This window comes from Planococcus halocryophilus, assembly GCF_022489025.1.
Classification (GTDB): Bacteria; Bacillota; Bacilli; order Bacillales_A; family Planococcaceae; genus Planococcus; species Planococcus halocryophilus_A.
In genome coordinates this window covers 57,672-115,342 of sequence record NZ_JAKVTG010000001.1, presented here as the reverse complement: position 1 = coordinate 115,342, position 57,671 = coordinate 57,672, and the positions used below count along the sequence as shown (strand labels likewise).

General features: G+C 38.5%; 56 protein-coding genes (2 of these 56 cut by a window edge). 14 read left to right on the top strand and 42 right to left on the bottom strand.

The annotated features are described in order from the left end of the window. The 3 genes from addA to MLE13_RS00535 all read right to left on the bottom strand — a co-directional run. Positions 1-2,703, bottom strand: the 5' portion of a protein-coding gene (gene addA / locus MLE13_RS00545) for a helicase-exonuclease AddAB subunit AddA (protein ID WP_240747531.1). The gene continues 906 nt to the left of window position 1, outside the view; the window shows 2,703 of its 3,609 coding nt (coding positions 1-2,703); its start codon is at positions 2,701-2,703; its stop codon lies beyond the left edge, outside the window. After that, positions 2,681-6,157 (bottom strand): helicase-exonuclease AddAB subunit AddB, encoded by a 3,477-nt coding sequence (addB, locus tag MLE13_RS00540; RefSeq protein WP_240747530.1) that lies wholly within the window; start codon positions 6,155-6,157, stop codon positions 2,681-2,683. Before addB ends, addA begins: the two co-directional genes overlap by 23 nt. A 71-nt stretch (positions 6,158-6,228) precedes the next feature. Then, entirely contained in the window at positions 6,229-6,861 is a 633-nt protein-coding gene (locus MLE13_RS00535; RefSeq protein ID WP_240747529.1) for a TVP38/TMEM64 family protein, read from the bottom strand. Between the two features lie 139 nt (positions 6,862-7,000). Between MLE13_RS00535 and MLE13_RS00530 the strand changes: the two genes are divergently transcribed. Beyond that, complete coding sequence (locus MLE13_RS00530) at positions 7,001-7,696, top strand: AzlC family ABC transporter permease (protein ID WP_240747528.1); 696 nt, start codon at positions 7,001-7,003, stop codon at positions 7,694-7,696. Further along, positions 7,693-7,998 carry an AzlD domain-containing protein gene (locus MLE13_RS00525; RefSeq protein WP_240747527.1) on the top strand — a complete coding sequence of 102 codons (306 nt, stop codon included), beginning with the start codon at positions 7,693-7,695 and terminating at the stop codon, positions 7,996-7,998. Before MLE13_RS00530 ends, MLE13_RS00525 begins: the two co-directional genes overlap by 4 nt. Before the next feature lie 21 nt (positions 7,999-8,019). Here the strand turns inward: MLE13_RS00525 and MLE13_RS00520 are convergent, their stop codons facing one another. The 11 genes from MLE13_RS00520 to hpf all read right to left on the bottom strand — a co-directional run bounded on the left by MLE13_RS00520 (position 8,020) and on the right by hpf (position 19,175). Further along, positions 8,020-8,277, bottom strand: coding sequence for a CsbA family protein (locus MLE13_RS00520; RefSeq protein WP_008498157.1), 258 nt, complete (start codon positions 8,275-8,277; stop codon positions 8,020-8,022). A gap of 12 nt (positions 8,278-8,289) precedes the next feature. Continuing rightward, on the bottom strand, positions 8,290-9,441 hold the full coding sequence (locus MLE13_RS00515; RefSeq protein ID WP_240747940.1) for a PDZ domain-containing protein: 1,152 nt from the start codon (positions 9,439-9,441) through the stop codon (positions 8,290-8,292). Positions 9,442-9,531: 90 nt separating this feature from the next. Further along, entirely contained in the window at positions 9,532-10,638 is a 1,107-nt protein-coding gene (locus MLE13_RS00510; protein WP_240747526.1) for a trans-sulfuration enzyme family protein, read from the bottom strand. Between the two features lie 11 nt (positions 10,639-10,649). Next, positions 10,650-11,228 (bottom strand): TlpA family protein disulfide reductase, encoded by a 579-nt coding sequence (locus MLE13_RS00505; protein WP_240747525.1) that lies wholly within the window; start codon positions 11,226-11,228, stop codon positions 10,650-10,652. A gap of 143 nt (positions 11,229-11,371) precedes the next feature. Next, a complete protein-coding gene (gene ftsX, locus MLE13_RS00500; protein WP_240747524.1) occupies positions 11,372-12,256 on the bottom strand; it encodes a permease-like cell division protein FtsX in 885 nt (294 codons plus the stop codon). Then, positions 12,246-12,932: a cell division ATP-binding protein FtsE gene (gene ftsE / locus MLE13_RS00495; protein ID WP_240747523.1), complete on the bottom strand. Its 687-nt coding sequence runs from the start codon at positions 12,930-12,932 to the stop codon at positions 12,246-12,248. Before ftsE ends, ftsX begins: the two co-directional genes overlap by 11 nt. A 266-nt stretch (positions 12,933-13,198) precedes the next feature. After that, positions 13,199-13,537: a cytochrome c551 gene (cccB, locus tag MLE13_RS00490; RefSeq protein ID WP_240747522.1), complete on the bottom strand. Its 339-nt coding sequence runs from the start codon at positions 13,535-13,537 to the stop codon at positions 13,199-13,201. 51 nt (positions 13,538-13,588) lie between these two features. Then, positions 13,589-14,419, bottom strand: coding sequence for a YitT family protein (locus MLE13_RS00485; RefSeq protein WP_430905196.1), 831 nt, complete (start codon positions 14,417-14,419; stop codon positions 13,589-13,591). A gap of 215 nt (positions 14,420-14,634) precedes the next feature. After that, a protein-coding gene (prfB, locus tag MLE13_RS00480) for a peptide chain release factor 2 (RefSeq protein ID WP_155800295.1) occupies positions 14,635-15,736 on the bottom strand; the annotation gives its coding sequence in 2 pieces (ribosomal slippage) (positions 14,635-15,663 and positions 15,665-15,736; 1,101 coding nt in all). Between the two features lie 61 nt (positions 15,737-15,797). Then, entirely contained in the window at positions 15,798-18,314 is a 2,517-nt protein-coding gene (gene secA / locus MLE13_RS00475; protein WP_240747520.1) for a preprotein translocase subunit SecA, read from the bottom strand. A gap of 297 nt (positions 18,315-18,611) precedes the next feature. Continuing rightward, complete coding sequence (hpf, locus tag MLE13_RS00470) at positions 18,612-19,175, bottom strand: ribosome hibernation-promoting factor, HPF/YfiA family (RefSeq protein ID WP_276323758.1); 564 nt, start codon at positions 19,173-19,175, stop codon at positions 18,612-18,614. A gap of 126 nt (positions 19,176-19,301) precedes the next feature. Here hpf and MLE13_RS00465 point away from each other — a divergent pair, with 126 nt between their 5' ends. After that, positions 19,302-20,009: an SDR family NAD(P)-dependent oxidoreductase gene (locus tag MLE13_RS00465; protein WP_240747519.1), complete on the top strand. Its 708-nt coding sequence runs from the start codon at positions 19,302-19,304 to the stop codon at positions 20,007-20,009. 87 nt (positions 20,010-20,096) lie between these two features. On the opposite strand, the gene MLE13_RS00460 is transcribed toward MLE13_RS00465, so the two are convergent. The 5 genes from MLE13_RS00460 to MLE13_RS00440 form a co-directional block, all read right to left on the bottom strand. Beyond that, positions 20,097-20,444 (bottom strand): PilZ domain-containing protein, encoded by a 348-nt coding sequence (locus MLE13_RS00460; protein ID WP_240747518.1) that lies wholly within the window; start codon positions 20,442-20,444, stop codon positions 20,097-20,099. A gap of 26 nt (positions 20,445-20,470) precedes the next feature. Further along, entirely contained in the window at positions 20,471-21,127 is a 657-nt protein-coding gene (locus tag MLE13_RS00455) for a ComF family protein (protein WP_240747517.1), read from the bottom strand. A 1-nt stretch (position 21,128) separates the two neighbouring features. Then, a complete protein-coding gene (locus MLE13_RS00450) occupies positions 21,129-22,451 on the bottom strand; it encodes a DEAD/DEAH box helicase (RefSeq protein WP_240747516.1) in 1,323 nt (440 codons plus the stop codon). Positions 22,452-22,491: 40 nt separating this feature from the next. Beyond that, positions 22,492-23,325, bottom strand: coding sequence for a DegV family protein (locus tag MLE13_RS00445; protein WP_240747515.1), 834 nt, complete (start codon positions 23,323-23,325; stop codon positions 22,492-22,494). Between the two features lie 101 nt (positions 23,326-23,426). Then, positions 23,427-24,011, bottom strand: coding sequence for a DUF4440 domain-containing protein (locus MLE13_RS00440; protein ID WP_240747514.1), 585 nt, complete (start codon positions 24,009-24,011; stop codon positions 23,427-23,429). Between the two features lie 133 nt (positions 24,012-24,144). Here MLE13_RS00440 and MLE13_RS00435 point away from each other — a divergent pair, with 133 nt between their 5' ends. Then, a complete protein-coding gene (locus tag MLE13_RS00435; RefSeq protein ID WP_240747513.1) occupies positions 24,145-24,753 on the top strand; it encodes a 3'-5' exonuclease in 609 nt (202 codons plus the stop codon). A gap of 201 nt (positions 24,754-24,954) precedes the next feature. Here the strand turns inward: MLE13_RS00435 and MLE13_RS00430 are convergent, their stop codons facing one another. Continuing rightward, entirely contained in the window at positions 24,955-25,629 is a 675-nt protein-coding gene (locus MLE13_RS00430; protein WP_008431348.1) for a response regulator transcription factor, read from the bottom strand. A gap of 27 nt (positions 25,630-25,656) precedes the next feature. Further along, positions 25,657-26,802 (bottom strand): sensor histidine kinase, encoded by a 1,146-nt coding sequence (locus MLE13_RS00425; protein ID WP_240747512.1) that lies wholly within the window; start codon positions 26,800-26,802, stop codon positions 25,657-25,659. Between the two features lie 156 nt (positions 26,803-26,958). On the opposite strand from MLE13_RS00425, the gene MLE13_RS00420 reads away from it, so the two are divergent. Then, the gene (locus tag MLE13_RS00420) at positions 26,959-27,594 is read left to right on the top strand and encodes a YigZ family protein (RefSeq protein WP_240747511.1); all 636 of its coding nucleotides are present in this window, start codon (positions 26,959-26,961) and stop codon (positions 27,592-27,594) included. 172 nt (positions 27,595-27,766) lie between these two features. Next, complete coding sequence (locus tag MLE13_RS00415) at positions 27,767-28,804, top strand: LCP family protein (protein WP_240747510.1); 1,038 nt, start codon at positions 27,767-27,769, stop codon at positions 28,802-28,804. Between the two features lie 106 nt (positions 28,805-28,910). Here the strand turns inward: MLE13_RS00415 and MLE13_RS00410 are convergent, their stop codons facing one another. Continuing rightward, complete coding sequence (locus MLE13_RS00410; protein WP_240747509.1) at positions 28,911-29,987, bottom strand: glycosyltransferase family 4 protein; 1,077 nt, start codon at positions 29,985-29,987, stop codon at positions 28,911-28,913. 358 nt (positions 29,988-30,345) lie between these two features. Here MLE13_RS00410 and MLE13_RS00405 point away from each other — a divergent pair, with 358 nt between their 5' ends. The 3 genes from MLE13_RS00405 to brnQ all read left to right on the top strand — a co-directional run bounded on the left by MLE13_RS00405 (position 30,346) and on the right by brnQ (position 32,346). Beyond that, complete coding sequence (locus MLE13_RS00405) at positions 30,346-30,639, top strand: hypothetical protein (protein WP_240747508.1); 294 nt, start codon at positions 30,346-30,348, stop codon at positions 30,637-30,639. Between the two features lie 77 nt (positions 30,640-30,716). After that, positions 30,717-30,902 (top strand): CsbD family protein, encoded by a 186-nt coding sequence (locus MLE13_RS00400; protein ID WP_240747507.1) that lies wholly within the window; start codon positions 30,717-30,719, stop codon positions 30,900-30,902. Between the two features lie 118 nt (positions 30,903-31,020). Then, the gene (brnQ, locus tag MLE13_RS00395; RefSeq protein ID WP_240747506.1) at positions 31,021-32,346 is read left to right on the top strand and encodes a branched-chain amino acid transport system II carrier protein; all 1,326 of its coding nucleotides are present in this window, start codon (positions 31,021-31,023) and stop codon (positions 32,344-32,346) included. Between the two features lie 40 nt (positions 32,347-32,386). On the opposite strand, the gene MLE13_RS00390 is transcribed toward brnQ, so the two are convergent. Together MLE13_RS00390 and MLE13_RS00385 are read right to left on the bottom strand one after the other, a co-directional pair. Then, positions 32,387-33,232: a general stress protein gene (locus MLE13_RS00390; RefSeq protein ID WP_240747505.1), complete on the bottom strand. Its 846-nt coding sequence runs from the start codon at positions 33,230-33,232 to the stop codon at positions 32,387-32,389. Positions 33,233-33,339: 107 nt separating this feature from the next. Beyond that, positions 33,340-33,933: a general stress protein gene (locus MLE13_RS00385; RefSeq protein ID WP_240747504.1), complete on the bottom strand. Its 594-nt coding sequence runs from the start codon at positions 33,931-33,933 to the stop codon at positions 33,340-33,342. Positions 33,934-34,405: 472 nt separating this feature from the next. On the opposite strand from MLE13_RS00385, the gene MLE13_RS00380 reads away from it, so the two are divergent. Continuing rightward, positions 34,406-35,701: a helix-turn-helix domain-containing protein gene (locus MLE13_RS00380; RefSeq protein ID WP_276323756.1), complete on the top strand. Its 1,296-nt coding sequence runs from the start codon at positions 34,406-34,408 to the stop codon at positions 35,699-35,701. Between the two features lie 5 nt (positions 35,702-35,706). Then, the gene (locus tag MLE13_RS00375) at positions 35,707-36,234 is read left to right on the top strand and encodes a hypothetical protein (RefSeq protein ID WP_240747502.1); all 528 of its coding nucleotides are present in this window, start codon (positions 35,707-35,709) and stop codon (positions 36,232-36,234) included. A gap of 51 nt (positions 36,235-36,285) precedes the next feature. Here the strand turns inward: MLE13_RS00375 and MLE13_RS00370 are convergent, their stop codons facing one another. The 9 genes from MLE13_RS00370 to MLE13_RS00330 all read right to left on the bottom strand — a co-directional run bounded on the left by MLE13_RS00370 (position 36,286) and on the right by MLE13_RS00330 (position 44,467). Next, a complete protein-coding gene (locus tag MLE13_RS00370) occupies positions 36,286-37,020 on the bottom strand; it encodes a gamma-glutamyl-gamma-aminobutyrate hydrolase family protein (protein WP_240747501.1) in 735 nt (244 codons plus the stop codon). 287 nt (positions 37,021-37,307) lie between these two features. Next, positions 37,308-37,649 (bottom strand): MGMT family protein, encoded by a 342-nt coding sequence (locus MLE13_RS00365; RefSeq protein ID WP_276323782.1) that lies wholly within the window; start codon positions 37,647-37,649, stop codon positions 37,308-37,310. 13 nt (positions 37,650-37,662) lie between these two features. Continuing rightward, on the bottom strand, positions 37,663-38,142 hold the full coding sequence (locus tag MLE13_RS00360) for a hypothetical protein (protein WP_240747499.1): 480 nt from the start codon (positions 38,140-38,142) through the stop codon (positions 37,663-37,665). Positions 38,143-38,163: 21 nt separating this feature from the next. Beyond that, positions 38,164-39,177: a GNAT family N-acetyltransferase gene (locus MLE13_RS00355; RefSeq protein ID WP_240747938.1), complete on the bottom strand. Its 1,014-nt coding sequence runs from the start codon at positions 39,175-39,177 to the stop codon at positions 38,164-38,166. A 28-nt stretch (positions 39,178-39,205) separates the two neighbouring features. Then, positions 39,206-39,868 carry a YveK family protein gene (locus MLE13_RS00350; RefSeq protein ID WP_240747498.1) on the bottom strand — a complete coding sequence of 221 codons (663 nt, stop codon included), beginning with the start codon at positions 39,866-39,868 and terminating at the stop codon, positions 39,206-39,208. Between the two features lie 292 nt (positions 39,869-40,160). Beyond that, positions 40,161-40,451: a replication/maintenance protein RepL gene (locus tag MLE13_RS00345; protein ID WP_240747937.1), complete on the bottom strand. Its 291-nt coding sequence runs from the start codon at positions 40,449-40,451 to the stop codon at positions 40,161-40,163. A 257-nt stretch (positions 40,452-40,708) separates the two neighbouring features. Then, a complete protein-coding gene (locus tag MLE13_RS00340; protein WP_240747496.1) occupies positions 40,709-42,010 on the bottom strand; it encodes a Zn-dependent hydrolase in 1,302 nt (433 codons plus the stop codon). Positions 42,011-42,030: 20 nt separating this feature from the next. Beyond that, positions 42,031-43,206, bottom strand: a complete 1,176-nt coding sequence (locus tag MLE13_RS00335; RefSeq protein ID WP_240747936.1) for an amidohydrolase — start codon at positions 43,204-43,206, stop codon at positions 42,031-42,033. A 64-nt stretch (positions 43,207-43,270) separates the two neighbouring features. Then, on the bottom strand, positions 43,271-44,467 hold the full coding sequence (locus MLE13_RS00330) for a hypothetical protein (RefSeq protein ID WP_240747495.1): 1,197 nt from the start codon (positions 44,465-44,467) through the stop codon (positions 43,271-43,273). Between the two features lie 329 nt (positions 44,468-44,796). Between MLE13_RS00330 and MLE13_RS00325 the strand changes: the two genes are divergently transcribed. Continuing rightward, positions 44,797-46,221, top strand: a complete 1,425-nt coding sequence (locus tag MLE13_RS00325; RefSeq protein WP_240747494.1) for an NAD-dependent succinate-semialdehyde dehydrogenase — start codon at positions 44,797-44,799, stop codon at positions 46,219-46,221. Between the two features lie 45 nt (positions 46,222-46,266). Here MLE13_RS00325 and thrB read toward each other — a convergent pair whose 3' ends face one another. Genes thrB through MLE13_RS00310 form a run of 3 tightly spaced genes read right to left on the bottom strand, consistent with a single transcriptional unit; the run spans position 46,267 to position 49,519 of the window. Then, a complete protein-coding gene (gene thrB, locus MLE13_RS00320; RefSeq protein ID WP_240747493.1) occupies positions 46,267-47,172 on the bottom strand; it encodes a homoserine kinase in 906 nt (301 codons plus the stop codon). Continuing rightward, on the bottom strand, positions 47,169-48,230 hold the full coding sequence (thrC, locus tag MLE13_RS00315) for a threonine synthase (protein ID WP_240747492.1): 1,062 nt from the start codon (positions 48,228-48,230) through the stop codon (positions 47,169-47,171). The genes thrB and thrC overlap by 4 nt, the downstream gene beginning before the upstream one ends. After that, positions 48,227-49,519, bottom strand: a complete 1,293-nt coding sequence (locus tag MLE13_RS00310) for a homoserine dehydrogenase (protein ID WP_240747491.1) — start codon at positions 49,517-49,519, stop codon at positions 48,227-48,229. The genes thrC and MLE13_RS00310 overlap by 4 nt, the downstream gene beginning before the upstream one ends. A 127-nt stretch (positions 49,520-49,646) precedes the next feature. Between MLE13_RS00310 and MLE13_RS00305 the strand changes: the two genes are divergently transcribed. Next, positions 49,647-51,011: an aspartate kinase gene (locus MLE13_RS00305; protein WP_240747490.1), complete on the top strand. Its 1,365-nt coding sequence runs from the start codon at positions 49,647-49,649 to the stop codon at positions 51,009-51,011. 63 nt (positions 51,012-51,074) lie between these two features. Here the strand turns inward: MLE13_RS00305 and MLE13_RS00300 are convergent, their stop codons facing one another. The 6 genes from MLE13_RS00300 to MLE13_RS00275 all read right to left on the bottom strand — a co-directional run bounded on the left by MLE13_RS00300 (position 51,075) and on the right by MLE13_RS00275 (position 56,382). Beyond that, positions 51,075-51,512, bottom strand: a complete 438-nt coding sequence (locus MLE13_RS00300) for a cupin domain-containing protein (protein WP_240747489.1) — start codon at positions 51,510-51,512, stop codon at positions 51,075-51,077. Positions 51,513-51,605: 93 nt separating this feature from the next. Then, positions 51,606-52,772 (bottom strand): aminotransferase class I/II-fold pyridoxal phosphate-dependent enzyme, encoded by a 1,167-nt coding sequence (locus MLE13_RS00295; protein ID WP_240747488.1) that lies wholly within the window; start codon positions 52,770-52,772, stop codon positions 51,606-51,608. A gap of 81 nt (positions 52,773-52,853) precedes the next feature. Continuing rightward, positions 52,854-54,143, bottom strand: a complete 1,290-nt coding sequence (locus tag MLE13_RS00290) for a TRAP transporter large permease (protein WP_240747487.1) — start codon at positions 54,141-54,143, stop codon at positions 52,854-52,856. Then, positions 54,140-54,634: a TRAP transporter small permease gene (locus MLE13_RS00285; RefSeq protein ID WP_240747486.1), complete on the bottom strand. Its 495-nt coding sequence runs from the start codon at positions 54,632-54,634 to the stop codon at positions 54,140-54,142. Before MLE13_RS00285 ends, MLE13_RS00290 begins: the two co-directional genes overlap by 4 nt. Before the next feature lie 60 nt (positions 54,635-54,694). Then, complete coding sequence (locus MLE13_RS00280; RefSeq protein WP_240747485.1) at positions 54,695-55,720, bottom strand: DctP family TRAP transporter solute-binding subunit; 1,026 nt, start codon at positions 55,718-55,720, stop codon at positions 54,695-54,697. Next, entirely contained in the window at positions 55,717-56,382 is a 666-nt protein-coding gene (locus MLE13_RS00275) for a GntR family transcriptional regulator (RefSeq protein ID WP_240747484.1), read from the bottom strand. The genes MLE13_RS00280 and MLE13_RS00275 overlap by 4 nt, the downstream gene beginning before the upstream one ends. Positions 56,383-56,560: 178 nt before the next feature. Between MLE13_RS00275 and MLE13_RS00270 the strand changes: the two genes are divergently transcribed. Continuing rightward, a protein-coding gene (locus MLE13_RS00270; protein ID WP_240747483.1) for an FAD-binding oxidoreductase crosses the window boundary here: on the top strand, positions 56,561-57,671 show its 5' portion. 254 nt of this gene lie beyond the right edge of the window; only the first 1,111 of its 1,365 coding nucleotides appear in the window; it begins with the start codon at positions 56,561-56,563; the stop codon falls past the right edge of the window.

Sequence of the window (57,671 nt, the reverse complement as noted above, 5' to 3'; positions counted from 1 at the left end):
GTCTGGCAGACGTACATCATTTGTTGATACTTTCCATTTTTCAAAGAGCTTATCGATGTTCTTAACGGAAGCTGTCATGTATAGTCTTTCTTTTGCTCGAGTCATTGCAACATATAAAACACGCATTTCTTCTGCTTTCATTTGCAATTGTTTCATTTCCCTAACCGCTAGAAACGGCAGTGATGTGTACTCGATTCGTGTATCAGGATTTACTGCTTTGACAGCCAACCCATAATCTTGGTCAAACAAATAAGATTTTTTAAAATCCATTTCATTAAAAGCTCGACCTGTACCCGCAAAAAAGACTACTGGAAACTCGAGTCCCTTTGACTTATGTACGGTCATTAGCCGAACAACGTTTTCTTTTTCGCTAAGTGATTTAGCTGTTCCTAAGTCATCTCCTCGTTCTCTCATCCGGTCGATAAAACGAAGAAATCGGAACAACCCCCGGAAAGATGTTTTTTCATATTCAAGTGCACGGTCGTGCAGCGCACGCAAATTAGCTTTCCGTTGTTTGCCATTTGTCATGGCGCCAACCATCTCATAATAATTGGTATCCAAATAAACTTGCCAAATCAGTTCCGCTAGCGAACCTCGACGTGCCAGATTTCGCCAACCTTCTAATTGAAGGATAAAACGGCGCAATTTTTCAGCCGCAGCTGGGTCGATTCCTTTACCTGCACGCATAAAGGTTTTTACCGCTTCGTAAAAGGAAGCTTGAGGTGCTGCTAAACGAATTTCAGCCAATTCATTTTCTTTCAAGCCAATAAATGGCGCACGTAAAACAGAGGCGAGTGGAATGTCTTGGTAAGGGTTATCAATAACACGTAACGTATTTAGCATGATCATTACTTCCAGCGCTTCAAAATAGCCGCCTGTCAATTCCGCGTACAATGGAATTCCGGCCATTTTGAATTCATCCACAAAATCACCTGACCATGTCATTGAGCGCATTAAGACAACGATATCTCGGTATTCTAGCGGTCGTTGTTGCTGTGTCCAAGGGTCATTGACCATTGTTTGATCGCTCATCAACTCGTTGATTTTTTTGGCGATAAACCGCGCTTCCCATTGAGACTTTGCCAAGTCCTCGTCTTCTGATTCTTCCTCAGTTTCCGGTTCATGTATTAAAGTCAATTCAATCGGAGTTGCTTGTTCAGGATAAGGCGCTTTTGCTTTTAATGCAGCCGCTTCATCGTAATCGATTTCTCCGACTCGCTCCCCCATTATTTGAGAGAAAATGTAGTTGGTGCCATCTAAAATTTCCTTACGGCTTCTGAAATTTGCATTTAAATCAATTCGTAATCCTGTGTTTTCAGCATTATGACGAAAACGAGAGTATTTCCCCAAAAATAACATAGGTTCTGCTAAACGGAAACGGTAAATCGATTGCTTAACATCTCCAACCATGAACAGGTTGCCATTTTTTTCGTTGCCTGATTTCACTAAGTTTAATATCGTCTCTTGCAAAAGGTTTGTATCTTGGTATTCATCAACTAACACTTCTTTAAAGCGATCTTGATATTCTTTTGCGATAGCTGAAGGCTTGCCTTCCTCCATTAAAAGCTCTAATGCATAATGCTCTAAGTCGGAGAAATCGACCAATGCTCGATCAATCTTCAACGCTTTGTATTGATTAGCGAAAAGCTGTGTTAACTCGACTAAAGTTTTCATCAATGGAGCCATCTCTCGCATTTCTTCTAATAAGCGCTTTGGAGAGCGAGTAAAATAAGCATCAAACAAGCCACTCACAATTTTCTTCACATCATTACGTCGCGCTTTCGCTTCTTCAGCTAAGGCTGGATCACAAGAATCTTTACGAATACTCGCTGCTTTTTCCCATTTAAACGATTTAGAAAAAGAATATAAGCTCTCCCATGAGTTTTCCATTGCTGCAATTGCTGTTTGGATGACTTCAATATCTGTTCTAAACGTGCTTTCTAGTACGGCAGGTCCATCTGGCTCATGCGTTATTTGGAGGCCTTGATCAGCCAATTGCAACGCTTCATCCAAAGCATGACGTATTGTTAGTTTTAAATCCCCGATAAATGGTAATTCGTCAATTGTCGCATCCGTTGGCACATTGTATAAATTAGGTACTTGTTGCAACCACTCTTGTGGATTAGGGTGCACGCGTGAATAGTCATAAAGCTTACTTAATAACACTTCCATCGCTTGATCACTGCGATCAGATGTAAAGCTATCCGCCAAACGATAAACTGCATCCGCTCCTTCCCCCTCATATGCAGATTCAAGTACGGCTTCTAGAACATCGTCTCGCAAAAGAGCGGCTTCTGTTTCCCCTGCAATTCGAAAACCCGGATCAATTTCAAGCAAATACGCATATTGTTTTACAACCTGCAAACAAAACGAATGCAGTGTAGAAATTTGAGCTTTATTGATCAAGCGCAATTGTTTTCGTAAATGACTCGATTCCGGATTTTCTGCAACCGCTTTTTCCAATGCCTTTGACATCCGGTGCCTCATTTCAGCAGCTGAAGCATTGGTAAACGTGACAACTAAAAGTTCATCGACAGATATTGGATCGTCTTCAGCCAACACCTTTTCTATCATACGGTTTATCAGAACAGCTGTTTTGCCCGATCCAGCCGCTGCTGACACCAAGATATCTTGTCCCTTTGCCCATATTGCCATCCATTGTTCGTCGGTCCAAGTAGCATCAATCGGTTTTTTTGGTATCATCTGCAGCGGTCTCCTTTCTAATCAATTCCACTGCTTTATCAGGAGATAAAGCAGTCAATTTTCGATAGCTTTGGTCAGGATCTGCCGGGTCAAATTGGCAAACCGAACGATAGGAACAAAATTGACATGGTGTGTCTTCTTTCATTTTATAAGGCGTGATACTCGTATCGCCTTCTAATATGCCATTGCCTGCGTTTTGATGCTTATTTCGTACAAAACGGCGGACGGCTTGCATGTCTTCTTTCATCACAGTTTTTGATTGAGATGCAGACACTGCTCCGCTTTTGTTGAGTCGTACTGGAATTACATTAGAATAACCATCAATTTGGTTATCCATTGCTTCAATCACTTCAGGATCTTCAACGACTAAACCATTCATTTTAAAGGATTTGGCCATTTCTTCATCTAACTCTTCAGCTGTCAGTAATTTCGTCAGCTTTAACATGGGATTGTGCATATGAAAATACAGCACACCAGCTGGTTCTGCTTCTTCTCCAAGCCAACGTTCAGAATGTGTTAACGCCACATCTAAATACGTAAAGGTTTGTAAAGATAAACCATGATAAACGTTGCTCAGGTCAAGACCTTGTTTAGATGATTTGTAATCGACAATACGCAAATAAGGTTTGCCATGAATGTCAGTAGAATCGATTCGGTCAATCCGACCTCGAACGTTCATCTTACGACCTCGATCTAAAGAAATTTCAAGAGGTGGAATCGTCTCTTTTGGTCCAAACCCAACTTCTAATGCAATCGGTACAAACCCTGAAACTTTAGCATGCTTGCTAAGCATATAAGCTGTTTGGCGAATAATGCCTTCTAGTTTATGTTGTATATAGCGATAGCGATGGGAACTTATCAAGATATGATTAACAAAATAAGGAGAAAGCTGTTCGATCGCTTCTTTCGCCAGGTTTTGACATTGTTTTTGTGTCAGTGATGACCACGAAATGCCTAACCGTAATACTTCATCTGATATCCACTTTATCGCTGCATGGAAAAGGTCACCCATTGCGGGAGCTGCTAATTTATATTGACTTCTTTCTTCAAGACGTAATCCATAAGCCACATAATGTGCAAATGGACAGCCATAATACGTTTCTACCCTAGATACGCTTGAAGAAATAGGTGTTCCATACAATGGTTCTGCAATAGCTTCACGAAGAGGGTCTGCTTTATTTGGTTTGATTGGCGATAAAATACGATTAATAATAGAAGACCAAAATGGATCATCCTCATAATAGTGATAAACCGCACGCCACTCTGCTGATAATTCACCGCTCCGGAGTTGCGAAGTTAAAGACGCCAAACTAGCTCGTGGATGCGAGATGTATTCCATAGGTGATACATCTACAAGCTCTTCAGGGTCAATGACTGCAGGAACGGTGTCAATTGACAACATATCCTTTAGTTTTTGAATATAAAGAGATGGCAATAAGGCTTTTCCTTCTTCATCTGCGATTGGAAATGAAACGGTCAATAAATCAGACGCTGAAGTAAAGGCACGATATACCATATAAGTTTCATCCATTAAACGCATTTTCGAAGTAGGAGCAAGCTCAAAGCCAATTTGAGCAAACCACTCCCGGTCTGTATCTGTTAACAACCCATCTTGTTCGATACGCTTTGGTAAAACACCGTCATTGGCTCCGACAACAAAGACCGACTTAATATCCATTAAACGAGCCAAATCGATTTTCGATACCATTACTTGATCTAATGACGGCGGTATACGCGAAAACTCTAAAGTTTCAAAACCTTCATCTAATATTTTCACAGCTGTTGGTAAATCCACTTCTTTCTCGCCGAACATTAGTACAAATTGATCTAACACACCGACCCATTGATTCCAAGCCTGTTCGTGCTCTGTAGCGGCAAGTAGGCGGTGCTCACTTTCTTCTCGTTCTCGTAAATCTTGAATTTTTGCATAGACGTCCATTTTCTCTATGAAAAGAAACAAAGATTCCGCTATATCTCGTCCTGTTTTACTCAGTTTTAACTGTTCTTTTAACTGGGCTAAAGGTTCTCTTACTAAATCACGTACTGCATGAAGCTCTACTTGCGCCGCTAGCTCTTCATCTGTTTGTATCGATGTGTGAAATTCCAAGCCACGGTATTTTTTATAAAACCAGCGCTTTTCATCAAACCACCGCTCTCCGTAAATACCATTGGCAATAACGAAGTTCTCTAGTAAATCACTTCTTTCTCGCCATTTCGTTACAGGTCCTTGTGGAAAGAATAAATCGGTTTTGACAGCTCGAAAAATCGATTCGTAAGAATAATTAGAGACCATCGATTCAAGTACTGAACGACTAAATTCAATCAAAGGATGATGAAGCATCGATTTTTTCTGGCTGATAAAATAAGGGATTTCATATTGTGAGAAAATCGTATGGATCAATTCATCATAAATTTCAGGTTGTCTGTAAAGAATGGCGATTTCGTTGTACCGAAAGCCATTTCTCACTTGTTCTCTTATCGCTCGGGCTACCGCATGCATTTCAGCTCTTCTATTTGATGCTTCAACTAAAGAGACATTTCCTTGTCCTTGAATTTTTTGAGTTGGGAAGTCATCAAAGTGACGTTCAATATGTTCGAGTTCAGGGTTCATAAAACGGCGCGGCAAAGCTAAGTGAACCGAATGATCAATATCGATTCCCTCTTTCGCAGCTTGTTCAGTTAATCTACGGGCTGTATTAGCAGACTGGTAGAATAATGATTGTTCGTCGTTTGGATCGGTTTGTTTATCCATAGGCAATGCAATCGTTACTGATTTAGCATGCTTCATTAGTTCAAAAAGAATTTCATATTCCCTCGCAGTAAATGTAACAAACCCATCGATATAGATTGTAGACGATTTTACCAAATCAGAATGTGGTATTTTCTCACTTAATAAGGCTAAATGACCTTCAGAATCTACAAATACTTTTCCTAGACGACTTTCAATTTCAGTAAGGATTAACTCGAGATCTTCTGCTTTGTCGAGTAATGTTTTTGGTGCCCCCGCTTCAACTAAGGAAGAACGGATGGCGTTTAATTCTCCGCAATCTACACAATAGCGAGCAAATTCTTTCACTAATTGTTCGATTTGATCGGTAAACCCTCTTTTGCCGGCAGCTCTTCGAAATAATTGAAAATCCTCGCGATGATCTTCCAACAAGCTACGAATTAGCATACGGTAGCCAAAAGTATCTACTTCCCTCCTGCTAATACCACCTACTTCTTGAAGCACACGCCAAGCCAATCGCTTAAACGTCACTGCTTGTGCACGAATCATGCCATTCATATTGTATGCAGCAGCTAGTCGATATTCGGTAGAAAAGGACATTTGTTCCGGTACTACAAGAAATATCGGATCACCATCTGCCTGTCGTTTTAACTCATCCACTATTTCTTCTTGAACAAAACGAGTTTTCCCCGTTCCTGCCCTGCCATAAACAATGCGTAATGACATTTGACCACCCCTCCACTAAGAACATTTGTTCTAATTATACGTTTTTCTACTATCAAATGCCACTTGCAACGTCATCCTTGTTTCTGTTTTTTACGTTCTTCGCTGGCCAAACGGAAATCTTCTTCCACTTTTTTGTGCAAACGTTTTTCAAAAACCTTCCCGATTACATATAATAAAATAATGACTAAAATTACAATTGCTGTTCGGATCGGCTGTGTGAAAAGTGCACGCAAGTCGTATCCGACAAAAGAAATTGTAAACACCATAACAAGCTTTCCTGCCATAACCGTTAATAAATAATAATATTTCCGAATGTTTGATAAGCCTGCGACTAAGTTTACAAGTGCTGAAGGAGTAAAAGGTAAACAAAGTAATAAAAATAGTGGACCAAAGCCATTTCGCTCTACCCAATGAATCAGCTTTTGAACTTTATCATGCCGTGTCATAAAATTCATAAAACGAGCTCTACCATATTTACGCACCAATAAAAATACGGCATATGCGCCAATTACTGAACCGCCCCAGGAAAGTAAAAATCCAAACCATAAACCATACGCTGTTGCGTTGGCAAAAACAAAAACAAATAAGGGCAAGAACGGTAAAAAAGCTTCGATAAAGGGCAAGAGGAATCCGATTAACGGACCAAAAGCCTTGTAGGATTGTGTTAACTCAACAATATTTTCCATTGAAAAAAAATCCATCATAAGCTCAGTCCTTTAAATTGTTTAATTTTTCTAAATCTCATTCCAAACTAAAAAGATTTTGTGATATGCTATTATAATTACTTTACACTCTTTCAAAGAGTTTGGAAAAGGAAATACTTATACATAAGGAGCGAAAAGAATGAACGAACGTGAGTTTTCTGCCGGATTGAAGGCGGGAACTAGCATTGCAATCGGCTATTTCCCTATAGCATTAACCTTTGGTTTGTTAGCAAAAACTACTGGACTTTCTCTACTAGAAGCTACAGCCATGAGTATTTTTGTGTTTGCAGGTGCCTCACAGTATATTGCATTATCACTGATTACCGCTGGTGTAGCCCCCATTGTCATCGTTTTAAATACGTTTGTTGTCAATATACGGCATTTTCTTATGACTGCTGCACTCAATGAAAAAATGGTGCCGGATGACAGATGGAAAAAAGCTTTATACGCTTTTGGAATAACCGATGAAACTTTTTCGGTATTGGCCACGCAAAAAAACAATAAAATCACTACTGCTTTTGCTGTTGGTGTTATCACTATTTCTTATGGAAGTTGGGTAGTGTTTACATCAGTCGGTCATTTAATTGGCGCAAATCTACCTCATTTTCTTCAAGCAGCCATGTCGATTGCGCTTTATGCCATGTTTATCGGATTATTAGTTCCTTCGATGCGAGGCAATCGTAAAGTTGTCAGTCTGGCTGTCATTGCCGGAGCTATTAATTCTCTTTTTTATTTCACAAGTTGGTTATCGACAGGTTGGGCCATTATGGTGTCTACTTTAGCTTCGGCTATTTTTATTGAATGGATTTCCAGGAAAGGTGTGAAAAAATCATGAGTTCTTGGTATTGGTGGATGATTCTTGGTATGGCTATTGTAACTTATATTCCGCGTGCTATTCCGCTGACGTTTTTAGAGGGCCGTGAGTTGCCTGAAGCGGTTCAAAACGTGTTACGAAATATACCTTACGCTGTGTTAGGTGCGTTGATTTTTCCAGCTGTCTTTTTTATTCAAGAAAATATTTGGTTCGGCGTTATCGGTGCGGTTGCAGCATTTGGTATCGCGATCGCAGGAGCAAACGTAATGATTGTCGTTCTTGGTTCGATTGCTGTCCTTGCAATCTTTAGTGGATTTTTATAAAAAAATGCAAAAAAAAAGCCGTTACTCATTTTCATGAGCTTCGGCTTTTTTTCTACGATTAAACATCCTGGTTGAATACCAAAATCCTGCAGTAAGAGAAGCTGCGTTTGCGACAAACAACAGCCACGTATGCGTATAGCCTGCATAAACAGCGGCTGCCATTAAAGCAACTGTCAAAATCAATGCGACGATATGATTAAATGTGACTCTTGTAAACAAGATGACAAGCAATCCTGGTACTAAAAGAGACAGGAAAAATTTTGTTACCATTGATTCCATTAATTTAGCTCCTTAATTGACCACTAATAGTCCGAGACGGTGGTGATCGTGACGGAAAATAACATGTTGGCGTAAACGCACTTCCAAATTATGATCCAGTACTTCTAAACGACAATGAGCAGCATTTACTTGAATTGCTTCATACAGTTCAGATTCATTTGAAATGGCAATGCCATTTACTTTGCGAATTACTTCGCCACGCAATAAGCCCATTTTGTCGGCAGGAGAACCTGGTAAAACGTCGACAATCATAACACCTTGTGGTTGAGGAGTTACCGCATAATTACCACTGCGTTCTTTTAATGCGAAATGAACGGCAATCGCCATGCGACCAATTACTCCGCCTACTAATGCAACAACTGCCAATGGCTGCCATATTAATGCCCCTAAGCCAACTACGATAATGCTAACCCCTAAAGTAGTAACAGCTTTACTTACTAACGGATAAAGATAGACTGGCAAGGTTCGCTGTGAACGACCTATAAATCCGAATACCACCGGGAAAAGAATTAACGAAAAGTTCGATTCACCAATTGGCAATTGTGGCCAGTACGGCGCATAAGAATCAAGTAACGAACCTGGCACCACCAATAAAATAGGCAGTAGCCATAAACGTTTTGAAATATACGCTGCAGCTTTAAGACCACGCCCCGATTTATGTAACCGAGGAGAGCCAGCCTGTGCTGCCGCTTTATCAATCATTTTACCTTCTACAAAAACCAATGCTCCTGCAATCAGCACAACAGGGATCAACCATTGATACGAAAATTCCGTTCCTTCGAATTTAACTAATCCGAAATTTAACGTCCATTCATTGGCATAAAACAACCAACTAAGCCCTACAGCCGCTGTAACCAAATAAATAAAGGAACCCGCTTGATAAAAAGTCGTTACCATTAACAAAATGGAAACGATGCTCAAAGCAATTAACCAGTCCAAGGGTACAACTAACCCAATTCCTGCAAACAATACAGAAAGAACAAGCGCATATAACCAAGCATCTTTTATAAGTCGTTTAAACTCAGTCAATCCGTAAACAATACGAATTCTAAAAATCTTCCGTTCTTTTTTCACCCGATAATACCCTAACAACACTGCAGCAAGCAATGCGATGTATAAAACCGGATTCACAAAAAATTTACCTATCGCTAACATTAAATCCATTATCACTTTACTTACACCATCCTATCACCGGCAATTGACGTTACTTCTCATTGTAACAAAGAAAACCGGCTTTCTGCACTTCTTTTTCAGTTAAACGAATGCCGCACCTAATTGTTTTAAAATATCCTCTGTTCCTTCAATCCCTGCAGACAGTCGAACTACTTGGCGCGTTACACCGACTTTTTCTTTTTCATCGGCTGAAAGAGCTCTGTGAGACGTTCCATATGGATAAGATACTGTTGTTTCCACTCCTGCTAATGTTGGCACAATTTTAATCCAACCGAGCGATGAAAAGAATTTTGAAACATCAACTGTTTCGGGTAATTCAAACGACACTATAGCACCAACACCTGGATACCACACACGTGCTTTATCATCTAAAAATATCGCAATGGCTTGGGCATTTTCTGTTTGTTTTTTCATCCGCAACGCTAATGTTTTAATCCCACGAACGGTCAACCAAGCTTCAAATGGACTCAAATTCAATCCTAAATTCACTACACGCTTTTCAGCAATGTCGATTAACTCAGCATTACCAACTAAAACCCCAGCTGTTACATCGCTGTGGCCGCCGAGATACTTAGTTGCACTATGAGCCACTAAATCTGCCCCAAGTGTATAAGGAGTCATTGTGTACGGCGTAGCGAAGGTATTATCAATCATGATTCGAACACCATATTGTTTTTTCAATTCCAAAAGAGCTTCCATATTTTCAAGACGCAAAAATGGATTCGTAATCGACTCACTAAATACTAATTTTACTTCAGGAATATCAATTAAAATCCGTTCAACTTCTGTGATATCCGAAAAATCAGCAAAATGTACTTCAATTCCCATTAATATAAGTTCCTCTTTTAGTAAATGGAACGTTCCGCCATATACATCTTGAGCCGCTAGAATATGGTCGCCTGCTTTAACAACAGACAAAATTCCAGCTAAAATTGCTGACGTTCCAGAAGATGCCGAAACTCCTTTTGGAGCTTTTTCCAAATCAGCTACGGTTTGTCCTAAAGCATCTGTATTAGGGTTTGCTGTCCGCGAATATAAATAAGTACCGTTTCCTTCGTAATAGCCTTCAAGCTCTTCGAGAGACGAAAAAGAAAATGCAGAAGTTTGATAAAGCGGCATAACTTTCGATTGAATTGTCCGTTCTTTCATTGTTGCGGTATGTACTGATTTTGTTTCGATTGTTGTCATCTTTTCATCCCCTATTCCATTTCTTTAACTAATTGCTCCATCATAGGCGCATCCATCGGTCCTACAACTTTGTTTTGAATACGTCCTTTTGTGTCTATCATATACGAAGTTGGAATAGATACAGCTTGATAAGTAGAACCTACATCACCTTTATCATCCATTGGAATTGAAAATTCCAGTCCAAACTCCTCAACAAAATCCTCTATTGTTTTAAGTCCTTTGTCTTCAGTCGTTAAATTAACTGCTAAGATGACAACATTTGCCTCTTCAGCTTGATCTTCAAAATAATTTTGCATATGAGGCATTTCTGCTCGGCAAGGAGGACACCATGTAGCCCAAAAATTCAATATTACTTTTTGTCCTTGATAATCTGATAAAGTCACGACTTCTCCGTCTAATGTGGTTAATTGAAAATCAGGCGCTTTTTCGCCTTTTGCTAACCCTTCTTCAGTTGGCAAAAAGTCTACATCACTGCCAAGAGCCATATTATTAAGAGCGTCAGATTCTGAGGTGTTGTTTTTAACGGCGCCTATTATGACAATTGCTATCATAGCAGCAAGTATCACTAAGCCGATAATTTTTTTAGGCATCTGTTATCCACTCCATTCAACTTTTATCATACGATAAATCGGATAGCTTATTCCACTAAGTTTATTTAAAAATGTGACAGTTTAACTGAAATTAAAAAACAGCCGGCGTGTAAATGCCGACTGTTCCTCATTTTAAACTTAACTTATACGCGCAAAAATTTTCTGATTGACATAAAACTTCCCCATACTCCGATAAAGACGCCCATTAATAGAATCAGTGCGCTTACTTGATAAACAAACGGAGTAAATTCTAACAATTGAATCAGCTCTCCACTTAAACGTGGTTGTGCAAAGTCAGTAATTTCTTTGTACAAGAGCGCAACTAGACCAATTGGAATAAGAGATCCCAATATACCAAGCCACATTCCTTCTAAAATAAATGGAATGCGCACAAACCAGTTTGTAGCACCAACTAATTTCATAATTTCGATTTCACGACGTCTAGCAACAATCGTAATGCGGATTGTATTCGAAATCAAGAACATTGCGGTAAACAGTAAAGCCAAAATCAAGATGAGCCCTACATTTCTACCAGCATTCAAGAAGTTAAATAGTTTCTCAATTTTACCTTCACCGTATTTCACATTTTCGATATTTTCTAAAGCTGTAATTTCTTCAGCGACATTTTTTGTTTGCTGTGGATCTGTTGCTTTTACATAAAATACGTCAAACAATGGATTACTTTGTTCGAACAAACTTAGTTCGTCACCAAAATCAAGAACCAAGTCCGTTAATTCTTCTTCTTTTGTTGAAAAATTTGTCGATTCGACGCCCGGTATTTCACTAATTTGCGATTCCAAATTAGTTACTGTCTCTTCAGTCGCCTCTAATGAAACGAATACTTTGATCTCCACATCATTTTCGAGATCATCTGCAACTTTGTTTAAGTTCATCATTATGAGAACAAAAACCCCAACCAATAATAACGTAACTGTAACGGCACTTACTGAGGCAAATGTCATCCAGCTATTACGGCCAATACTTTTAAAACTTTCCTTAATGTGACGCATCAATGTTCTAGGCTTCATAACCGTAATCACCTCCAACTACATCACGAACAATTAATCCGCCTTCGATTGCGATGACACGATGTCTAAGCGTATTAACGATTTGTTGATTGTGCGTTGCCATGATAATGGTTGTGCCTGCTTTGTTGATACGTTCAAACAAGTTCATAATATCCCATGCTGTTTCAGGATCCAGATTCCCTGTTGGCTCATCTGCAATCATTACTTTTGGCATGTTCACAATAGAACGAGCAATTGATACCCGTTGTTGCTCCCCACCAGATAGTTCTGTCGGAAACATTTTCGCTTTATGTTTTAATCCGACTAAATCCAATACTTCCATGACGCGTCGTTTAATATCTGCTGGCTTTTCCTCGATTACTTCCAATGCAAATGCCACATTTTCATAAACATTTAGCTTTGTTAGTAACTTGAAATCCTGAAAGACAACACCGATTTGACGACGTAACATCGGTACTTTTCGGGTTTTTAACGTTGCGATATCAATATCGTCCACGAACATTTGACCAGAAGATGGTCGTTCTTCACGATACATCATTTTGATGAATGTTGATTTCCCAGCGCCACTTGGTCCTACAATATATACAAATTCCCCTTGTTCGATTTCAACGTTAAGACCGTTCAAGGCGACAATTCCGTTCGGATATTTTTTGTAAACATTTTTCATTTGAATCATCTTTTATTACCCACCTAATATAAATTGGCATACGCCAAAATTATTTCCATTGATTTTTGCAGCACGTCCATTATAACATCTTAAGTCAGAAATTTTATTACATTTCTGTATCATTTAAAATTCAATTTGAATATACTGAACTATATGTAAATATAAAAACAAACATAATATTACCTAATAAAATTCCGTATAAATCCAAATATAAATTAAAAAAGCGTCAAACACATCAAAAAAACACAAAAAAATAAACCTGCTCTTTTGCAGGTTTATTTCATGTTCGCTAAGTACTCTGCTACTGCGTCTGCTTCGTCGCCTTCGATAATTCCAGCAGGCATTGCTCCTCGACCGTTTTCAATGACTGTACGAATCTCATCTTGTGATAAGCGAGAGCCCACATCATTCAATGAAGGGAAGTTGCCAGCACCTTCTAAGTTTTCACCATGACAAGAAATACAATTTTGCTGGACTACTTGTTCAGCATCGATTTCAGTGGTTTCTCCTCCACTTTCATCTGGTGCTTGTTCAGGTTCTGTTGTGTCTTCTCCGCCGCAAGCGCCAAGTATAAGGGTTGCGCCAAAAAGAATCGCCATCATTTGTTTTTTCATTTGGTGACCTCCTCTAATATTTTATCTCTATCATATTAGAGTATACCAAAGTTATGGTCTTTTAAAACCTTCACCTAACACTTCAGAGGCATCCGACACGATAACAAAGGCAGCAGGATCAATAAACTTAACCAATTGCTTGAGTCGTGAAAATTCTGTTTGCGGAATAACGACCATTAATAATGGTTTTTCAGTGCCAGAAAAACCTCCCGTTGCAGCCAACTCTGTTACACCGCGATCGACTTCATCATATATAGCATCTCGAATTTCTGTTTGTTTTGTCGTAATAATGTAAACTAATTTCGATTGACCAAATCCGACTTGAACAAGGTCAATGGTTTTTGTTGTAACATATAAACCAATTAATGCATAAAGTCCTTTTTCAATATCAAAAACCAACGCGGCGCTCAATACGATAAAACCGTCAATTAACGCAACACTTGTCCCTAAAGTTAAGCCTGTAAACTTAGTGATAATTTGCGCAGCCAAATCTGTTCCGCCTGTCGATGCTTTTCCTCGAAAGACAATGCCGAGTCCAAGACCAACCATTATCCCGCCAAACAAAGCACCAAGCAATGGATCACGTGTCCATGGTTCCCATGATTCTGTCAGGAATACGACAAAAGGAAGAAACACTGTTCCTACTGCCGTTTTAATACCAAAATTCTTTCCAAGTAAAATTAATCCAGCAATAAATAATGGAATGTTGAATGCCCATTGAACAAATGCCGGTCTCCAGTCTAAAACACTTTTCAAGATCGTACTAATTCCACTGACGCCTCCAGAAGCAACTTCGTTTGGCAATAGAAGGACGTTAAAAGAAATGGCCACAATCGCTGCCCCAATAATTACACTGGCATAATCAATAAAGAACGTTAGCATTGGGTGTGGATCTCTACGAATACGTCGATTTTTTTTCGTCATCTATTTTCTTCCTCTTTTCTTCTGTTGGATTAAACCCTGTCAGAGTATACCAAACGCTTGGAACTTTGTGAACTTCATCAGGATAAAGCAAAACGAAATAAAAACGGACCAAAAGCATATATGCTTTCGGACCGTTTTTCGAAGATGAACTGCTTTTGACAGCTCTTTTTTACCTATTCCATTTTAGAGCGCAATAAAGAATTAATGAAACCATCAATGTCGCCGTCCATAACAGCGCCTAAATTACCTGTTTCAAAGTTGGTACGGTGATCTTTAACCATCGAATATGGATGGAATACATAAGAACGGATTTGACTTCCCCAACCAATTTCTTTTTGTTCGCCACGAATTTCAAGAAGACGTGCTTCTTCTTCTTCGATTTTTAATGCATACAATTTTGCTTTTAACATTTGCATCGCTTTTTCACGGTTTTTAATCTGTGAACGCTCTTGTTGGCAAGTTACAACAGCACCTGTTGGCAAGTGCGTAATTCGAACAGCAGAATCTGTCGTATTGATATGCTGTCCACCCGCTCCACTTGCACGATACGTATCAACTTTCAAATCTTCAGTACGAATATCGATTTCAATTTCCCCTGTAAATTCCGGCATTACTTCGCACGAAACAAACGAAGTATGTCGGCGACCAGAAGAATCAAAAGGAGAAATTCGAACCAAGCGATGAACGCCTTTTTCAGCTTTTAAATATCCGTAGGCATTATGTCCACGAATTCCAAGCGTTACCGATTTAACACCCGCTTCGTCTCCAGCTAAATAATCTAAAGTTTCTACTTTAAATCCACGTTTTTCTGCCCAACGTGTATACATACGTAATAGCATTGAACACCAGTCTTGTGACTCTGTCCCACCAGCTCCTGGATGCAACTCTAAAATCGCATTGTTTTTATCGTATGGTTCACTTAATAACATCGTTAGTTCGTAATCTGCTAAGTCCGAAATAAATTGCTTCATATCTTTATCCACATCTGCATGCAAATCCTCGTCATCTTCTTCTCTTAGCAACTCTAGAGACATTTCCATATTTTCTTGCGTTTCCACAAAACTATAGTACGCATTCACGATTTCTTTTAATCCATTCAATTCCGAAATAACAGTTTGAGCTGTTTCTTGGTTATTCCAAAAATCAGGATCAAGCATCATTTCATCTAATTCTTGTATGCGGGACTCTTTGTTTTCTAAGTCAAAGAGACCCCCTAAAGTCCGCCAATTTACTGGCTGATTTGTCGAGCTGGTTACGGATGTCTGCTAATTCCATCATATGTTCCTCCTCAAAATAACACCGAAGAGCAAATGCTCTTCGGTCTTTTCACACTTTCTTATGAAGCTGTCCCGTGGCAATTTTTATACTTTTTGCCGCTCCCACATGGACAAAGGTCGTTTCTTCCAACTTCCATTTCCTTGCGGACAGGTGCTTTTTTCTTTTGCGGTGCCGGTCCATCTTCTTTCGGATTAACCGCCTGACCTTTTGCTACTTCCTCACGCTCAAGGTTATTTCGAATTTCAGCTTTCATCGAATACTTCGCTACATCTTCTTCAATGGCTTCAACCATGGCTTCGAACATTGCAAAACCTTCGTTTTGGTATTCGCGCAGTGGATCATTTTGTCCATAGGCACGCAAGTGAATTCCTTGACGCAATTGATCCATAGCATCAATATGATCAATCCATTTCGTATCAATTGAACGAAGCAAGACAACTTTTTCAAATTCGCGCATCCGTTCTGGTGTCATTTCTTGTTCTTTTTCGTCATAGCGCGTAGTCACAGTTTCTTTGATAAAAGCAATAAGCTCTTCTTGGGATTTCCCTTGAAGATCGGCTTCTGTCACAGTGTCTTCCGGTAGAAGATTTGCTCCAATCAAATCAGAAAGTGTTTTCAAATGCCAGTCTTCCTGTTTTTCTTGTACAGTATGCGCATAAACCATACGTTCAATTGAACTATGCAGCATGTTTTCAACCAATGTACGCATATTATCTGTATTTAACACTTCCATACGTTCTTTATAAATTATTTCTCGTTGTTGACGAAGAACATCATCGTATTGAAGCAGGCGTTTCCGAGCATCAAAGTTATTACCTTCCACTCGTTTTTGCGCGGATTCAACAGAACGTGTAACCATTTTCGATTGCAATGGTTGTGAATCGTCCATACCCAATTTACCCATCATAGTGCGCATTGCGTCTGAACCAAAACGACGCATCAAATCATCTTCAAGAGATAGATAAAATTGTGTAACACCCGGATCTCCTTGACGTCCTGAGCGTCCGCGTAGCTGATTATCAATCCGTCTCGATTCGTGACGTTCTGTACCGAGAACCGCAAGACCACCTGCTTCTATAACGCCTTCACCTAGTTTAATGTCAGTACCACGTCCGGCCATGTTAGTCGCAATGGTAACCGCACCTTTTTGACCAGCATTTAAGATAATTTCTGCTTCATGTGCGTGATTTTTCGCATTTAATACAGAATGTTTAATGCCTTTTTTCGTTAAATATTCCGAAATGATTTCTGAAGTCTCAATGGCAACTGTACCGACTAGTACTGGTTGACCTTTCGCGTGACGAGTCGCAATATCATCTCCAACTGCTTTGTATTTTCCAGCAGTCGTCGAATAAATTAAATCGACATGGTCTTCACGGATAATCGGTTTATTTGTTGGAATCACAATGACAAACATATTATAAATATTACGGAATTCTTCTTCCTCAGTTTTTGCTGTACCGGTCATACCCGATAGTTTATCGTACATACGGAAAAAGTTTTGGAACGTAATTGTTGCCATAGTCATCGATTCGTTTTGGATTTCTAAGCCTTCTTTAGCTTCAATAGCTTGGTGAAGACCATCAGAATAACGACGACCTTTCATCAAGCGGCCAGTAAACTGATCGACAATGACAACTTCTCCGTCTTGTACAATATAGTCTACGTCTTTGCTCATCGTAACGTATGCTTTTAATGACTGATTGATTGTATGATTTAAACGAACATGACTAATATCAAAAAGATTGTCTATGCCAAATGCTTTTTCGACTTTTTCGATGCCCTCTTCTGTTAAGACAACGCCTTTAGTCGTTTCATCATAAGTGTAATCTGTATCTTTTGTCAGCAAACGCGCGAATGCATTTGACTGTTGATATAATTGAGCCGCCTTCGCTGCTTGTCCTGAAATGATAAGCGGTGTACGCGCTTCATCGATTAAAATAGAATCGACTTCATCAATAACTGCATAGTTTAATGGTCGCTGTACCATATCTTCTTTATAGAGCACCATGTTATCTCGCAAATAATCAAAGCCTAATTCATTATTTGTACTATATGTCACGTCAGCTTGGTAAGCTGCTCGCTTTTCTTCTTTCGTTAAACTATTTAAGTTTAATCCAACTGTTAAACCAAGCCATTCATAGAGTTGTCCCATTTCTAAAGCATCACGGCTCGCCAAATATTCGTTGACTGTTACGACATGAACACCTTTTTTACTAATGGCATTTAAATATACAGCTAAAGTGGAGGTTAACGTTTTACCTTCACCTGTTTTCATTTCTGAAATATTCCCTTCGTGAAGTGAAGCTGCACCCATAATTTGTACTCGGAATGGATACATGCCAAGCACGCGCTTGGCCGCTTCGCGAATCGTTGCAAAAGCTTCAGGCAATAAATCATTTAATGATTCGCCTTTAGCGTGTCTTCCAACAAATTCTTCCGTTTTCGCTTTTAACGCCTCATCTGTTAACACTGCAAAATCCGCTGCTAAAGCCTCAACTCGATCGGCCGTTTTTTCTAATCGTTTTAAGTCCCGTTTATTCGGGTCAAATACTTTATTTAATACTCCCAACATATCTATACCGCTCCTTGCGCAAGTGTCCCCCGGTAATGAATTACCGGGTGATCGCTTTAGCTTTTATAGTGTTCTAATAAGTTTTACTATTTATAAACACACTTAATCCAAATCAAACAGTTCTAAAAAATTCTCACTATTTATTTTAACACTGCGTAGAAATCGGTGCAAACAATGGAGCAAGTTATAACTTTAAACAGTGGCGGTTTATCGCTTTTTTTAAGCGTTTTTAAGACAAAAAGAAAGCCTCTCGATTAGAGAGGCTTTCTTTGAATTAGACTAAACACAATTCTTGTTTTATTGTGCAGAAGTTTCGATTAACCCGTAACTTCCGTCTTTACGTTTGTAGACGATGTTTGTTTCATTCGATTCTGCATCTGTGAAGACGAAGAATGAATGGCCCAGCATATTCATCTGTAAAACTGCTTCTTCTTCATCCATCGGTTTTAAGTCAAATTGTTTTGTACGAACGATTGTGAAATCTTCTTCGTCTGATTCACTTTGATGACGCGTGTCATTTTCAGCAACTGCAAACGAAACTCCCATTCCATCTCGATCGCGGAATTTACGGTTCACTTTTGTTTTATACTTACGAATTTGACGCTCTAGCTTGCTAACGATTAAATCTATAGCTGCGTACAGATCATCGTGTCTTTCCTCTGCACGTAATGTTAGATTTTTCATGGGTATCGTAACTTCTACTTTTGTTTGGCTATGATTGTATGTTTTCAAATTGACCATTGCGGTAGCATTTGCACCGTCTGTGAAATATCTTTCGATTTTTTCTATTTTCTTTTCGATATGGTCTCGTATTGCGGGAGTTACCTCGATATTTTCGCCTCTAATGTTGAATTGCAACATATTAACTCCTCCTTCTATTGTGCTATCTATACAATTCTATACTTTCCCTCAACTCTCCTTCTTAAAACAAAAAAAGTTTTAAAAACATTTTTGAAGGTAAAATAAGAGAATAAGGAGTTGAGGCAAATGTTCACCAATAAAACAATCATTGTCACAGGTGCATCTCATGGCATCGGTAAAAGTATCGCAACACATTTTGCTATTGAAGGGGCTCGAGTGATTGGATTAGATATTCAAGCAGTTGAAATAAAAGACGTAGAGTATCGTAAATGCGATGTCGGCAATTTTGAAGAGGTCATTTCGGTATTCAAACAAATTCATGAAGATCACGGTGCTGTCCATGCCTTAGTTAATAATGCTGGCATCTCAAACTTTAAATCCATTTGGGAAGTAGAAGAGAAAGAATGGGACCATGTGATAGATACTAATTTAAAAAGCGTCTTTATTTGTAGTCGAGAAGCAGCCCGTTATATGACGGAAGACATCCGCTCGATTATCAACATGACTTCGACTCGGGCGTTTATGTCAGAACCTAATACAGAAACCTATTCGGCATCAAAAGGTGGCATTTATGCGCTGACTCATTCTTTGGCTGCAACTTTCAATGAACAAGGAATTCGCGTCAACTCAATAGCGCCAGGTTGGATTCATACCGGAGAACTTGAAGACCTACGAGACATCGACCACCAGCAGCATTGGAGTGGCCGTGTTGGTGATCCCGCGGATGTTGCCCGTGCTTGCTTATTTTTAAGCAACCCTCAAAACTCATTTATTACCGGAGAGTGCATAAACATCGACGGGGGCATGACAAGAAAAATGATTTACGAGCACTAAAGAAAAGCAAAAGCAGCCCCGTAGATTCTACGGGCATAAGGCAAAACTCAATTGAAAATAACAAAAACCCGGCCATGGCCGGGCTTTTTAATGCAGTTCGAATTCCTTCAACTCTCGTATTTCCGTAGAAATGAGTAATTCCTTTACCGGATTGCGCTCAAAGTCTACGCCGTATAGCCAACCTTCCTCATACTGCTGTTTCCAAACAATCTTAGCATCTGCGGTAATTGTCTCGTGATTTAAGACAAATTTTAAGCGCACAATCTCATCTGTTATCTTTAGCTCTTTTTCAGAATAAAGTTTGGCTCCTTTCGGAGAAACATCGAGTAATAAGCAATAAATCGTCAAATTTCCAATTGGCTTCATCAATTTCAGCTTTATTTCTGGTGGTGCTCCAAATGTATACCGAAAGCTTTCTGATCGTTTATAAAACATGGCAACCACTCCTAATATTTTATTTATCAAGCGCGAATAAGTGTTAATGTCTTAATTTCTTTTGCGCCCTTCTCCTTCAATACTTTTGCAGCTAAGCGCAGCGTACTTCCGGTTGTATACAAATCATCAAACAATAATATTTTTTCTGGTACAGGTTGCCCATTCCACCAAAAAACATCTTGTAGCGCGATTCGTTCAACTTTCGATTTTCCACCTAAACCAATTTCATGTTTTCCGAGAACGTGCACGTAAGGTATAGATGCAGCGTCAAGTAAACGATCCACTTGAGAAAAAGTTCGCTGTCTCAGCTTGTTTTCATTCATCGGTATGGGTACAATCACCGATTTCTGTCCTCGTAATTCCTCTTTTAATTGTTTCGCAAATACTTCTGAAAGTACGACATCTTGTAAAAATTTATAGCGATGCAAGTATTCTTTCATAGCAGGATTATAACGATACAAACTTTTCCCATTATCAATCAGCCCTGCATATTCTGTTTTTTCCCATTCACAACAATCGAGACATTTCTCTTCTCCTACTGCGCTGCAAATCGGACACCCCGTCTCTATGCGTTCAAACTCGGTTTGACATTGGAAACAAATGACTTCTTCTCGTTCCGTAAAAAAAATACTTCTCCACGTTACTTGAAGTGGTATAGTTCGATCACATAAATAACAATTCATTCTACAATCCTCCGTTGTAGGAAATAATCATTTTTTTGGCTTTGTCCATTTGTCGTGTGATGCCATTATGAAAAAAGATGATTTCGCCATCTGGATATTCACTAGATCTGCCGACACGCCCTGAAATTTGGATCAGAGCAGCTGCGTCAAAAATGGCTTCGTCCGCGCCAATTACCGCAACTTGCACGTTTGGAATCGTAATACCACGTTCTAAAATTGTCGACGTTATCAAACCTGGAATTTCTTTTTGACGAAGTTTCATGACTTTTTCTTTTCTGTCTGCATCTTGTGAATAGACTGCTTCGAGTGCTGGATACTTTCTTTTAAATATATCAATTGCTTGTTCTATTAATTCAATCGTCGGAAAAAATAAAAGGAAGGGTTCTTTTTTGTCTATTTTTTCATCTACCCAAACGGTTAATTTTTTGGGGAGTTGTCCTTTCGCAAATGTCTTATCATATCTCCACAAAGACTGGAATTTCGGAATCGGTAATGGATATCCGTGAAACCGCTTAAATAGTTTAGACACATGGGCTACTTGTTTTAATAACTCAGTTGAAGGTGTTGCCGAGACATAAACAATCGGTGCTTCTTTTTTCTTCGCTTTGACTACAGCTCTTTTTAACGCGATGTCATAGGAATAAGGAAACGCGTCTGCTTCATCTACAATCATGACATCGAAAGCATTTTCAAAACGATACAATTGATGTGTTGTTGTAACAACTAGCTGCGCAAAGCCCAGTTCTTCAGGAGCATTTCCATACAAACTATGAATGATGGTATTCGGAAACGCCGCACGCAGTCTCGGAGTCAACTCCAACACTACGTCTGTTCGAGGTGCAGCAAGACAAATCCGCAATCCAATTTTCAATGCCTCGAAAATTGGTGGAAACAGCAATTCGGTTTTTCCTGCTCCGCAAACCGCATAAATAAGGTGATCATTTTTTTGTGAAATACTTTTTTGAACTTCGTGTGAGGCTCTTTGTTGTAGGGGAGTTAAATTGCCAGTCCAATTAAATGAATGGCTTTGAAGAAGGTTCGTTGAGGGAAGCGCCCAAGTTATCAATTCTGTACAAGAACTGATGCGTCCCATTTTGATACAATGCCGACAATAATGACAAATCTGCTGACATGCCTCGCAATAAAAAGGAACTATTTTTTGAAGTGAATGTTCGAGGCATCGTATACATTGTTTTTCGTCTGTTATTCCGAATCGAGTAGTGACAGATCCATTTAATATTGCTCGGTCTATTTGCTCCTTAGGAAAAGGGATAAAATGCCTGAGCCATATTCTACCCGTTAGAAATTCTTCTACTTGCTTCATTTCCAACCACCTTTCGATTGAGAAAAAGCCTCAGCAGGTTTTATTTTTCTACCCAACCAAGACCCATTGCTCCTTCACCTAAATGTGTACCAATAACTGGTCCAAAACAAGAAATTTCAAATTCCACTAGTGGGCAAGTCATTTCCAATTCTTTTTGCCACTGCTTAGCTTCTTCTAGCCGATTAGCATGAATAATTGTTGCTTTCAACTTTTTGTCACCTTTACTCGCATTTTTTAATAAGTTCACAATGCGATTCATTGCTTTTTTGCGCGTCCGAATCTTTTCAAATGGCACAATGACTTTGTTGTCAAAATGTAAAATTGGTTTGATTTGCAACATGCCCCCGACTAAAGCTTGTGCACTGGACAATCGTCCTCCACGCTGTAAGTGTTTCAAATCCTCAACCATAAAATAAGCACGTAATGTTTTTTTCATTTCGTGTAGTTCGGCTAAAATTGCTTGAGCATCTGCCCCATCTTTAGCCATTTCGGCAGCTTTCACCGCATAAAACCCTTGCAACGCACAAGTAAGCTCCGTATCAAAAGAATAAACTTTTATGCCATCAACCATTTCAGCTGCCTGAATGGAGCCTGCATAAGTTCCACTAATGCCGCTCGATAAATGAATAGAAACGATTTCATCATAATGAGCTGAAAGCTGATCGTACAATTCCACGAATTCGCCTAGTGGTGGCTGTGAAGTTTTCGGGAATTCTTCTTTAGCTTTTTGATAAAATTCTTCTACTTTTAAATCAGCTTCTTTAAAAGACTGGTTTCCAAAAGTGACTTCTAGCGAAACCGTATGAATATCAAGCATTTCTAGTGTTTCTTTTGGCAAATAAGAAGTACTATCTGTTACAACTGCTGTTTTCATGAATAAATCAGCCTCCTCTGCTAGTTTATCAAAATTTGCCATAGAAAAGACATAAATAAAATGACTAAACAAAAAAATCCCCCGCAATGCGCGGGAAATTTTTATTGATTGCCAACTAGATGCACACCGCTTACTTTCCATTCATCGTTTTCTTTTTTAAAAATGACCACTTGACGAGCCGTTTGCTCGACAGCATCTTTGGAATTTTCAGCTTTCATCTTCACATTAAGGGAAGCAAAAACTTCTGCGCGATTTTCTTCGTATTTTACAATGGTCTCATCACTTGTTTCATATACGCTATCATAAGTTTCAAAAGCTTGAACTAAAGCGGCTTTATCTTCCTCCCGATCAAATCCATCAGGATCTTGCGCAATGGTATTCATATATCGATCAATGTCTTCAGAGTTAAATGCCGCTATATATTCTTTATAAGCAGCCAATAAATGACTGGCCGGTTCTTCAGGTACGTCCGCTGCTATAATATTGCCTTGGTCATCTACTGTAAAACCAATTTTTTCTGTCTTTTCTTCCTTTACTTCCGTTTCTTCAATCCCGTGGTTAACCGCATTATTTTCGCTAGTTGCATTCCCATCTTCGACCGTGTTTTCATTGACTGAAGGTTCTTCGGAATTTGAACAGGCAGCTAGTGTCAAAATTAGGCCTGTCGCTATAATCATTTTTTTCATCATGCATTCCTCCTGCGCTTCATTTTGCCATAGGGAGATAGCGAATACAATGAAGAAACTGTGTCATCTATCAAAACAGAATTTTTTTCAGATTTGCGATACACTAGTATGTAGAAATAAAGGAGGCGTTCACATGGAAAAAAGAGATGCACGACAAATTTTAGAACAAAAAATGAAAGAAACGCGTCCCCAGTGGAGCCGTAAACAACCTGCTCGACCAAAGAAATACAAATCGAGTATGCAGAAAGTAGAGAATTACGTTGTTTTGGATTTTGAAACCACCGGGTTGCGTCCTGGAAACGATAAAATAATCCAAATCGGTGCAGTTAAATATATGAATCACGAGCGTGAAGAAACCATGTACTTGATGGTAAATCCCCAATGCCCGATTTCAAACACAATTACTCGAATTACAGGAATCACAAATAAAGATGTAGAAAATGCTCCTGTTATTGAAGAAATCGCTCATGACCTAATTACTTTTATCGGAGATCTGCCGATCATTGCGCATAATGCACCTTTCGATATGGGCTTTCTTTATGCACTTGAAGATATCACACCAATTCCCGAATACACTGTAATCGATACAGTAAAATTGGCGAGAAAAGCGATTACTCAAACACCCAACCACAAATTAACAACCTTAACCGCATTTTTAAAACTAGAACACGATGCCCACGATGCATTAGGCGATTGCCTAGCAACAGCAGCCATCTACCAATACTGCTACGACCGGTTATGAGAAAAGCGGAAGCAACCGTTTTAGCTCCGACAGGCGTAAGGCGAGCTGGCGAAGTGGCATCTTTTCAGCCACACAGCCAGAACGACTTACGACCCGAGGAGCTGGTTGCTGGAGTCTAGACAAGGAAAAGCGGAAGCAGCCGTGTAGAGCTAAAAAGTAAAAAAAAACGAGGAATCTGCCAATACGCAGATTCCCCGTTTTTTATCTTACTTCAACCCAACCATTTTTGATAGCAGTTACAACTGCTTGTGTACGGTCATTCACTTGCATTTTTTGTAAGATGCTTGATACATGGTTTTTAACTGTTTTTTCAGAGATAAACAAGGTTTCACCAATCACACGATTGCTTTGGCCGTCTGTTAATAACTGAAGAACTTCGCTTTCGCGTTTTGTTAAAAGATGGTACGGGCGACGGATTTCCGTTTGGTGGAAAGAGCCTTTATTTTCACGTTCGCTCAAACGACGGAATTCCATTACTAAATTGCGTGTAACTTTCGGGTGTAAATAAGATCCACCTTTTGCTACCACTTTAATCGCTTGAATAATAGCATCTGCATCCATTTCTTTTAGCATATAACCTAAAGCCCCGGTTTTAAGCGCGTGAGTCACGTACGATTCATCATCGTGAATGGACAGCATAATGACTTTAGCATCAGGAAATTGAGCAATCAATTCAGCTGTAGCTTCTACACCATTTTTTTGTGGCATATTAATATCCATCAATACCACGTCTGGTCTATTTTCTTCATATAATTTGATGACTTCGCCACCGTCGCCACCTTCGGCAACAACTTCAAACGAGCTTTCAAAATCTAAAATTCTTTTTACACCTTCACGGAATAGTTGGTGATCATCAATGATAATTATTTTTGTCATTATGTCGTCCTCCTCGAATACCCTATCTTATATACCCTTTTTAAAAGGTATATGAAACATTAACATTGTTCCGTTACCAGGTGAGGAATTGATAATCAAGTTGCCTTCGACTAATTCAATCCGTTCTCTCATCCCTGTTAACCCAAACGATTGATTTTTCACAATCCCTTGATCGAAACCTATACCATTATCTGTTACCATGATTTGCACTTGGTTTTTCAACCACTTCATTTCTACCGTAATATCATTTGACTTGCCGTGGCGGATTGCGTTTGATATCCCTTCTTGTACAAGACGAAAAATGGTCGTTTCATAATTATTCGGCAACCGTTCTTCTTTTCCACTTGAAAGAAACTTCAATCCAACCCCTTTATTATATTCTTCGATTGTATCCATGTACTTTTTCAAAGTAGGAACTAGCCCGAGATCATCGAGTGTCATTGGGCGCAAATCATAAATGATTCTTCTCACTTCAGTAAGTGCTTGCCTAACCATTTCTTTTAATGACGTAATTTCTTGAAAAGCAGGTTCAGGACCTTTTTCACGGTACGTTCTTTCAATCAAATCTGAACGAAGCAAAACATTCGCCATCATTTGGGCAGGTCCATCGTGAATTTCTCTTGATAAACGCTTTCTTTCTTCCTCTTGCACTTCGATGATACGGAGGCTATAATCTTGAAATGTCTTATTCTTATCGATCGCTTCGTCAACATTTTCATAATCTGAAACTAAATAACTGCTAGCGACATTTATTTGATTGACTAGGCTTTCAGCTCGTTCTATCGTCTGAAGTAAAATTTGAAGCCGACGCTGCAACTTATCCCGTCGTTGGCGACATTTCTTTTCTTCGTTGCGATTAACAGATAATTCTACTTGAAGGTCATTTGCCTGTTCGTATACTTGACGAACTTCGCTTTCAGTAAAAGAACTAAAGAATTGAGATACTTCCGCTAAACGCCTTCGTGCTGCACGGGTCTTTTCTTCTAAAAGATCTCCAGCTTCAATAATCGTTGAAATTTCCACACGGACATCTTCCAGTTCATTTTTCATCTCTTCATAACTTTGGCGACTTTCTTCACTAATGACGAAAATATCTTGTTTTGCCTGTTCCATCCCATCTAACATTGCATTAAAAATAGAATCAGGTATGTTCCCACCGATTTTCTTTGCCATTTCAAACCCGCCTTAGCTATACTGACTGTGTCTAGGTATGAGTCTTGCTTCTTTATACCTTGTCGGTTGTAATTAAGTATATCACTATATACGCAAGTAAATGTTAAATATACATTACAAATTATCTGATTTCATTTTACAACAGGAGGAGTTAAATTGCGAGAAAATTACACAACTGTAGGCAATTCTGGCAGTGCAGAAATACTTATCCAAAAATCTAGGTTTATTGGACATGTTGCTAGGGCTGAAACTGAACAGCAAGCCATAGAGTTTATCGATTCGATTAAACTCCTACATAAAACAGCTACTCATAATTGTTCAGCATACCTAATTGGTGAACACGACTCAATTCAAAAGGCGAATGATGACGGAGAACCTAGCGGAACTGCTGGATTTCCTATGCTCGAAGTTTTAAAAAAACAAGGTTTAAAAGATACTGTCGTTGTAGTCACTCGCTATTACGGTGGCATAAAACTAGGTAGTGGTGGATTAATACGAGCTTATGGAAAAGCCGTTTCAGCTGCTCTTACAGCCGCTGGGATTGTCGATAGACAATTACACTATTTAATGAAAACTTCTATTGATTACACTTGGCTTGGAAAGCTTGAGAATGAAATACGTCAATCACCGTTCCCATTAGATCACCTAGAATATACTGAAGGTGTAGACATGTATATTTATGTTCCCGTTAAAAAAGAGATGGAATTTATCGATTGGATAAATGGTCTGACAAACGGACAGGCTCAAATTAGTACTGTGGACAGTCAGTTTCTTGAATTCGATCCACTTTAAATTCTTTTCATTTACGCATGCGAAGAATCACTGTATAATATCAAAAGCATAGAAAAATGAAATATTCTTACTAGCCAAATTTTATACAAACATACGGAATATTCATCATTAAGATTGGATTAATCCGAACTAATTACTCGGTTGGCCCATAATCCATAGAGGAGCAACTTACATGAACCGAAAATATTATCGGAAAACCAAAAATGACAAAAAGCGGACCATTCTTGTAATAATTGCTACTTTAGCCGTTTCCTTGCTTATTTGTGTTTCAGCATATGGAATATACTTAATTAAGAAAGCAGAAACTGCTGTAGATACGGCTTTTGAACCCGCGGGCAATATAAATGAAGATATCGAACCGCTTACTGACAATATTTCCATTCTATTTATAGGCGTGGATGATAGTGCAGAGCGAAATCAAAGTAATAACAATATCCGTTCTGACGCACTCGTTCTCGCTACGTTAAACAATGAAGATAAATCGATTAAACTTGTCAGTATCCCACGAGATACTTATACCTTTATACCAGATAGCGGAAGAGAAGATAAAATCACTCACGCTTATGCATATAATGGACCTAGTTCCACTATCAAAAGTGTGGAAATTTTATTGGAAGTTCCAGTCGATTATTACCTTCGCATGAATTTCGATGCATTTATCGAAGTGATTGACGCTCTCGGAGGGATTAAGGTCGAAGTGCCATATGATATTATCGAACAAGATGAAAATGATTCACAAAGCGCCATTGAATTAAAAGAAGGAATCCAATTTCTTAACGGCAGTGAAGCTCTTGCACTTGCAAGAACTCGTCATTACGACAACGATATCGAACGTGGGAAACGTCAACAGATGATATTAGAATCCATCATGAATAGAGCAGTATCAGCAGGTTCTATCACTAAGTATGGAGATGTATTTGAAGCAGTCGGAGATAATATGAAAACCGATCTGACTTTCAAAAACATAAGTTCATTGTTTGAATACGCAAAAAACGGTAAACCAGATGTAGAAACAATCACTCTTGATGGGTACGATGATATGTCTACCGGAATTTATTATTGGAAACTTAATGAAGAATCGTTAACAGAAATCCAAGATGTTTTACAAAGTCATCTTGGATTAAAAACTGACACATCTAATTTGACCCAAATAGAATCAAACTCAGAGGTTGCTGACTTCCAAACTGAAGACAAAAAAACACCACAGTAAAAACTGTGGTGTTTTTTTCTAACTAAAATACTTCTTATATAAAACTTGATTCTATTCCCTATCAAAAAAGAGTGAGTTTGAAGTATATGCTTCAAACTCACTCTTTTCACTTACCAATTAGTCGAACTAGATTTAACAATGGACGGTAATTCTTGCCTGCCAAGCCGACTACTTCTACAAAAAGTTCAATTGCTAGTAACATTACGCTAAGTAGCAATATGCCTCCCCATAAAGTCGATTGAGAGAACAAAAGAGCTGCCAAGCCGAACAAAGCTGCAATTCCGTAAATGATTAATACTGTCTGACTATGTGAAAAGCCAATATTCAACAAGCAATGATGCAAATGAGATTTATCGGCTTCTGAAATCGATTTTTTCTCACGAACACGACGAACAATTGCGAAAAATGTATCTGAAATCGGCACACCTAGCATAATTATCGGGATGATTAACGCTACAACTGTAACGTTTTTGAAGCCCATTAAGGCCAGGACCGAAATCATGAACCCTAAAAACAATGCACCTGTATCCCCCATAAAAATTTTGGCAGGGTGGAAATTATAAACTAAAAACCCTGAAGTACTAGCTGCTAATAGCGCCGCCATTGACATAACATACACATCGCCCATAATAAATGCCATAGCTGCTAAAGTCAGCAAAGCAACTGTTGATACACCAGCTGCCAACCCATCAAGACCATCAATTAAGTTGATGGCGTTGGTAATTCCAACTATCCACAGAATAGTCAAAGGAATACTAAAATAGCCAAAATCCAAGACGCCTCCAAAAGGTAAGTTAATGAAGGAAATTTCGAGTCCACCACCGACGACAACAATTCCAGCAGCAACGAGTTGCCCAATTAATTTTGCTTTGGCGCTGATTTCATACATATCATCTAATACACCTGTAATAATAATTAATAAAGCACCTAAAATAATCGCTGTTTCAATCGGTATAAATGAAGCTTCAATAGCATTAGAAATTGGATCTTGAGGTTTTAATGTGAAATATGCGATTAAAAATGACCCGAAAATGGCCAATCCGCCCAAACGCGGCATAATTCTCGCATGAACTTTTCGATAATTTGGTCGGTCGACTGCACCTACGCGAAAGGCAATGCGTTTAACAACCGGTGTTAGCACAATCGAAGCAATAAATGCCAAGACCATCATGAGGTATAGCATGTCTTCCCTCCTTAAAATAACTTTTACACATACTTATTCATTGACATTATAGCATGACTGCGCAAGAAATAAAGCGAAACCTACTTATACACTATGTTTTCCTTTGGGTTTTCTAAATATATGACGTTCATCTTCTGTATAAAGTTCCTATCCTTTCGCCATTTCCCTAAACTAAATTACTCCTTACTCTATCAAAAAAACTGCGCTCTAAAAATCGGACTCTAAAGAAACGATTGAAGTAATATTACCTATATATTTTTTAAAATATAAGTAATTTTAATTACTTAATCTATAAATATATGATATATTAAATAGACTATAACATTATTTTCATTATTCGATTAGGGGTGTAAGCCAAATGGATGACACGCTTCAAAACTACTCACTGAAAAAGGTGTGGACACCTTGGGATGAAGCTGCTGTATTGAAAATGGATTATCAATCCCGGGCAGATCTTGCGAAGACCATTAATTGTGAAGGGTTACTTGTTGACTTGTCTATGGATCAGCATGCGGAAGTAAGATCGGGTGTTGCTACAAACATTCATACTCCTCTTTGCACTTTAACAAGGCTAAGTAATGAAGATTTATGTATTACGGTGAAAAGTTCTGCTAAAAAAACTTTAATAAGCCTTCAGTTGGCATCAAAATAAACTTTTGATGTTTAGTTACTACATTAGATGGCTATTGTAGTAACAACAAAAATAAAAAATTGAAGGAGGAATCATTAATGAGTGATAATAACGGCTTTTCAGACAAACTAAAAGGTGCTGTGAACAAAGGAAAAGGCGAGATTAAAGACCAAGTTGGAAACGCTACGAATGATACCGATAAGCAAGTTGAGGGTAAAATGGATAAAGCAAAAGGCAATGTCCAAGATAAAATTGGAGATTTCAAAAACAATAATAAAAAATGATAAAAGCCCAGCTAGAAAAAGCTGGGCTTTTATTTATGTTTTTTAAAGTTTTCAAATATTAAATCACTCTGTTATAATAAGTACCCGTATATACATGTTATTTACGGAGGAGCTTATGATGGAAAAGAATGCGCTTACAAAAATAGATACTTTAACTTTAGGACTTATGCTTTTTGCCCTGTTTTTAGGTGCTGGGAATATCATCTTCCCCCCTTATCTAGGACAACTTGCCGGTGACCAATTAATCTTAGCCATCTTTGGCTTTTTATTAACTGGTGTCGGGCTCCCTTTACTTGGTATTTTAGCAATCGCTAAAGCAGGTGGAGATTTACAGTCGATTGCAGGACGTGTCCATCCCGTTTTCGGAATCGTTTTCACATTGATTGTTTATTTAGCAATTGGCCCTTTCTTTGGGATTCCACGTACAGCAACAGTGGCATTCGAAATTGGGGCTGCGCCTTTTTTACCATCTACCCTGACTGAATCTTTTTGGCCATTAACAATTTTCACACTAGCTTTCTTTACAATTACTGTTTTGTTTGCGATGAATCCTACAAAACTTGTTGATAGAATCGGTAAAATTTTAACTCCCCTATTAATAGCGGTTATTGGCATGCTAGCGATAAAAAGCTTTATCAACCCCATGGGCTCTATAAATTCACCTGTTGGAAATTATGACACTGAAGCATTTTTCGAAAGTTTTTTACAAGGCTATCTAACTATGGATGCCATTGCTGCTTTAGTGTTTGGGATCGTTATCATCCAGTCAATTCGAAGTAAAGGAGTTACAGATACTCGAGTTATTTTAAAGACTACGGCATATGCTGGATTTATTGCAGCTATTGGGTTATCTACTGTTTACTTATCTTTAAGTTATATTGGCGCTACGAGTGTCGAGGCTATCGGCTTACAAGATAACGGTGGTATTATCATCGCTATGGCTTCCCGAGTACTTTATGGTGAAATCGGAGGAATCATTTTATCTGTAGCAATTACCTTTGCCTGTTTGACTACGTCTATCGGACTGGTATCTGCTACTGCCCAATTTTCGTTTAAAATTTTCCCTAAGATTTCTTATATGAGTTATGTTTTATTTTTTGCGATTTTCTCCGCGTTTATAGCAAACATTGGGTTAACACAATTAATTGCGATCTCTCTACCAGTATTGCTCGCTATTTATCCAATCGCTATAGTTTTAGTGATTTTATCATTTTTTGATCGTATTTTTTACCGAAAACCTTTTGTCTATATACTCGCGTTATCTACAACGGCAGTTATTAGCATATTCGATGCTTTACGCTCATCAGGTATCGCTTTTGAGCAACTAGATTCCATCTTCCGTCTTCTTCCACTTTTTGAACAAGGAATTGGTTGGGTTTTACCAGCTACAATTGCCACGTTAATAGGAATCCTAATCGCTCGAACTGCACACAAGAATAACTAAAAGAGCGTTCCCGAAATGTTTTGGGAACGCTCTTTATTACTTAGAATAGTCTGGGTGTCGGCGGAGTCGTATTATCGGAATCTCTTTTATGTTGTACATCACGGTGTTCATCAGGATTGTTTCCTTGCTCATTATTGGATTCCTCAAAATCCCTACCAAATGGAGCAGGTCCCAAGTTCGGATCTACTCCCGGTGAAGGTTCATCCTGTCTGCGATTAACACCTTTTTCACGCAATAATTCATCTTGACTGTCTTTATTTTGGAGACCCGGTTCATGATCCATTTCTTTTCGTTGTCTAGTTTGCTCTTCTTTATTTAATCCCCCAGTAGGGTGAATTTCATCGCCTTTTAATCGAGAATCTTGGAAACGATCATGTTCACCAGCACGAGCATGTTGATCTTCTCTTGAAACTTCACGTGCGTAAATCTCATCTGAGTCATGATGTTTTTCTGTATATCGGGAAACAGGATTTGAATCTGGAGTCCCTGCAGTTTCTGCTTCTAAATCCATTGGTGCGTTCGAATCATCTAAAGAAGAAAAGTGCTCATCTTCAGGGGTTGCCGCGTCTCCATCTGTATATAAAAGAACAGCTCCTTTTTCGATTCTACGTTCGTAATCATCCGTTCTTTCTTTACTCAAATTAAAGCGATTCAACTCTTTTCTGACTATGTCTTTCCCACTTAAAAATGATTTGAAACGATTTGAAAAAGAGTTTGCCCGATCAGCAGAGACTCCTGATTTTCCAGCAGACTCTACAATTTCTTTGTCATTTGCCAATAGGTGGATATCTTTTTCATGATATCCTTTCGCCTTTAATAGTTGTAACGTATCTTCCATTTCTGATTTGCTATAAACGATTTCAAACTCTTGATTTCCTGATTTCATTGTTTTGTACCTCCTGTGTACTAGATTACTTTTACTTACCCTTTCCTTCTTATTACTAAAACCTATCTATAGAAGACTCTTACTCTTAAGACACATGCTGCAAGACTTTATTTATATTTTTTATCGTTTTGGCTATGTTTTTCAGCTTCGCTAGAGCCACCTCTAGTTTTTTGAATTTCGGATTTTTCCTCTGTTGTAAAAGAATTGTGATGCTCATCTTTTATTAGAGTTGCATCTTGCATAAATGTTTCTCCTCGTGCAAAACGATCTTCTTGTTCATCGAAATTATTATCAACTGAATTGATAAATTGATGTCTTTGTTGTTCATTAGGATCTTTTGACTCTATTCCATCTTCAGTGCTAGAAATTTCATCAAGAATCGTTTTGTGATCTTCATCTTCATATATAAGTATTCCACCTTTGGCAAGATCGCTTGTGTAACGTGATGTTTCTTCTTCCGAAAGATTCAGTAATTTTACTCCTGCACGAACTCCACTGTCTCCTGTAATAAATCCTTTGAATTTATCAGTAAATGTATCAACCTCTGTACCTTCGACAGAAATGTTCTCAAAATGCTTTGTGTCTTTAGCCATAATGTGAAGATCTTTTTCTTTGTATCCAGAAGCCTTTAAGTCATTAATTTTTTCCAGTAAATCATTTTCTGAAAATACCACTGCTAGAACTTTATTGTGTGATCTCATATAAAAAACCTCCATAAATTTAATAGATATTGTATTCTGTCTTTACCCATTATTGAACAATCCTTAACTTGCTTGGGCATTACACTTTTCACAAGGAGACAAAAGCTATATAAATACCAAGAAAAAGGACAGATTAAACAGAAATCTTTACCCACCAACAATACCCATTTCAAAATACCTAACAAAATGACTAATTTGGAATTTTTTATTTTTTCACATGTTGTAGTAAGCATATTTTCCCTTTTTTTCAAATTCGCCTATTTCTAAAATAAAAAAGCAGTCTATTTTGAAAATTGATGATATCATAGATGAAAGATGTAAAAAAAGCGAAATATAGGATGTGGAGGCGGCTATTATCGTACTTGGCGATCTATTTTCTTCTTACTTTTCGGATGGTCCGAGGAAGACGGAAAACAATTCTCCTACATGGCTGACAGAAGTACTGCCCTTACAGAAGGAAAGGAGAGCAGTAATGGACACGGGAATGCGTTTAAAATACCATCGTTTGAAACAAAAAATTAGTTTAGAAGAATTCTCCTCTGGCATACTGTCTCCCAGAGAGCTGAAAAAAATTGAAAGTGGCGTTAAAGACCCGGCATTAAAAGATCTCGAAGCCTTATCTAAGAAACTCGCAATACCTTTGGCTCCTAAAGATAACCCTATTGGAAAAGTTCTCGTAAAGAACTTTAAAAACTCTTTGTTGCACCCTCAAAACAAAGCAGAAATCATGGAGCAGTATAATGATATTCAAGGGCATCCTTTATTGCACGCTGATGAAGATGTCGAGTTGGAATATTGTATTCAACAAATTAGGTATTACATTATCACTGGAGATTTGGATAGTGCTGAAGAAAAAATCAAAGAAATGGAACGTTTCAGAGAATTTATGAGTCAGGAACAGTTTTACTTGTTTCACAAGTACAACGGTAACTACAACTACATTCTCAATGATTACGAAAAAGCTTTGAAAACTTATTTGGTTGCGGAAAAAATCGCGCCGAACACTATCTCTGCTTCAGAACTCGGTGATCTTTATTATTCAATCGGAATTTCTAGCTCGAAATGCCGAGAAACAGAAAAAGCTTTTAAGTACACAGAAATGGCATTAAAAATTTACCAACAAGAGTTTATTCCAAAGCGTATTGTGGAATGCCATTTGAACATCGCAATTACGCATCAGCATTTTGGCAATTTCAAAATGTCGATGGATCATTATAAAAATGCTTTGACCATTGGCAATAAGTTAGAAATTGATATTTTGCGATTTACTACAGAATTTAATCTAGGCTATTCGTATTTCTTGTTCCAAAATTATAACCTATCTATTATTCATATTGAAAATTCATTAAAATACATTCACCCAGAATATACTGCTGACCTTTTACTTAGTTACTGCATTTTAATTAAGTGTCAGTATGAAGTAGGTAACTATGATGCTGCAAAAGAATGGCTTCGCAAAGGTATGGAAATTGTTGAAAATAAAAAGCTGAATATCAACTCACCCACTAACCATATATTTAAAGAAGCATATATTGAATTTATATGTTTAGTGCATCTTTTGGATGAGAATTTCGAAGACTTCGAAGAGTACGTGCTAAATCAATTGATTCCGAGCCTTGAAGCTACAGATAATTATTTTGAAAAAGGATATTATTTCGGACATTTGGGTAAGTTATATTATGACCAAGAACGTTACAAAGAATCAGCTGAGACTTTGAACAAAGCAAAAGAATCATATAAGAAGATTAATACACTATTTGGGGAGTGAATGTAATGAAAAAAGGTATCACTATTTTATTTTTCTCAGTTCTAGCAATCAGCAGTTTATCTCTTGGTAATAATTTAAGTCCTGAAAATGAAGTTGCTGTTCAAGCTCGCGTTCCTGAGCCTTGGGCTACTGGCACTGAAGTTGCTGTTCAAGCTCGTGTTCCTGAGCCTTGGGCTACTGGCACTGAAGTTGCTGTTCAAGCTCGCGTTCCTGAGCCTTGGGCTACTGGCACTGAAGTTGCTGTTCAAGCTCGCGTTCCTGAGCCTTGGGCTATTGGCACTGAAGTTGCTGTTCAAGCTCGCGTTCCTGAGCCTTGGGCTACTGGCACTGAAGTTGCTGTTCAAGCTCGCGTTCCTGAGCCTTGGGCTATTGGCACTGAAGTTGCTGTTCAAGCTCGTGTTCCTGAGCCTTGGGCTACTGGCACTGAAGTTGCTGTTCAAGCTCGTGTTCCTGAGCCTTGGGCTACTGGCACTGAAGTTGCTGTTCAAGCTCGTGTTCCTGAGCCTTGGGCTGTTGAATCTTCAAAATTATAATTTCTCCATACAAAAAGGAAGTTGCTTGTACTTTAAGCAACTTCCTTCTTTTTATTGATTTTGTTTTTTATCTACTAAACACTCTTCAACAAACCGTTTAAAAATATTCATTGAAGCTTCATCACCTTGAAGAGCAAATTCTTCTGGATGCCATTGAATTCCCATAGCAAACTGATGGTGTCTACTTTCCAATGCTTCAACTAATCCATCAGCAGCATGAGCAGCTACAGTAAGCTGTGGCGAAACATCTTTTACTCCTTGATGATGGAAAGAATTTACGTTAAATTTTTTCTCTTTCATAATATCATATAATAAACTGTCATCTTCTAAAATTACAGAGTGTGTTCGATGCGTTCGCATCGCTTTTTGTTTGTGTTGATGTAGTTCGCCTTCAAATTGAGATTCTAAATCTTGATAATTAGTGCCCCCTAATGAAACATTAAACATCTGTAACCCTCGGCACATGCCGATAAATGGTTTGTCTAACTCTAGAAACTTTAATATTAGTTCTTTTTCGTACTTATCACTTCCGGGATAAACAGCTCCCAGTTTTACATGCGGTTCTTCTCCATATAATGTTGGGTTAATATCCCCACCACCGGTAACAATCAAGCCATCTAACCTTTCGCACAACAGCGGAATATCTTCCTCATCCACAATCGGGACTATTAACGGCAATCCTCCTGCGCGTAAAATTGCTCTCCCATATACAGGATCGAGCGAATAGGTTTGGTTTTCTTCTACTCGTGCAGTTATACCGATTACCGGCTTGTCTTTCTTCGCCATGTTTTCCCTCTTCTCTATTTGATCACATCATGATTGTATTCTATACCCTTTCTCTTAAAATCTATAAACATTTTGACAGATTTCCCACTTTTAAAATTGAAATTTATGGTAATAAAAAGCATCTTGAGATCTAAATAAAAAGTCTGGTGATTATTATCCCAAATTTTTCCGTCAATTTTTATTAGGTTCGTAACAACTTGCTCGTTCAGATAGCAAACAAAAGAAAAAGGCAAACTCATAAGCGAATTGGCCCTCATTTACATTATTAATATTTCATGATTTACTTTTTAATGATCGCACTGACTTTCATCTACTATCTTCTCTAAAGGTTCAAAGCGAAACCGTTCTAAATCAATCTGATTATTAGAATCGACTTCTACACCTTCTTCTTGAAGCGATTTTCTTTGGAAAAACTGCGCTTCTTCATCGCTAATTGCAATTTGACCTTGCTTATTGACAATTCTATGCCAAGGTAAGTTATGCCTATCACTCATGCTATGGAGGATTCTCGTCACTTGTCTAGCTGCCCTAGGACTACCAGCTGTCGCAGCCACTTGCCCATACGTCATAATTTTGCCTGCTGGAATTTGTTTTATGATATTTAATGCTTTTTCAGTGAAGGTCTGCATTTCTTCATCCATCCTATTGTGCTTTTTTCTTTTGACTCTCTACTTCCATCAATAAATGCCCACTCTTATAATCTCCAAGTAGCTCCTGTACAAATTCATATAATGGTAAGTTTCCTGTATCTTTCGCAAGCCCGTTGCTTTCAGCGTGCACACACTTATAATACTCTACCATTCTACCAACTAATTCCTCAAGACCTTCAAGCGATTGTTTATCATCATGTTGCAATGGACGTTTTAAGTCTATAGTTTTTGCTTCATTTAAATATAAAAATTTCATTTGATCGATATCATTAACGCTTTGATCAAATAGTTGTTGGTTTCGATCTAACCGATAAAAACTTCTCCAAAAAACAAAAATTTCTTTTGCGACACCTAGTTTTTTTGCTCCGAGCGAAGAATTTAACCCTTCCACTACACATATTTCATGCATAATTTTTCTTAATGACTTTTTATATTCTCTTTCTACTACACCTTTATATTGCATATATTTCATGATTAGCCCTCCTTGGAATAATTAGATGTTTCTATATCTACGAATAATATCTTCATCTTCGACCGACACTAAGCTATCATAGGTTCGTTGATCGTGTATTTGTTGACCGATATAAAACATGCTAGATTCACAATTACCAATTTCTTTTTTCAATTGTTTCTCATGATTCACATCGTCTTGGAAGTCTCCACCTAGATGAAAAAACGAATAATAGTTTTCTTCGCCCCATTCTGCAATTTTCAATAATAATATCTGCATTGTCTCTTCGCTATACTCATCAGATACACTGCCTTCAAGATGATAAAAAATGGTATCTCCCATTGCAAGCACATAACAAGCTGATACTAGCTTGTCTTCGTGATATGCACCAAATAGATGGAGATCTGATCCCATTGAACTTATTAAGGTTTCAAAATAATCGTTTGTGAAAAAGTAGTAGCTATCCGCTTCCTCTCTTCTTCTTGCAGCTGCATAGTACAGTACTAGAAATTCAAACATATGTCTTACTGTCCCTAGCTTTTTCACTACTAAATTCGTACTGTTTTCATATTCACTACTATTGCTTAATTGATTTTTTTCAAAAGGTGTCTCTTTATCTTTTAAGTTAATTGTGTAGGTTTCAAATAATGGAGAAACTTTCAAATAACTTTGAAAGACATGAGCATTCTCTTTTAAAGGATGAAAACGTATATATTCAGCAATAATTTTTTCACTTTGACAATATGTTCGAAAGGCTTCTCTGAAATTAGCAGCTAAATTTGCCCGATTGTGTTCTGCTTTCAGTAGTGGTCCCCCATATCCAAAGGGAGTCGTAACATCATACAAAGGAGCTCCTTCCTCGCTCACTTGCCTTTTAATAAAGGGATAGACTACCTCGCCATCGCCATCCTTATAATGAAAAAGCAATGCTTCACCTGGATCTAATTTAAGAGCTCCCAAAAAATATTGATTTGTATAATAAATATCTGTGATGTGTAAAGTATCAAGAATTTTTTTCCAGCGACTACGCTCTTGTATCGATATCAGCTCATACATCCATTCCACCCCTACTTCACCTTGAAAATCATTTGAAAACTGTTTGTAATTGTTGCTCTCTTTTTCCTACTTCCCTATCTCTACTTACTGCATTCTTTATCACTTTGATGCCAAAAATTAAAAGAATACTGAACACAATTCCGATAAATGTCACGATGGCTGTATAAATTATGATTGCACTTTGACTAGGTTTCCTACTTTCCCCTACCGCTTGCGCCAAAGAAATAACGTTGACATGATCGACTTGCAGTGAAGTATTTACTTTTTCCTGAAAAACTACTGCCAGCGTATTGGCGATTTTACTTGATTCATTTTTATTGTGTGAAAAAATGGTGATTGTTAACACTGGAGAGTTATCGATATAGCTAACATGTACTTGTTTACGAAGGTCGGAGACTGAATTTGAAAGCTTTAGCTTTTCATTTACTTTCTCCAACACTTCTGGACTTTTGAGAAAAGTAGCATAGGCTTCCATCATCGGAGAGTCCACCTGATTATTTTCTTTTTCTACATGCGAGATTGTGGAAGCTTCTCCAATTAATAACTGACTAGTAGATTGATACTCGGGGTTTACAAAAAAAATAAAAATGAACAACGTTGTAAGCATTAGACAAAAAGTAAAGCTGATTACAAAATAAATTCGTTTTTTATAACCTACCAACGTATGTTTTATGACTTTCAAATCATTCATTATAGTCTCCTCCTTGGTCGAAAGCGTTAATTTTCCTCTTATTTCTAAAAATTCAGATTATTATAGTTCATTTATATCATACTTGAGTGGTTCTATCTACTCTTTTACGTATATTTTTTAAATATTTAGTTTTATATATAAGTAATTAGGCTAAAGACTCAAATAAAATCATTTAATTTTTAATAAAAATGGGTAATAAAGCTTATAAACAACTGTTTTGTTTTTTAATTTTTCCTTTGTTACAAACAGAAACCAAAAAAGCATCTCTCAGATAGCTGAGAGATGCTTTTCGTTATTCTTTCCATAATCCGATAATCCCGTTTCTTCGATAAATAATTTCTTTTGACTCTAATATTTTTAATACTTTAGTTAATGTTTGATGCGAGATGTTAATATCGGTCGTAATTTCTTTAATCGTTTTAAAAAGCACACCTTCTTTTGAAGCATTTTTTAAAAAATACTGAATAAATCTTTCTCCAACTTCTGTTATTTTTTCAGTTTCTGATGAAAAGTATTCCCGGCAATCATTTAATATTTTCTCTTCTGAAAATACATTTGTTTTGTTTTCCACCTGATTTTCCATCACCTTCACCTAACCACCTCCGAATATTACAGCCCAAGGGTATACACGTATTACTTATTTTATCTATACCCTCTCTTTTTCAAAATATACATACTATTTCATTTAGTACTGATAATTCCAAAATTACATATTAAAATCCCATTTTATGGTTATCGATAGTCTCCTCAAATCTAGTACTTAGAGTCTTTTACACAACAAAAAACAGGAAAAGAAAATTCTTTTCCTGTTTTTATATTTAAATGATAAAGATGATTACCTTATCGTTTCATTGCATCTTCTATAAAATCTTTCAAGACGTGAATTCCCATTACACAATCACTTAAACTAGACCATTCTTTCGGATTGTGACTAATCCCATCTTTACTTCTAACAAAAAGCATGGCAACTGGGATTGTTCGACCAAGATTCATTGCATCATGGCCGGCCCCACTCGGAATGTAAGTTGGGGTGATTTCCAATTTGTTTAAAGAAGTCGCAAGACGATTTTGTAAATCATTAGCGATAGGAACAGGTTTGATGCGGGTATTTAACTTGGTCGTTGCATGTATCTCATGTTTCATTGCCACTTTTTTTGCTTGCTCGATTAATTGATCAATTAAAAGATCTCTCGGTTCTTCATTTATGTCTCGAATATCAACAAGCATTTCTACTTTTTCAGGTATGACATTTGCTCCATTTGGAAACACTTCTAATTTCCCAACCGTGGCAACTGCAGTTTTATTTATTGCTTTTGGAAATTCTGGAATCGATTGAAGAAATTCTGCTGCTGCTACTAAACAGTCTTTTCTTCCAATCATCGGTGTATTCCCCGCATGTCCAGCTTCACCGTCAAATATAACTTTAAGCCATGCTGGTCCAGCAATTCCATTTACGATTCCAACTGGTTGATTGGCTTGTTCAAGTTTTTTGCCTTGTTCAATGTGTACTTCTACGAACAATTCTAATTCCGTCAAGTCACGTTTAGCCGCTTTGAAAGATTCGATTGTGCTGCCATAATGAGATAAAACTTGTTCTAAAGTATCTCCATTATAATCACGGAGCTGTGCGATTTCTTCATCAGAAATCGCACCAATCATCGCTTGACTCCCTGTTAGTCCACTATTAAAACGCGATCCTTCTTCATCTGAAAAAACGATAACTTCGTAAGGTTTGTTAGGAGTATAGCCTGTTTCTTTCCACGATTCTACTACTTCAAGTGCCGACAAAACACCAAGTGGACCGTCAAAGTTACCGCCATTCGGAACGCTGTCTACATGGGAGCCAGAAGCTATAGCTGGAGTTTTTTGCAACCCTTCCAAGCGAGCTGTAACATTCCCCGCTCCATCTTCCGATACCTTCAATCCCGCTTCTTTCATCCATTTTTTCACAAGTGCCTTCGCAGCTTTTTCTTCATCCGAAAAGCCAGGTCGTTTTATACCGCCCACTTGAACAAAACCAATCTGAGACAATTCGAATAATCGTTTTGCAATACGCTCCCCGTTAATACCTGAATGACTAAGTTTATGATCATAATCTTTTAATAACTCTTCATACAAAGGGTTGTCATTTGTTTTTTGCATAATATCCTCCTTATTTCTAGTTATTTAGTTAAGAAAGACCATGCATATTGTGCATAAAGTTCTGCACCTACTATCATCGCATCTTCATCTACATTAAATTTCCCGTGATGATGTGCCCACTGTGTATCTTTCTCTACATTACCACTACCTACTAATGCAAAGCTCCCTGGAACTTCGTCTAAATAGAACGAAAAATCTTCTCCACCCATTGTTGGTTTTTCTACATAAAGGGAATTTCCACCAAAAGCTTCAATTGCCACTTCTTGAACTAATTGTGCACTTTCTTCTCCATTGATAACGGCTTGTGTCCCGCGAATATATTCAACTTCTGCAGTTCCCCCGTATATCGCAGCTGTGTGATCTGCATAGATCTTAAGTTGCTTTTCGATATGATCACGTGTCGCAGGATCAAAGCATCTCACCGTTCCTTCAATATCCGCATTTTCAGCGATAATATTAAAGCGAGTTCCCACAACCATTTTACCAATTGTCACAACTGCTGACTTTTGGGGATTAACCGTACGTGAAACAACGGATTGGACATTCATCACAAATGAAGATGCAATAATTGCCGCATCAATACAATCTTGAGGCATCGCACCGTGCCCACCTTGACCTTTAAAATGGATTTTAAAAATATCGGCAAAAGCAAACGCTGGTCCTGAATTACATGCTATTTTACCCGTTTCACTTTGAGACCAAATATGAATACCGAATACATTATCAACGTCTTTTACCGCACCTTGCTCAACCATCGCTTTTGCACCCGTCGCTACTTCTTCAGCAGGCTGGAAGATAAAACGAACATTTCCTGAAATCTCATCTTTTATGCTGACCAACGATTTAGCCGCTGTTAAAAGCATCGCTGTGTGAACATCGTGCCCACATGCATGCATTTTGCCAAGCTCTTTGGACTTGTACGCCAAATCTGTATTTAGTTCTTCAACAGACAGTGCGTCCATATCCGCTCTAAGCGCAACAGTTTTTCCTTCTTTACCACCTTTAAGCTCAGCTACTACACCTGTTGGTTCCATCTTACGCGCTTCAATGCCAAGCTCCGTTAAGTAATCATAAACGAATTGAGAAGTTTGAAACTCTTCCCATGATAATTCCGGCTCACTATGAAGCTTGCGACGGATACTTATCATTTCATCGCTATTCTCTTTTATCGCTTTTTTTATCGCTTGGTTAATCATCATAAATTCCCTCCGATTATCTCGATAAACATCTATTAAAGTTTCTTTTTATTATTCATGTCTCTTATAGGAATCCGACGAAAATACCTGCTAGAATAACCGAAACAATGGTAACCGTTATAAATCCAGCTACTAACATTGGTGGTAACATATGACTTGTTAGGACTTCGCGTTCTTGTTCATCTTTTGTTAATGAATTGATCACTTCTACCGTAATAATATAATCTGCTGGGAATCCGTATAGAGCAGTCAATGAAACTGCAAAAGCCATTTCTTTGCTGACTTTAAGAAGTTTTCCAACGATAAATGAAAAGATATACATACCAACGACACCAATCACGATACAGCCGATTAACGGGTAAATAATTTCAAGCATCATACTCGGTGTAGCATTTTTTAACCCATCGAAAATGAATAGTAGGAGTGCCATGATTGCAAATCCGAAACCATTTGCTTTTTGTAGCGGGTGACGTTCAAGAAAGCCAATGCTACGAGCAATTACACCAAACAACAAACACAATACAAATGGACTAATTTCAACTACTGGCGTTAGAAGCGTTGCTGTTAAATAAGCTAAGTAACCAACTAAAGCCAAACGGAAAAATTTAAAAAAGTCGGTATTGTATTTATCTGGCATCTTCGCAAACATGCGAGGCTCTTTCACCGCTTTATCAGCAGTTCCCGGTTGATTTGAAGGCATTTCTTTTAAAGTCAGCTCGTTATTTCTATATTTTGTTAGAAGGTTTTTCCCTTCTTTTTTCAGCATAATTGAAGTAAGTGGATAACCTGCAAAACCTTGAACAACGTATATTACAATTGCAAAGACAGCTAATGTTGGGAATCCTGCTGCTGCTGCACCTTCAGACATGATTAATGCAGATACTAGTCCACCAACTAAAGGAGGAATGGCAACTACAACTGTTTGGTAGTCAAACAGTAAAGTTCCGATACCGAACAAAGCAGCAATAATCCCTGCAATACCAGATAGTGCTATTAAAATAGTTCTCCATTGATCTTTCAATTCTTGCAAAGACAATAAAGTTCCCATATTCGTAATTAGTAAATAGATGAGCATTACGGCTACAGCTGGTGGTACGCCTGAAAGTGTAACAATATCAGCAGGAAAGAATGTCCAATATCCAAGTAAGAACAAGACCCCACTCACAAATATTGATGGTATCCAAGCTTTTGTGCGAATTGAAACTGCTTCTCCGATAAATAAGACTAAAACTATAATTGATAATGCGAGCATTTGAGCCATATTATTTCCTCCTTTTTTCTGTTTCAACAATTAACCTATTTTCTAAGTTTCAAGCTGAGTATTTTAACTATTGCAATAGTAGCACAATAATAAAGGATTATATATCGAATTTTGAAACTATTTTGAAATAACATTAACTTTGTTTAAAAATTATCACTATAGAAATCACTCTCATTACCTATATATTGCATATTTTAAGGCAATTAGAATCTCATTATGATGTGTCTGAAATGTGAACACGATAAACCTGTCTCACCTTTAAACGTTTATCCATTAAGGTTTAGAGGTATTTATTAGGATACGTAAAATTAAAAGGAGGATGTCAAAGAATGGATGGCAGACACTATATTAATGGAGAATGGTCAAATACAGGCGATGGCAAGATTGACGTCATGAACCCTGCAACAGGCGAAGTCGTAGGATCAGTGCCTAACGGTGGTGAACATGAGGCAACAGCAGCAATCGAAGCTGCGTCTACAGCATTTCCAGAATGGTCAAAAACAACAGCTTATTATCGCGCAGAGCTTCTAATGAAATGGCATGATTTGTTACTCGAACATAAAGAAGAAATTGGTAAAATTTTAACAAAAGAAATGGGTAAACCTCTTGCCGAAGCAATCGGTGAAGTTGAGTATTCTGCTTCATTCGTGTCATGGTTCGCTGAAGAAGGTAAGCGCATGTATGGACGAACGATTCCAGCTAGTAAAGAAGGAAAACGTATTCAAATCAATAAGCAACCCGTTGGTGTAGTCGTCTCTATTACACCGTGGAATTTCCCAGCCGCCATGATGGCTCGCAAAATGGCTCCTGCGCTTGCAGCTGGATGTACATTTGTAGCGAAGCCCGCTAAAATGACACCATTAACTGCCGTTAAAATGTATGAACTTGCGGTTGAAGCTGGATTCCCTAAAGGTGTTATCAACTTAGTGACAGGGAGTGCTAGTAAAATCGGAAAAGTGTTTACTAGTCATCCTGATGTTCGTAAACTTACATTTACTGGATCAACTGAAATTGGCAAAGAGTTGATGAAACAAGCATCAGAAACGATGTTAAACTTGTCGCTTGAATTAGGCGGACACGCACCAATCATCGTCTTAGAAGATGCTGATATGGAATTGGCCATCGAAGGCGTCATCGCATCGAAATTTCGAAATGCTGGACAAACGTGTGTATGCGGAAACCGCATTTATGTTCAACAAAGCATTGCAGATGAGTTTTCTAAAAAACTTGGAGAAGCTGCAAGCCAACTGAAAGTTGGTAATGGCTTGGATGAAGGCGTAAAAATTGGTCCTTTAGTAGATAAAGATGGCTATGAAAAAGTAGAAAAACATGTTCAAGATGCTGTTGAAAAAGGCGCTAAAGTTCTTATTGGTGGAGATGGGCGTACTGAAAATAATGCTTATTTCTATAACCCAACCGTTTTAACTAACGCTACATCAGACATGTTGGTTATGAACGAAGAAACGTTTGGCCCTGTTGCGCCTATTATGACATTTGAAACAGATGAAGAAGCAGTTCAATTAGCTAATAATACACGCTTTGGCTTAGCCGCTTACTTTTTCACTGAAAGTATGTCGCGCGGTACCTATCTCTCTGAAAACCTTGACTACGGCATTGTTGGATGGAACGATGGTGCACCGTCTACTGCTCAAGCTCCATTTGGTGGCATGAAAGAAAGTGGTGTTGGACGCGAAGGCGGACAAGAAGGGTTAGAAGCTTTTCTAGAAACCAAATACATTTCAATAAAAGTTTAACGTTCACAAAAAGAAGCTGCTCCGGATTTCGGAGCAGCTTCTTTTCTATAGCACTGTTTCGCATATTTTGATTCCTTTAGAAGATGGTTTTGTTACTAGACTTTCATAAAGCGGAAATTTCTCTGCTAATTGTTCAGCTACCGTTTTTTCTTGTCCTTTTTCGACAGCGATAAACAACGAAGGCCCTGCCCCGCTAATCGCCATACCATATACTCCGAGTGCCAAGCAGCTTTCTTGAATTTGTTCAAAGTCTTGAAATCTGCTTTTGCGGTAAGGTTCATGAAAAACATCTTTTTGCATCATCCGCCCTGCAGTTTTCCAATCTCCTTTAGCTAAAGCTGCAGCTAGAACATTTCCAGATGCACCACCTCGTGTGGCAGTTTTATGTGGCAAACTTTCAGGCAGCAGATCACGTGATTCTGAAGTTAAAAATTCAGTAGGTGGAACTAAAATAACTACACCAATCTCGACTTCCGGAACATGAATGATTTCTAAATCCTCATCATCAAAATAAGAAATCGTCAATCCACCGAGAAGTGATGCTGAAACGTTATCTGGATGTCCTTCCATTTCGGTACCGATTTTTAATTTCTCTTTCATCGAAAGCTGCAAACCAATTAAACGATCAGCAATTTCAATGCCTGCAGCAATGGCTGAAGCACTGCTGCCAAGTCCTCTACTTAATGGAATTTCTGTATCGATGACCAATTTTGCAGGTGGCAATGACCGCTTGTATTGATCGGCAACTGCTTGAGCTGTTGCAACAATTAAATTGTCAGTACCTGTTGCAAGTTGTTTGTACCCTTGGTCTTTGTATTCAACATACCACATAGCCGCTGGTGAAACATGAACAAACATATGAAGGTCTAATGCCAGACCAATCGAATCAAATCCAGGACCGAGATTCGCAGTAGAAGCTGGAACTGTTACTGAAAATTCTTTCCAACTCATACTTTCACTCCTTTTTTTAAATCCTCCCAAAATTGTTCCATATCTTCTGGAACGAGTAGCGCTTTATGCTGATTAACGGAAATAGCAGTTTCTGGATCTTTCAGGCCATTACCTGTTAAGACTGCTACTACTTTAGAGCCTTTTTCCAAAAGACCACTTTCAACTTGCTTTTTGATACCTGCAATCGATGCACACGATGCTGGCTCTGCGAAAATTCCTTCAGTTGAAGCTAACATTTGATAAGCTTCAAGAATTTCTTCATCAGTAGCTGCTAAAATCGTGCCGTTTGATTCATCTAAGGCATTTAAAGCCAATTGCCAGCTTGCCGGATTTCCAATGCGGATAGCTGTAGCAACAGTTTCCGGATTTTCTACTACTTTATTGTGAACGATTGGTGCCGCTCCAGCTGCTTGTACACCTAGAAGTGTTGGACGTTGTTCGCCAGTACGCTCTGCGTATTCAGTGAAACCTTTCCAAGATGCTGAAATGTTGCCCGCATTGCCAACTGGTAAAGCAAAAACATCTGGTACTTGTCCCAACTGACTAATAACTTCAAAGGCAATTGTTTTTTGTCCTTCTAGACGGTAAGGGTTAACGGAATTAACTAATGCGATACCCGCTTCTTGACCCACTTCTCGCACCATTTGAAGAGCTTCATCAAAATTCCCTTTAATTTCAAGAATTTCTGCTCCGTACATTTTTGCTTGTGCTAATTTACCAAGCGCAATACGTCCTTCTGGAATAACGACAATCGTGCGCATACCGGCTCGTGCGCCGTAAGCTGCAGCTGATGCAGAAGTATTTCCTGTTGAAGCACAAATCAACACCGTTTTCCCTTCTTCTTTTGCTTTGGCAACTGCCATTACCATACCGCGGTCTTTAAATGAACCTGTTGGGTTTGCACCTTCTAATTTCACGTAAAGCTCAATGCCCCATTCTTTTGAAAGTTTCTCTAAATGAACGAGCGGTGTATTGCCTTCTTGTAAAGTTAGTGAAGGGGTATTTTCTGTAACGGGTAGCCACTCTTTATGTTCTTCGATTAGACCTTGCCATCTCATGCTGTTTCCTCCCCTTCTATGCGGTAATGGCTAATAACGCTTGCCGTTCCTTCTACCTCTTTTAAAACATCTAAATGTTGCTGTCTAGAAATCTGATGTGTCAACAATACCAGTTCTGCTTTTCCTTGTTCAACCGCTGGTGATTGAATTACGGATTGAATGCTTGCTCCATGTTTACTATAAATTGACGTCATTTTTGATAACACGCCAACTTCATCATTTACAAGCAAACGGTGACAATATTTCGCAAATCGCTTAGCTTCTGGTTTAATCACACGTTCATGTTGCGCTGCATGAGCCCGTTTACCGTTAACGCCAAGTTGTAAGTTACGACAAGCTGCAATAATGTCAGACACTACAGACGTCGCGGTTGGTAAAGACCCCGCTCCTGGTCCATATAACATTGTTTCACCTACAGCATCCCCGTATATGTATACTGCGTTGAATTCATTATTCACTGAAGCAAGCGGATGGGAATTTGCAAGGAAAATTGGTTCTACAGAAACTTCGATGCCATCTTCATCTTTTGTTGAAGATCCAACCATCTTCATCGTATAACCAAATTTATTTGCTAGCTCTAAATCGCCATCACGTATTTCTTTCATTCCTCTCACGAGAACATCATCTAAATGAACTTCTGTTGAAAATGCAAGTGAAGACAAAATAACCATTTTGCGAGCTGCATCAAGACCATCTACATCCGCTGAAGGATCAGCTTCTGCATAACCCAATGCAGTTGCTTCAGCTAAAGCATCTTCATATGTCATATTTTCATTTTTCATCTTTGTCATAATGAAGTTTGTTGTGCCGTTAACAATTCCCATTAAACTAGAAATGCGGTCAGAAGCTAAACCATCTTCTAATGTACGGATAATCGGTACACCACCTGCAACACTTGCTTCATAGAACAGATCACATTTTTCAGCATCTGCTAATTTTAATAATTCGTGACCAAATTCTGCCATAATATCTTTATTAGCTGTGACCACTTGCTTGCCCGCTTTAAGCGCTTTTTCAATAGCTGTTTTAGCGCCATCTACGCCACCCATAACTTCGACAATGATATCGAGAGAAGAATCATTCAAGATTTCTTCTATATCCGTTGTAAAAACACTCGGGTCTAAGCTAGAAAGCCGATCTTTTTTTGTATCTCTGACCAGTACTTTCTTGATAGAAACTTGGGCACCTAATTTATGATGCAAATCCTGCTGATGCTGCTGGATGATTGTAGCAACTCCGCTGCCCACCGTTCCAAGGCCTAATAATCCGATTGAAATTTCGTTTTTCATTGACGATTCCTCCTATGGTGTGTACACTGTGAAAAAACAACTGTTTTTGTCATAGAGACATTATAGTATTATATTTAGGTTAAAACAACCCTTTTACAGACTATTAAAAAAGATGGGACTTGATTGGATGAAAGTAAGCAAATTCGGCGGAACTTCAGTAGCTAGTGCACAACAAATAAAAAAAGTGGCAGCAATCGTTAACGCAGAGCCATCTCGCAAGATTGTCGTTGTCTCTGCACCAGGCAAGCGATTCGCTGGAGACGTCAAAGTGACAGATTTGCTGATAAACTTATCAGCTGCGGCACTTCGTGATGAACCAACAGATGTTGCTCTTGCCAAGGTTGTGGAAAGATATGCACAAATCACTCACGAATTAGGGCTAGATAACAAGATTACTAATGTCATCGAAACAGACCTCTTAAACCGTCTTCAAGCAGATAAAAGTTCTCCCCCTCTTTTTGCGGATCTGATCAAAGCGAGTGGTGAAGATAATTCTGCGAAACTAATAGCTGCATACTTAACGTCCATTGGTATGCCAGCAGAGTATGTTAATCCGTTTGACGCGGGTTTATTTGTCAATGACTTGCCAGAGCGTGCACAAGCTCTTCCAGAAGCTTATGAGAGATTAGCAGATTTGAAAAACAAAAAAACCATTTCAGTGTTCCCTGGCTTTTTCGGCTATACAAAAGGCGGAACATTACGGACATTTGAACGTGGTGGCTCAGATATTACCGGGTCTATCCTTGCAGCTGCTGTAAAAGCAGAACTCTATGAAAACTTCACCGATGTTGACTGCGTTTTTGCAGCAAACCCACAAGTCGTTGAGAATCCTGCTGCAATCGAACAAATGACATACCGCGAAATGCGAGAACTTTCATATGCTGGATTTGCAGTCTTGCATGATGAGGCTCTTATGCCTGTTTTTAAAGCAGCTGTTCCATTATGCATTCGCAATACAAATAATCCTTCTGCACCTGGCACAATGATTGTTGCAGAACGTGACCATTCACTTCGTCCAGTAACAGGCATTTCAGCGGATAGCGGGTTCTCAACTTTATATGTTAGTAAATACTTGATGAACCGTGAAATTGGTTTTGGTCGCAAACTGCTTCAAATTTTAGAAGATGAAAGTATTTCATACGAGCATATCCCATCAGGTATCGATAACTTGTCTGTTATTTTACGTAGTCATCAATTGTCGTCTGATAAAGAACAGCGCATCATTGACCGTGTAAAATCCGAACTGAACGCTGATGATGTTCATATCCGCAGCGATTTCTCAATGATTGTTTTGGTTGGTGAAGGCATGAACAACCAAAAAGGCCTAACAGCTCGCGCAGCGAATGCTTTTGCCAGAACAGGTGTTAATATCGAAATGATAAACCAAGGATCTTCTGAAGTAAGTTTGGTGTTCGGAATTTTAAAAGAAGATGAACAAAAAATTCTAAATGAATTGTATAAAGAGTTCTTTGAGCCTGCTTTGGTTCATTAAGACGACTGTTGGACGATTGAAATTATAAATTTAAAGCCCCTTGCCGAGTTTTAGCAAAGGGCTTTAAATTTTTTTTGACCAATTTTCGGTAACAGATCCGGAACTTCCAAAAACGGGGTCTGTTTTTGGCACCGGCGTATTTTGTATATCATCCAATACAAAAGACCGTTCTTCCACCTTCCCCGTTTTCAAATTGTAAGACTTGCCTTCTGGATAAGCTCCTATTACTTGAAAGTCTTGACTCGACTCTAGCAATTTGTGACCTGTCCCAGCAGGTAATAGCACAACATCACCCTTACTTACACGAAAATTTTCTCCATGATCACCGCCAATACGGAGCACGGCGGAACCGCTGCGTACCCCTAACACTTCATGAGTGTTGCTGTGGTAATGATGATAGTTGAAAACCCCACCAGTCCAGCTATTTCCCCATCCATGGCCATTAAATACTTGTTCAATTTTTTCGGGGTTCGTTTTAAAAACAGCTGGGTAATAAATCACGCTGAGCGTTGAATTGTTCGGGATACTGCCATCGTCTTTAAAATGAAAACAGTGTACGTTAATTATACTGATCAGCTCCTATTCACTTATGGGTTAGTCACTTGATTTTAACGTCTGAATAAACTGTTCTAGTCGATTCATCCCTTCTTCAAGAACAGTCATGCTGTAAGCATAAGAAATTCGCACAAATCCTTCGCCGTATTTAGTGAATGCAGAGCCTGGCACTGCTGCTACTCCACCTTCTTTTAATAAGCGCATCGCAAAATCAAAAGAAGTCATGCCAAATTTTTCAATTGAAGGAAAAATATAAAATGCGCCTTTTGGCAAGACTACATCAATACCCATATCCGTTAATCGTTTATAGACAAAATCTCTTCGTTTGATGTATTCGATGTTCATTTCAGCAGGTATATGACGCTGATTTTTCATGGCTTCAAGTGCCGCGTATTGACTTGGCACAGCTGCACAAATGGCGTTGTATTGATGAACTTTTAATACGTGTTTCATATACATTTCCGGTCCTAAAACAAAGCCAATTCGCCAACCTGTCATCGAATGGGATTTCGATAGACCATGGACAAGGAATGTGCGATTGCGTAACTTTTCAAAGCGCGCAAATGTCGTATGCTTTTCACCATATGAATTTTCACTATAAATTTCATCGGTAACGATAAATACTTCATGCTTCTCGAGAACAGCTGCAACTTTTTCAAGTTGCACAGATTCCATTGTGACACCTGTTGGATTAGAGGGAAAATTCATCAATACCGCTTTTGTACGATCTGTTATTAAACTTTCAAGACGCTTTGGATCTGGTTGAAAACCAGTATCTGAAGTATCCAAATAAACCACTTTCCCCCCGCACAACTGAATAATCGGTTCGTATCCGGGATAAGCTGGCGCAGGCAAGATAACTTCATCACCTTCTTCTAAAATCGCTCGAAAAAGAGAGTCCAATCCTTCACTGGCACCATTTGTAACGATGACTTCTGTTTGCGGATTAAACTCTAATGCGTACGTATCTTGAAAAAAAGAAGCGATCTCCGCTCTCAAATCAAGTAACCCTGCATTATGTGTATAGCTTGTCTGATTGTTTTGGATTGCTATAATAGCAGCTTGTTTCACTGCTTCAGGCGTTGGAAAATCAGGCTGCCCGATTGTTAAATTAATAGCTTCTGGATAATCAATTAATTGATTTGAAAACTGGCGGATACCTGAAATTTGAATAGACTCAATGCGGCTATTAATTGAAATACTCATAGGTGACAACCTTTCTCTTAACTAAATCGAACAAAAGAAAAGAAAACTCTTCTTTAGTTCGATTTATAGTAAAAATTTTCGTTATTCATAAAGTCCTGGCAACCATAAAGACAGCGCTGGAATAAATGTGATAATTAGTAAACAAACAATCATCGAAAGCAAGAACGGGATTACTGCGAAGGCAATTTTTTCAAACCGAACGCCTCCCACACTTGATGCCACAAATAAGTTAACACCAAGAGGTGGTGTTACAAATCCTATTGCTAAGTTAGCTACAAGAATAACACCAAAATGTACAGGATCTACGCCCACACTCACAACAATTGGTAATAAGATTGGTGTCAACACAACTAATGCTGAAATTGTATCGATAAACATCCCGACTATAAGTAGTAATAAGTTAATTGCGAGTAAAATAACAAGCGGATTGCTTGATAAAGCAGTCAAATAATCCGAGATTTCTCCAGGAATTTGTTCAATTGTCATAAAGTAAGCAAATGATACGGATAAACCGATGATAATCATGGTCGTGGAATTTATCACAATCGCTTGTCTAAAGCTTTCGTAAAGACCTTGCCAAGATAATTCTTTATAAACGAATTTGCCAATTATTATAGCATAAACGACAGCTACTACGGCTGCTTCGGTAGGAGAAAAAATACCCCCATATATACCACCAAGAATAATAACAGGAATTAATAATGCCCACTTGGCATCCCAAAACGTTACTAATACATCTTTAAATTTAAAAGTAGAAGCTTCTCCTGGTTCGGGCTTATAGCCTCTCTTTTTTGAAATGATATAAGCAGTAATTAATAGACCAGAACCAATAATAATACCTGGAATTATACCGGCTAAAAACATGCTCCCTACTGAAACCCCACCAATAACGCCATAAAGAACAAATGGAATACTTGGTGGGATAATGACGCCAATCGAGCCAGCCGCTGCAGCAACTGCAGAAGCAAAGCCGCCATCATACTTTCTTGCAACCATTGCAGGAATCATAAAGCCGCCAATAGCTGCCACTGTTGCAGGACCTGATCCTGATATGGCCGCGAAAAACATACAAGCTACAATAGTCACCATTCCTAAGCCACCCGTCATCCAGCCGACCAATGACGCTGCGAATGCGAGCAAGCGTTTAGAAACCCCACCTTTGCCCATCAATATTCCAGCAAGCATAAAGAACGGAATCGCAAGAAGCGGAAATGAGTCAAGAGAGGTAAATGCTTTTTGAGTAATAATGCTTAGTGGCAAAGTTGTACCAAAATAAATCGCGGTCAAAGCTGAAACGCCTAAAGCAATCGCGATGGGTACACCGATTAACAAACAAACGAATAAAGTGCCAAATAAGAGGGCTATTGTCATGCCGGAAGGTCCCCTCCCTTATGCATTTCGTAATCACCTTGCCAAATCTTCACTAATTGTTGGATCAAACGAATACACATGCCAGCCCCACCTAACGGAATTGCTAAAAATGGAATCCACATCGGTAGTTGCATCGCTGGTGTGACTTGTCCGTTCGTGATACTGCTTAATACTAAGTCTGTTCCAAAATAGGCTAAAAACAAAGCCATGATAAACCAAATTACGAGAGTAATCGTTTCCAAAATTTTTCTGGGCAGTCCTTTAAATTGTGTGATAAAAGCCTCTACACGAATATGCTCTCGCAATTTCACTGCGTAACTTGCTCCAATCCACACTTGAAAGATATGTATATAACGAGCCATTTCTTCTGTCCAACTTGGTGCATTCGAAAACACATAACGTCCAACAACTTGACCAAAAATTAAAGCGACCATAAGTACTAATGTTAGAACCAGAAAGGCCTCTTCTGCTTTCTCAAACTTCTTAATCATGCATGCACTTCCTTTCATAAAACGAAAAATCAAGGAATTTCTTCCTTGATTTTTCAACTATTATTCATTTGCTGCTAACGCTTGATCGATCAACTCTTTACCAATTTGATCTTCGTATTTTGTATAAACAGATTTTGCCGCTTCACGGAATTCGTTGCGTTGCTCATCTGTTAAGTCGTTAACTTGCATACCTTCTTCTTTAAGTTTATCAAGGAACTCTCCATCTTGTTGTTGTGCCAGTATACGTTGTTCTGTACGGAACTCTTCAGCTGCTTCTGTCATGATTTCTTGTAAATCTTCTGGAAGATCGTTGTAAACATCGTTATTAATTAGCAATGCTGTTGCTGCGTATACATGACCAGTTAATGTTAAGTAATCTTGAACTTCATAAAATTTGTTCGTGTAGTAAAGAGATATCGGGCAATCCATTGCATCGTATGTGCCTTGTTGCAATGCTGTATATAGTTCACCAAAAGCAAATGGAGATGCGTTGGCCCCAAAAGCATTAAAAGTATCTGTATGCAATGGGCTTTCTAATGTTCTCATCTTCAAGCCTTCCATATCTTTTGGAGATTCGATTGGCCCTTCATTGTTAGAAACATGACGGAATCCATTTTCGCCGAAAACCAATCCTTTTAAATCATTGTTTTCAAGGTCCGCCATTAGTTCTTGACCAAGCTCTCCGTCCAACGCTTTGTAAGCTGCTTCATTGTTATTAAACAAGAACGGTAAATCGAACACTTGGAATTTTTCGTTAAACGAAGCCATTGCTGCAACAGCTGGAATGGTCATTTCAATGTTTCCGAGTTGTACTGCTTCAATCGCTTCTCGGTCAGAACCGTATAGTTGACCATTCGGGTACAACTCTACGATTAAACGACCATCTGATTCTGACTCTAATTTTTCTTTAAACGCTACTGCTGCAACATGAGAAGATTGTTCTTCAGGTACTAAATGAGCAAGTCGTAATGTATACGTATCTTCTCCGGCTTCGCCATCTTCAGTCGTTGTTGTTCCACTGTCTGGTCTTCCGCAAGCTGATAAGATGATTAATCCAATAAGTAATAGTCCGAGTAATTTTTTCATAGTTCCTCCTGTGTACTGTATTTCAGTAGTCGGCTTTCGATATTATCTAAGTGAACGCCTAACTGCTGTTTGGCTTTTTTTAAGTCTCCTTGTTCTATTGCTTGGATAAGGGACAGATGTTCTTCATATGCTTTTTTTGAACTATCGGTTGCAGTATCAGATAACAATAAAAAAGCTCTGCTACCTCCGCTATTAATATTATTTATCATTTCTTTCAAACGGTTATTGCGGTGGTTTTGATATAACAAAGCATGAAATTCTTGATCTAAATCCATAAATTCCACCACTTTTTTTTCTTGCACTGCCTGCAATTGACGTTCAATATTTACCATTAGCTCATCAATATTAGGGCGTTGCTCCACATCCGTTAAATTTTCAAGTCCTTTGATTTCTAGTAGTCGTCGAAGCTCCATAATTTCAATGATATCTTGAGAAGTAAAAGCCGCTACCACTGCGGGTTTTGGTTTTCTTAACTCGATCAGCGCCTCAATCGCCAATCTTTTTAAAGCTTCTCGCAAAGGCGTTCTACTTATGCCAAGTTCATGTGCTAACTTTTCTTCTGGTAACTCTTGACCTGGCTTTAGCTCTCCCGTAATAATCATCTTTTTGATATATTCGTAGGCTCTATCTGCCAACGTGGCTTGTTTCGTGATCTTTTCCATAATTCCTCCCCTCTTTATAATTAATCCACAGAGTGTATACTGTATACAGGAAGTATAGAATAGACAGATTCGTTTGTATAGAGGAAATCGAAATTTTCTAACTACTTATCGAAATATTATTTATGATCTTAAATTTGATTTTTAAAAATTCTAATCTACTTAAAGGAGATGTATTTACATGACAAGCAAGTGGATGATCGAGTTACAACACACATTAAAAACAGATCAATATTCAACTAGCGTTAGCGAATTGTACCGACATAGTCACGATGAATCCGACCATAAACCTGTAGAGCCTGAAGTTGTTTGCTTTCCAGAATCCACGGAAGAAGTGTTAGCCATTATGAAAATTGCTCGTGAAGCATCGGTTCCTGTTACGCCATTTGGCAGCGGCTCTGGTTTAGAAGGACAATCGATTCCAACTAAAGGCGGCATTTCACTAAATTTCGAGCGCATGAATCAAGTCGTGAAATTCTCACCGGAAGATTTACTAGTGACAGTCCAACCAGGAATCACTCGCCTACAATTAAATAACATCGTTAATCGACATGGATTGCAATTTCCGATAGACCCAGGGGCAGATGCTACAATTGGCGGAATGACAGCTACGAATGCTAGTGGAACGACCGCAGTTCGTTATGGTGTTATGCGGGATCAAATTATCGATTTAGAAATTGTGTTAGCAGATGGGACACTTCTACATACAGGCACCAAAGCAAAAAAATCGTCTTCAGGCTATCATTTGACGGGGCTGTTTACTGGGTCCGAAGGAACGCTTGGCATCATTACAGAAATCACGTTAAAACTTCATGGCATTCCTGAGCATACAATTGCTGCTAGCTGTACATTTGAGACACCTCATCAATGTGCCGAAGCGGCTCATATGATCTTGCTTAGCGGCATTCCTGTTCAACGCATGGAATTTGTTGATGCATACAGCATTGCGAAAGTGAATGATTACGGCAATTACGGACTTCCTGAAAAGCACTCGTTATTTTTTGAGTTTGCTGGCATGAAAAGTGCAGCAGTAGAAGAAGCTGCACTAGCACAGGAATTGTTAACAGATATGAATTGCGAAAACTGGCGGATTGCGGCGGATTCAGAAGAACGAGCATCAATTTGGAAAGCGCGTCATGAAATGGCTTACGCTTACCGGCATCAAGCAGGCATGACAATTACTGGCGGGGACGTATGCGTCCCTATATCTAAGCTTCCCGAACTGATTGATTATGCTCGTGACCTTATTTCCGAAAGTGGATTAGAAGGTGGTGTTTTAGGTCATATTGGAG

Coding starts and splice junctions, on each gene's coding strand:
- cccB (WP_240747522.1), bottom strand. CDS start 13,537: ATGAAAAAACAAATGATGGCGATTCTTTTTGGCGCAACCCTTATACTT.
- ftsX (WP_240747524.1), bottom strand. CDS start 12,256: ATGAAGCCTAGAACATTGATGCGTCACATTAAGGAAAGTTTTAAAAGT.
- MLE13_RS00455 (WP_240747517.1), bottom strand. CDS start 21,127: ATGAATTGTTATTTATGTGATCGAACTATACCACTTCAAGTAACGTGG.
- MLE13_RS00465 (WP_240747519.1), top strand. CDS start 19,302: ATGTTCACCAATAAAACAATCATTGTCACAGGTGCATCTCATGGCATC.
- secA (WP_240747520.1), bottom strand. CDS start 18,314: ATGTTGGGAGTATTAAATAAAGTATTTGACCCGAATAAACGGGACTTA.
- MLE13_RS00340 (WP_240747496.1), bottom strand. CDS start 42,010: ATGCAAAAAACAAATGACAACCCTTTGTATGAAGAGTTATTAAAAGAT.
- hpf (WP_276323758.1), bottom strand. CDS start 19,175: ATGTTGCAATTCAACATTAGAGGCGAAAATATCGAGGTAACTCCCGCA.
- MLE13_RS00345 (WP_240747937.1), bottom strand. CDS start 40,451: ATGGAAAATCAGGTGGAAAACAAAACAAATGTATTTTCAGAAGAGAAA.
- MLE13_RS00415 (WP_240747510.1), top strand. CDS start 27,767: ATGAACCGAAAATATTATCGGAAAACCAAAAATGACAAAAAGCGGACC.
- MLE13_RS00295 (WP_240747488.1), bottom strand. CDS start 52,772: ATGAGTATTTCAATTAATAGCCGCATTGAGTCTATTCAAATTTCAGGT.
- MLE13_RS00385 (WP_240747504.1), bottom strand. CDS start 33,933: ATGAGATCACACAATAAAGTTCTAGCAGTGGTATTTTCAGAAAATGAT.
- MLE13_RS00375 (WP_240747502.1), top strand. CDS start 35,707: ATGAAAAAAGGTATCACTATTTTATTTTTCTCAGTTCTAGCAATCAGC.
- MLE13_RS00510 (WP_240747526.1), bottom strand. CDS start 10,638: ATGACAACAATCGAAACAAAATCAGTACATACCGCAACAATGAAAGAA.
- MLE13_RS00515 (WP_240747940.1), bottom strand. CDS start 9,441: ATGGATTTAATGTTAGCGATAGGTAAATTTTTTGTGAATCCGGTTTTA.
- MLE13_RS00280 (WP_240747485.1), bottom strand. CDS start 55,720: ATGAAAAAATTACTCGGACTATTACTTATTGGATTAATCATCTTATCA.
- MLE13_RS00460 (WP_240747518.1), bottom strand. CDS start 20,444: ATGTTTTATAAACGATCAGAAAGCTTTCGGTATACATTTGGAGCACCA.
- MLE13_RS00325 (WP_240747494.1), top strand. CDS start 44,797: ATGGATGGCAGACACTATATTAATGGAGAATGGTCAAATACAGGCGAT.
- MLE13_RS00530 (WP_240747528.1), top strand. CDS start 7,001: ATGAACGAACGTGAGTTTTCTGCCGGATTGAAGGCGGGAACTAGCATT.
- thrB (WP_240747493.1), bottom strand. CDS start 47,172: ATGAGTTGGAAAGAATTTTCAGTAACAGTTCCAGCTTCTACTGCGAAT.
- MLE13_RS00440 (WP_240747514.1), bottom strand. CDS start 24,011: ATGAAAAAAATGATTATAGCGACAGGCCTAATTTTGACACTAGCTGCC.
- MLE13_RS00330 (WP_240747495.1), bottom strand. CDS start 44,467: ATGGCTCAAATGCTCGCATTATCAATTATAGTTTTAGTCTTATTTATC.
- MLE13_RS00275 (WP_240747484.1), bottom strand. CDS start 56,382: ATGGAAAAGATCACGAAACAAGCCACGTTGGCAGATAGAGCCTACGAA.
- MLE13_RS00525 (WP_240747527.1), top strand. CDS start 7,693: ATGAGTTCTTGGTATTGGTGGATGATTCTTGGTATGGCTATTGTAACT.
- MLE13_RS00305 (WP_240747490.1), top strand. CDS start 49,647: ATGAAAGTAAGCAAATTCGGCGGAACTTCAGTAGCTAGTGCACAACAA.
- MLE13_RS00365 (WP_276323782.1), bottom strand. CDS start 37,649: ATGCAGACCTTCACTGAAAAAGCATTAAATATCATAAAACAAATTCCA.
- brnQ (WP_240747506.1), top strand. CDS start 31,021: ATGGAAAAGAATGCGCTTACAAAAATAGATACTTTAACTTTAGGACTT.
- MLE13_RS00425 (WP_240747512.1), bottom strand. CDS start 26,802: ATGGCAAAGAAAATCGGTGGGAACATACCTGATTCTATTTTTAATGCA.
- MLE13_RS00400 (WP_240747507.1), top strand. CDS start 30,717: ATGAGTGATAATAACGGCTTTTCAGACAAACTAAAAGGTGCTGTGAAC.
- MLE13_RS00285 (WP_240747486.1), bottom strand. CDS start 54,634: ATGATTAAGAAGTTTGAGAAAGCAGAAGAGGCCTTTCTGGTTCTAACA.
- ftsE (WP_240747523.1), bottom strand. CDS start 12,932: ATGATTCAAATGAAAAATGTTTACAAAAAATATCCGAACGGAATTGTC.
- MLE13_RS00370 (WP_240747501.1), bottom strand. CDS start 37,020: ATGGCGAAGAAAGACAAGCCGGTAATCGGTATAACTGCACGAGTAGAA.
- MLE13_RS00390 (WP_240747505.1), bottom strand. CDS start 33,232: ATGAAATCAGGAAATCAAGAGTTTGAAATCGTTTATAGCAAATCAGAA.
- MLE13_RS00310 (WP_240747491.1), bottom strand. CDS start 49,519: ATGAAAAACGAAATTTCAATCGGATTATTAGGCCTTGGAACGGTGGGC.
- MLE13_RS00450 (WP_240747516.1), bottom strand. CDS start 22,451: ATGAAGCAAGTAGAAGAATTTCTAACGGGTAGAATATGGCTCAGGCAT.
- MLE13_RS00355 (WP_240747938.1), bottom strand. CDS start 39,177: ATGTATGAGCTGATATCGATACAAGAGCGTAGTCGCTGGAAAAAAATT.
- MLE13_RS00505 (WP_240747525.1), bottom strand. CDS start 11,228: ATGCCTAAAAAAATTATCGGCTTAGTGATACTTGCTGCTATGATAGCA.
- MLE13_RS00410 (WP_240747509.1), bottom strand. CDS start 29,987: ATGCTATACCTCATGATGGTCTTGGCATTTATTGCTTCGATTGTGCTA.
- MLE13_RS00335 (WP_240747936.1), bottom strand. CDS start 43,206: ATGATTAACCAAGCGATAAAAAAAGCGATAAAAGAGAATAGCGATGAA.
- MLE13_RS00430 (WP_008431348.1), bottom strand. CDS start 25,629: ATGACAAAAATAATTATCATTGATGATCACCAACTATTCCGTGAAGGT.
- MLE13_RS00520 (WP_008498157.1), bottom strand. CDS start 8,277: ATGGAATCAATGGTAACAAAATTTTTCCTGTCTCTTTTAGTACCAGGA.
- addB (WP_240747530.1), bottom strand. CDS start 6,157: ATGTCATTACGCATTGTTTATGGCAGGGCAGGAACGGGGAAAACTCGT.
- MLE13_RS00350 (WP_240747498.1), bottom strand. CDS start 39,868: ATGAATGATTTGAAAGTCATAAAACATACGTTGGTAGGTTATAAAAAA.
- thrC (WP_240747492.1), bottom strand. CDS start 48,230: ATGAGATGGCAAGGTCTAATCGAAGAACATAAAGAGTGGCTACCCGTT.
- MLE13_RS00290 (WP_240747487.1), bottom strand. CDS start 54,143: ATGACAATAGCCCTCTTATTTGGCACTTTATTCGTTTGTTTGTTAATC.
- MLE13_RS00535 (WP_240747529.1), bottom strand. CDS start 6,861: ATGATGGATTTTTTTTCAATGGAAAATATTGTTGAGTTAACACAATCC.
- MLE13_RS00435 (WP_240747513.1), top strand. CDS start 24,145: ATGGAAAAAAGAGATGCACGACAAATTTTAGAACAAAAAATGAAAGAA.
- MLE13_RS00445 (WP_240747515.1), bottom strand. CDS start 23,325: ATGAAAACAGCAGTTGTAACAGATAGTACTTCTTATTTGCCAAAAGAA.
- MLE13_RS00485 (WP_430905196.1), bottom strand. CDS start 14,419: ATGCTAACGTTCTTTATTGATTATGCCAGTGTAATTATTGGGGCAGCG.
- MLE13_RS00405 (WP_240747508.1), top strand. CDS start 30,346: ATGGATGACACGCTTCAAAACTACTCACTGAAAAAGGTGTGGACACCT.
- MLE13_RS00380 (WP_276323756.1), top strand. CDS start 34,406: ATGGACACGGGAATGCGTTTAAAATACCATCGTTTGAAACAAAAAATT.
- MLE13_RS00360 (WP_240747499.1), bottom strand. CDS start 38,142: ATGAAATATATGCAATATAAAGGTGTAGTAGAAAGAGAATATAAAAAG.